The sequence below is a fragment of the Mycobacterium colombiense genome, assembly GCF_001665835.1.
Lineage (GTDB): Bacteria > Actinomycetota > Actinomycetes > Mycobacteriales > Mycobacteriaceae > Mycobacterium > Mycobacterium colombiense_A.
This window is the reverse complement of record NZ_LZSX01000062.1, coordinates 1-57,530: the sequence shown is the minus strand read 5'-3', so window position 1 is coordinate 57,530 and position 57,530 is coordinate 1. Positions and strand designations below refer to the sequence as shown.

Below are 57,530 nucleotides of genomic sequence, written 5' to 3'. Positions count from 1 at the left end.
CGACCATGTCCAGGCCGATGCGCGACGGACTGGGCACGGTTGTCCGCAGGGTCACCATCGCCCCTGGGCGGCGCCCGAGCCGGGTGATGTCGAACGCCATCGGTGCGGCCAGGCGTGACGCCGCGCCGCGGCCCGATGGTCTGCTGTGTTGCCGCGTCATATCGGAAATCCTACGGCGCTGACCGCATAATTCCAGGGCGCGCCCGCCCGGCAAACAGCCGCGAAGTGCTAGCGCACCGCGTAGTCGTGGGTCCCGGCCGCCGTCCGCAGTTGGTGACGACCGCGCCCCACCGACCGCAGGGTGCCGTTGAGGAACTCCTCGAACTCGGCGAGCTTGTTGTCGACGTAGATGTCGCATTCGCCGCGCAGCCGGTCGGCCTCGGCGTGCGCCGAGTCGATGAGCCGAGTGGCCTCGGCGTTGGCCGCCTCCACCACGCTGTTCTGCGAGACCAGGCGCTGCTGCTCCTTGATGCCCTCTTGCACGGCCTTCTCGTAGGAGATGTTGCCGTTTTCGAGCAGCCGGTCGGCTTCGGCCTGGGCGCGGCCGACGCTGGCCTCGTACTCCCGCTTGGCCGCCGTGGCGATGCGCACCGACTCTTCGCGGGCCTCGCCGACCATCCGCTCGCTGTGCTGGCGCGCTTCGCTCACCATCCGGTCGGCCTGCGCCTTGGCGTCGGACAGCAGCCGGTCGGCCTCCGAGCGGGCATGGTTGAGCATCGACTCGGACTCGGTGGTCGCCGAGGACACCATGGACTCGGAGTGTGTCTTGGCGTCCTGCAGCATCGAGTCGCGCGCGTCCAGGACGTCCTGGGCGTCGTCCAGTTCGCCCGGGATCGCGTCCTTGATGTCGTCGATCAACTCCAGCACGTCGCCGCGCGGCACCACGCAGCCGGCCGTCATCGGAACGCCACGGGCTTCTTCCACGATGGCGCTGAGTTCGTCCAGCGCCTCAAAGACTCGATACACGGCCATACCCTCCTGGCGTCTGCAAAGATCCTGTTGTTACTAGTGTGCCTGGTGATGTCCCTGTGACTGCGGTGGTGACGCCGGTGTGTCGGGTATTTGCCCGCTGGGGACGCCCAACACGCCCTGGTCCGGTGTTTCCGGCCCGGCGGTGGGAAGTCAGTGTCATCAGGAAGCGCCCGTTCACGCTGTTACCGCGGCCACGGCGGCCACGCGGGGTGGTTCATCCATATTCGTTGCCGGGTCCCGTCGATGCGGGTGGGCGCAGGCCCGGCAGTTGCGTCGACGCGCCGGGGCCCGGCTATTTGCCAGCGATTCTAGGCCGCGGCCGGCTGGGGCACTATTCCCGGCCGTCATACATTGGCAAGCACGACGCGTCTCGCCGCGCCGCGACGGGGGCATCGGCGACATCTCGCCTAGCACTTATACCCCCAAGGGGTATAGTCCACGGGTGGGCGTAGCCGCCCTCGAAACGAGCGGTCAACCGCGGGAGGACACAGTGACGGTGCTATCAGCGGTCGGGCACGCTTTGACGCTGGCGGGCTCGATGACGTGGGAAATCCTGTGGGCGCTGATCCTGGGCTTCGCCCTCTCGGCGGTGGTGCAGGCCGTGGTGCGCCGCTCCACGATCGTGGCGCTGATGGGTGACGACCGGCCGCGCACCCTGGCGGTCTCGGCCGGACTGGGTGCGGCGTCGTCGTCCTGCTCGTACGCCGCGGTGGCGTTGGCGCGATCGCTGTTCCGCAAGGGCGCCGACTTCACCGCCGCCATGGCGTTCGAAATCGGGTCCACCAACCTGGTGGTGGAGTTGGGCATCATCCTGGCGCTGCTGATGGGCTGGCAGTTCACCGCCGCCGAGTTCGTCGGCGGCCCACTGATGATCGTGGTGCTGGCCGTGTTGTTCCGGCTGTTCGTGCGATCGCGGCTCGTCGACGCCGCCCGCGAGCAGGCCGAGCGGGGAATCTCCGGCTCGATGGAAGGCCACGCCGCCATGGACATGTCCATCCAAGGGGAAGGCTCGTTCTGGCAACGGCTGTTCTCCCCCGCGGGCCTGACCTCGGTCTCGCACGTGTTCGTGATGGAGTGGCTGGCGATCCTGCGCGACCTCGTCCTGGGCCTGCTGATCGCGGGCGCCGTCGGGGCCTGGGTTCCCGAAAAGTTCTGGCAGGTCTTCTTTTTGGCCGATCACCCGGGCCTCTCGGCGATATGGGGACCGATCGTGGGGCCCATCGTGGCGATCGTGTCCTTCGTGTGCTCCATCGGCAATGTCCCACTGGCCGCGGTGCTGTGGAACGGTGGCATCAGCTTCGGCGGCGTCATCGCGTTCATCTACGCCGACCTGCTGATCCTTCCGATCCTGAACATCTACCGCAAGTACTACGGCACCAAGATGATGCTGACGCTGCTGGGCACCTTCTACGCCGCGATGGTGGCCGCCGGATATCTGGTCGAATTGATCTTCGGCACAACCCATCTCATTCCCAAGCAGCGCAACGCGACGGTGATCGAGGCGTCCATCTCGTGGAACTACACGACCTGGCTCAACATCGCGTTCCTGGCGCTCGCGGCCATCCTGGTCGCGCGGTTCGTCACGTCCGGGGGTCTGCCGATGGTGCGCATGATGGGCGGCTCCCCCGACGCCGGGGAATCCGAACATCACCACTGACCGGCGTCAGGGTTGTGGCAACCGCACGTCCAGCACCACGCAACGCCCTTGGTCGGCCTCGTCGAGCGCCCACTTGACGGCCTCGCTCATCTCCGCCGGCGTGTGCACGCTGCGCCCGCTGCCGCCGCAGGCCTTGGCGAGGGCGGCGTAGTCGGTGTCCGGGGCGAGCTGGGTTTCGCCGAAGTCGTTCTCCCGCACCGACACTCCGTCCGGGTACAGCCCCATCACCGGAAGTTTGGACGCCAGGTAAGACTGGTTGTTCAAGACGACCGTCACGAACGGCGCACCGTGGCGATGCGCCGACCACAATGCGGCGGTGGGCACGCCGAAGTTGAAGGAACCGTCACCGCAGATGGCGACGACGGGCGCCTCCGGCCGGGCGAGTTTGACCCCGAAGGCGCCGCCGAGCGCCCAGCCCAAAGCCGGTGCGCCCGTGTCGAACAGCTGCCCGGGCGCCCGGCGCACCTGCCGCGCCACGGCCGGCCGGTTGGTCACGGCCTCCTGGACCACGACCGCATCGTCGGGTAGGCCGCGGCCCAGCGCGGCCAGCATCGCATCGGGGACATCCGCCGGGTGGTCGGAGGCGGCCCGGCGGATCGCTTCGCGGCCGCGTTCGGCGGTCTCGGCCTCCGCCGCCTGCCGGCGTGCGGCCCACTTCTCCCGCAACTCGTCGGTGGCCAGCCTCAACAGGGTCTGTTCGAGCAGCAGCAGGGCCACGCGGGTGTCGGCGGTCAACGCGACCTCGACCGGATACGACCACAGCGGCATGCTCGGTTTGACCGGATCCCCGTCGATCTGCACCACGCGGGCGTGCGCGGGTGGGGCCAGTTCCGACGGCACCCAGGGCACCTCGGAGTCGAGCAGCAGCACGGTGTCGGCGCTTTCCAGCGGGGCGGAGTCGCCCACCACGTGCAGCGGATGCCCCGGCGGCAGGTTGGCGCGGTCGCCCTGATCGATCACCGGCGCGCCGAGCAGCTCGGCGATGCGGCCCAGCACGGTCGCGGTGCCCGGGTCGGCGGCGGTCCTGGACGTGACGATGACAACCCGCTTGCCCGCCACCAGGATTCCCGCCAACCGTCCGAGCGCGCCCGGGTCCGGGCCGGGTGGTACGGCCGCCGCCAACCGGCGCGGCAACGCACCGACGCCGGGCTCCATCAACGCTTCTCGCGGCAGCATGACGTAGGCGGGACCGGACGGGCAGGATTGGGCGACCTGGAACGCCCGACGCACGATCGGGGCCAGCTCGCGGCCGCGGGGCACCTCCATGTGCCACTTGGCGTAGTTGCGCACCACAGCCGGCTGGTCGAGTTGCTCCTGCTGCCAATGGATATACGTATCGCGGTGACCGCGCACCTGCGGCGCCGAGCTGTAGGGAGTACGCCCGGCGAACATCACCACCGGAGTTCCGTTGCGCTGCGCGTTGTGCAGCTGGCAGCCCATGTTCAGCGTCCCGGCGTCGACGTGCACCATGACCGCCTGCGGGCGTCCGCTGGCCATGTGGTGGCCGATGGCCGCCGCCAGGGCGATGCTCTCATGCACGCACAACACGGCCTGCGGGCTCGGCGTGCCGGCGGCGCGCGCCGCCGCCAACGCCTCCTGGATCGGCGCGGAATCTGTTCCGGGGTTGATGAAGAAGTGCGTGACTCCCTCGTCGGCGAGCAGCGCGATCAGATCGGCCGCGGCCTCGGGTACGTCGAATAGATTGTCTACCGTCATGGCTGCCGTTCTCCTATCGACGTCGGCGACCTCGCGTACCCCTCCTCCGGATCAGATCTTCAACATACGTTCTGCGTGGGCGTTTACGATGTTTTCCGGTGGACTGGGTTGCCCGTGGCGCGCTCGAACCCGTCGACTGCCCCTTGCGAGGGACTCACGGGTAATCGACGGAGAACTCGACACCATCGGGTACCCACTGCACGCCCGGCTACTCAGGCCGCCGCCGGCCTCGTCAAACCGATTGCCGCGCATGGCTTTCGGCGGCGGGCAACCGGGTCAGGACTTATCCGAAATCCTTTGGCGCAGGCGACGATTGACCGGTTCGGGCAGCAGTTCCGACACGTCACCGCCGAGCATCGCGACCTCTTTGGCCAGCGAGGACGACACGAACGAATAGCGCGGGGCGGTGGCGACGAAAAAGGTGTCCACGCCCGCGACATGCTTGTTCATCTGCGCCATCTGCAGCTCGTATTCGAAGTCGGTGCCGGTGCGCAGCCCCTTGACGATGGCGGTCATGCCGCGCGACCGAGCGAAATCCACCACCAGGCCCTGCCCGGCTTCCACCCGCAGGTTGGGCAGGTGCGTCGTCGATTCGTTGATCATCGCGATCCGTTCGTCCAGATCGAACATGCCCTTTTTGGCGGGGTTGGTGAGGATCGCCACCACCACCTCGTCGAACTGAGCCGACGCGCGCTCGAAGACGTCGATGTGGCCCAACGTCACCGGGTCGAACGAACCCGGGCACACCGCGCCGGTCATGCGGGCGCTCCGATGTGCAGGGGTGGTCTCGCCATGACGCGCGCCGAGACGATGCAGAGCGAAGCGATGCTGAGGAGCGGCGCCATGACGAATGACGGTACACGCCCGCCTCACTGACGCTCGGCCAGCTCCAGACGGGTGTCGCCGTAAACACGTTGCGGCCACACGGACCAACCGGCCGGCCAATTCAGCGGCGCGCCGCCGGCCGCCCGCTCCAGCACCGCGACGCTGCCCCGGTGCACCCAGCCGTGCGCGGGCAACGCGGCCAGCACGGACTCGACCTCGGCGGCGTCGACGTCGTACGGCGGGTCGGCCAGCACCAGATCGAATGCGGCCGCGGTCCCGGCCGCCAGCACGGTCGCCACGGCTCCCCGGCGCAGCGTCGCGCCGGGCAGGCCTAGGGTTTCGATGTTGCGCGCGATGACGGATGCGGTGCGCGGGTCGGACTCCACGAAGAGCGCGGCGGCGGCGCCGCGGGAAAGCGCCTCCAATCCCAGTGCGCCCGAGCCGGCGTAGAGATCCAGCACGCTGAGCCCGGTCAGCTCCAGGCGCGCGGTCAGGATGTTGAAGAGCGACTCGCGGACCCGGTCGGTGGTGGGCCTGGTGCCGCGCGGCGGGACCGCGATGCGACGGCCCCCCGCGGCGCCGCCAATGATCCGGGTCACCTGCAGCTACCTACAGCAGCGTCGACCAGTAGTCCCAGAACCGCGCCATGATCAGCAGGAACACCGCGGTGAACCAGAGCGCGGCGATCGACCACCGCCATTGGAAGAGCAGCCACGCCGGGCCGGTCTTGCGGTCTTCCAGCGCCGGGCGATAGGCGATCGAGGCGACCACCACCAGCAGCGACATGGTGACCGCCCAGACCACCATGCAGTACGGGCACAGCGCGTTGATGCGATACAGGCTCTGGAAGATCAGCCAGTGCACGAACACCGCACCGACCAGCACCCCGACCGTCAACCCCACCCAATACCATTGCGGCAGAGCCACTTTCGTCAGCGCCAGCAGCCCGGTGACGACCACCACGGTGAAAGCCACCAGGCCCAGCAGCGGGTTGGGGAAGCCCAGCAGCGACGCCTGCGGCGTGATCATCACCGAGCCGCAGGACAGGATCGGGTTGATGTTGCAGGACGGCACGTACGACGGGTTTTCCAGGATGTCGATCTTCTCGACCGTCAGCGTCATCGACGCCACCAGGCCGATCAGGCCGGCGATCAGCACCCACCAGGCGCTGAGCGCCGGCACTCGCGGCGCCGGCGACGTATCCGGAATCAGGTCGCCGGTGGATTCGGCAGCTGCTGTGGACACCGCACCGGTCACATGGATGCCGGCGCGACCGCGCCGTCGATGCCCGGGATGTTTCCCACGATCTCCTTGATCTTGTTGACCAGCGCATCGGGCGTCGACGGGTCGTAGTCGTCACCGTTGATCTTGATGGTCGGCGTGGCGTTGATGTGCGCGGTCGCCGCTTCGCCGGTGACCTTGGACAGGTACTTGCCGCTGTTGATGCAGTCCGGCACCTTGCCCGCCGCCCCGGCCTCGCGGGCGAGTTCGATCAGCCGCGCGTTGTCGGGGAAGGTCTTGCCGGTTTCGCTCGGCTGGATGTCGGTGCTGAACAGCGCGGAGTGGAAGCGCCGGAACGCGTCCTGGGATTCGTCGGCGACGCATAGCGCCGCCGCCCCCGCGCGCGACGAATAGTTCTGGTTCCGCGAGCTGTCGAGGATCGACACCATGGAGTAGTCGGCGGCGATGGCGCCGAGGTCGATGAGCCTGGACACCGTCGGGCCGAAGGTGCGCTCGAAGTTGCCGCACGCCGGGCACAGGAAGTCCTCGTAGAACGTCACCACGGCCTTGGGGTTGCTGCTGCCCGGCTGGGTGACCAGCTTGCTCGACGTCACCCGGACGGTGTCGCCCGCGCCGGTGGGGCCGGTCTTCTTGTGGTGCGACGTCACGATGTAGAAGACGAGCGCGACCGCGAAGATCACCACGAATGCGGTGCCGCCGATCTGGACGAGCCGGCTCGACTTACCGCCGGAGGCCGACTTCATGTCGAATCGCGGGGGACGTTTGGGTTTGTCGGCCACAGGTTCCCTGATCTTTCGGTACGAGTTGTCGGTCTGTCCGGTTGCGGACAAAGCGATCGGACAAAGCGCCTCTAGATTACCGGCGCGGGCCGCTCAAGGAATCAGACCCGGCTCAGGTGTGCGCGCAGGGCCGAAATCAGCTCGCTGGTCGCGACCATGCTGTCGCCGCCCAGCTGGAAGAGATTGGCGAAGCCATGGGTCAGCGAACCCAGGTACCGCAGGTCCACCGCGACCCCGGCGGCCCGCAGCGCCTCGGCGTAGCTCTCGCCCTCGTCGCGCAGCGGATCGAAGCCTGCGACCGCGATCAGCGCGGGAGCCAGGCCGGTCAGCGATTCGGCCAGCGCCGGGGATACCCGCGGATCGGTGCGGTCGAGCTCCGAACGCCGCAGATACTGCGATTCGAACCAGTCGATGTCCCGCTTGGTCAGCACGAAGCCGCGCGAGAACAGGGTCAGCGACCGGTTCTGCGCGGTGAAGTCGGTGCGCGGATAGATCAGCCACTGCAGCACCGGTGCCGGGGCGCCCTCGTCGCGCGCCATCTGGCTGACGACGGCGGCCAGGTTGCCGCCGGCGCTGTCGCCGCCGACCGCGACCCGCCCCGGGGTCCCGCCCAGCTCTTCGGCGTGCCGGTAGGCCCAGGTGAAGGCCGCGTAGGCGTCCTCGATCGCGGCCGGTGCCGGGTGCTCGGGGGCCAGCCGGTAGGCGATCGACAACACGTGGATGCCGGCGTCGCGGCAAGTCAGCCGGCACAGGGCGTCGTGGGTGTCCAGGTCGCCGATCGACCAGCCCCCGCCGTGATAGAAGACCAGCAGCGGCGCCGCCTCGCCGCCCGCCGGACGGTAGTGGCGGGCCGGGATGTCGCCGGCCGGGCCGGGCAGCGACAGCTCGTCCACGTCGACGTGGATCTGCGGACCGGCGAATCCGACGGTCGACTCGCGCATCTGCGCGCGCGACGCCTGCGGGTCGTCGTCCACCACCAGCCCGTCGATGCCGACGGCGCGCAGGCCCGACAGCATCAGCTGCAACGTCGGATCCAGCGTGTTGCCGTCGATGATGACCGAACGGCCGCGGACCAGCCCTCGTCTGATGGCGGTCGGGATCCACGGGATGACCTTGGCCCCGACGCTGGTGACGGCGCCCTGGATGCGACTGACCAGCGGCAGCGAGGCGCGGTCGGCTCCGAACTCGAGCTCCGGTGCGCCAGACAGAGGCCTGGTCATGGGCAACCCCCTTAAACAACACGTGCTAACGCTCAACGACGAACGGTTATTCGGTTACCGCTACCCATCGCCTCAAGGCTTGCCGGCCCCGGCGGCCACCAAACGGGCGGTCAGCGCCGCCGTCGTCGGTTGCCGGCGAATCGACATCGCCGCCCGCCCCCGCGTCATACGCAAGACCGGCCGAGCGGCTGCCGATTCCGGTGTGCCGCGCGACTAACTGTACGGGGTGGCGTACTCGATACAGAAGGCGCGGATAGACACCTGCCCAGGTGCTGATTAGGTTGCATTTACTGACTCGGTAATATCGTGATCCCCAAGTCGGTGAGCTGTCATCGGATTGCGAGCAACTTCGACGTGTTCAATATCGAACCGAGCGCCTCGAACCGGCGCCGAACGGCGCTGATCTCTCGCCCGATGACGGAACCCGGCTCGGTGCACAATCTCGAACCTTCAATGTCACAGGCAGGTGAATGAATTGGCCGGCGAGTCGGGCTCCGCCTTACCCTCAATTGCTCTCAACGACGAAAACACGATCCCGGCCCTGGGCCTGGGCGTCGCGGAATTGTCGGACGACGAGACCGAACGCGCGGTGTCGGTGGCGCTGGAAATCGGCTGCCGGCTGATCGACACCGCCGCGGTCTACGGGAATGAAGCCGCAGTCGGGCGCGCGATCGCCGCCTCCGGCATTCCCCGCGCGGAGCTGTTCGTCACCACCAAGCTGGCGACCCCCGACCAGGGTTTCAAGGGGGCGATGGACGCGTGCAGCGCCAGCCTCGAGCGCCTCGGCCTGGACTACGTCGACCTCTACCTGATCCACTGGCCCGCCCCGTCGCTGGGGACGTACGTCAACTCCTTCGGCGGGCTGATCCAGTCGCGCGGGAATGGTCATGCCCGCTCGATCGGCGTCTCCAACTTCACCGACGAGCAACTGACGACGGTCATCGATCTCACCTTCGTCACCCCCGCGGTCAACCAGATCGAGCTGCACCCGCTGCTCAACCAGGAAGCGCTGCGCAAGACCAACGCCGAGCACAACGTGCTCACGCAGTCCTACACGCCGCTGGCGCTGGGCAAGCTGAACGACAACGCGACGGTGAATTCGGTCGCAGGCGAATACGGCAAGACCGCCTCGCAGGTGCTGCTGCGGTGGAACCTGCAGCTGGGCAACGCGGTCGTCTTCCGGTCGGCCAACGCCGAGCACATCGCCTCCAACTTGGACGTGTTCGACTTCGAGCTGGCCGACGAGCACATGGATGCGATCAACAGCCTCAACGACGGCACCCGGCTGCGCCCGGACCCGGAGACCTACACGGGCTCGTAGCCCGCTATCCCGTCGGGCAGGTCGTCGCGGCCTGCCGCAGCACGCCGGTCGACGCCTGGTCCACCGGCAGCGCGTAGCCGCGCAGCACCGCGATGAACTGCATGGCGTACTGGCATGCGAACGCCCCATTCGGCGGCATCCATTGCGCCGGCGGCGAATCGCCCTTGTCCTGATTGGCCTGCCCGTCGACGGCCAGCAGGTTGGCCGGATCGTTGGCGAAACGCAGCCGCTCGGGGGCGGGCCAGCCGCTGGCGCCCATGTCCCAGGCGTAGGCGAGCGGGACGATGTGGTCGATCTGAACGGATTCGCCGACCTTTGGCCCGCGCTGGAACGCAATGGTCTTGTTGGTGTACGGGTCGTGCAGCGTGCCGGTGGCCACCGCGTCCGGACACCGCTTGACCGACACATACGTCCTGTCGACAAGATCGCGGTTGAGGATGTCGTCGCGGGTGTCACATCCGTTGTGCCCCATCGGCGCATCGTTGTCGTCGTCCCAGGCGTCGCCGAACGCCGACCGCAGGTAGTCGTAGCGGTGCTGGCGCAGCGGCACGACGGCGACGCCCGCGAGCACGTCGGTGCCGGGCTGCACCGTCGGAACGTCAGCGCGCGCGGCGTATTCGGCCGAATCCCGGGCCGTCGAGGAGCCCACCGTCTGGTAGGCCACCAGCAGCGCGAGCGCGGCCGCCGCGGCCAGCCACAGCAGCACTTTGCGGTTCAAGATTTGTCCAGATATTCGATGCGGTCGGTATCGGTGAATCGCGCTGCCAGCACGGCCAAGCCGGGGTGGGAGCGGTCGTCGGTGTAGGCCCGGACGCAGAAGTCCCGGGCCGCCTCGATGAATTCCTGATGGTCGGCCAGCGACAGCAGCCGCAGCGTGATCGCCTTGCCGGACTGGTTGCGGCCCAACACATCTCCCTCTCGACGTTCCTTGAGGTCGAGGTCGGCCAGGGCGAAGCCGTCCAGCGTCCCGGCCACCGCGCTCAGCCGCCGGCCGGCCGACGAACCCGGCGCAGACCAGCTGGCGAACAGGCACAGGCTCGGATGCTGGCCGCGGCCGATCCGGCCGCGCAGCTGATGCAACTGACTGATCCCGAACCGGTCGGCGTCCATCACCAGCATGACGGTGGCGTTGGGTACGTCGACGCCCACCTCGATGACGGTGGTGCACACCAGAACATCGACCTCGCCGGCCCGGAAGGCCGTCATCGCGGCGTCCTTCTCCTCCGCCGACAGCCGCCCGTGCATCAGACCCAGCCGCAGGCTCGCCAGCTCCCCCGAGCGCAGCCGGGCGTACAGGCCCTCGGCGGTCTCCGGCGCCTTGGCGTTCTGCTCCTGATCGCCCGGGTCGTCGCTCTCGTCGATGCGCGGCGCCACCACGTAGGCCTGGCGGCCGGCGGCCACCTCCTCGGTGATGCGCTGCCAAGCCCGGTCCAGCCACGCGGGCTTGTCCTTGACGAAGATGACGTTGCTGGTGATGGGCTGGCGGCCGCGCGGAAGTTCGCGCAGCGTCGAGGTTTCCAGATCGCCGTAGACGGTGAGCGCGACGGTGCGCGGGATCGGCGTCGCCGTCATCACCAGCAGATGCGGTGTCACGCCAGGACGGGCCTTGGCGCGCAACTGATCTCGCTGCTCGACACCGAAGCGGTGCTGTTCGTCGACCACCACCATGCCCAGGTTGTCGAATTCCACCGCGTCCTGCAGCAGCGCGTGGGTGCCGACGACGATGCCGACCTCACCGCCGGCGATCTCGGCGCGGATCTGCTTCTTCTGGGCGGCCGTCATCGAACCGGTCAGCAGCGCCAGCCGGGTGCCGTTGTCGGCGCCCCCGAGCTGGCCCGCCATCGCCAACGGGCCGAGCACGTCGCGAATCGACCGGAGATGTTGCGCGGCAAGCACTTCCGTCGGCGCCAGCAGCGCGCACTGATAGCCGGCGTCGACCATCTGCAGCATCGCCAGCACCGAGACGATCGTCTTGCCGGAACCCACCTCGCCCTGCAGCAGGCGGTTCAGCGGGCGGGTCGCCGCGAGCCCGTCGGACAGCACACCGAGCACTTCGCGCTGCCCCGCGGTCAGCTCGAAGGGTAACCGCCCCAACAGTTCTGCGGCCAGACCGTCCGGACGCGGCGGTGCGGGCGGGCCCGACTCCGACAGCTCGCCGTGGCGGCGGGCCACCAGCGCCCACTGCAGGCCGACGGCTTCGTCGAAGGTGAGGCGCTCCCGGGCCCGCTGCCGCCGCGGCTCGCTCTCGGCCAGATGGATGTCGCGCAACGCCTCGTCTTCGGACACCAGGCCGAGCTTCGCGCGCAGTTCCTCGGGCAGCGGATCCGGCACCGGATCGAGCACGTCGAGCACCTGGCGCACGCACGAAAAGATGTCCCAGCTCTGCAGTTTCGTGCTGGCCGGATAGATCGGGAAGAAGTGGCGTTCGTAGGCGTCCAGCAATTCTTCGCCGCTGGTCGCGCCCGACGCGTCGGCGATGTTCTTCAGAGACCGGGTCCCGCGGTTGCGTCCATCCGGGGAGTCGAGGATCAGGAACGCCGGGTGCGTCAACTGCATCACGTTGTTGAAGAATCCGACCTCGCCGGAGAGCATCACCTTGGCGCCCTTAACCAGGTCCTTCTTCAGGTAATTCGCGTTGAAGAACGTCGCGGTCACCTTGCCGCGCCCGGCGCCGAGCGTGATGCGGTGGCACATTTTCTTCGGCGTCTTCTTCATCGGGAACGTCTTGGTTTCGGCGATCGTGTCGATGATGGTGATGTGCTCGCCCGTTTCGGGTCGCTCGCCGTCGCCTTCCCACCGACTGGCGCCCTCGGTGTAGCTGCGCGGGTAGTGGCGCAGCAGGTCGTCGACGGTCCGGATGCCGAACACCTCGTCGAGGGAGTCGGCGGCCTTGGCGCCCACGACGAAGTCCAGCCGGTCGCTCAGCGACACCATCGCTACTCGACCCCGATCAGCAGCGCGTCACCGTGGTGGCCGGTGCGGTAGGTGACCAGTTCGGTTCCGGGGTGGTGGTCGTGCATGTGCTCTTCCAGGATGTCGCCGACGGCCCCGGCGTCGCCGTCGGTGTCGACGCCGGCGCCCAACAGCACCGTCACCAGGTCCCCGCCGGAGGCCAGCAGGAGATCGAGCAGGCCGATCGCCGCCCCGACGGCGTCCGCGGCCACGATCAGCACCTCGTCGCCCGCGATCCCCAGGCCGTCGCCCGGGCGGCAGCGCCCCGCCCAGGTCAACGCGCTCTCGGTGGCGATGCGCACCGAGCCGTGCCGCGCCGCACCGGCGGCGCGGGCCATGGTGTAGCCGTCGTCCACCGCCTGCCGGTCGGTTTCGTGCACCGCCAGCGCGGCCAGCCCCTGCACCATCGACCCGGTCGGGATCGGCACCACGTCGATCCCCCAGCCGATGGCCGCGGTGCAGCCGGCCACCAGCTCCTCGGCCGCCACATAGCCGTTGGGCAGCACCATCACCTGGGCGGCGCCGGTGTCGACGACGGCCCGCATCAGCTGGTGCGCGCTGATGTTGGTGACGGGATCGTGCCCGGGGTCGCGCTGCAGCACGCAGGCGCCCTCGCCGGCGAACAGGTCGGCTGCGCCGTCGCCGTCGACCACGGCCAGCACCGCGCGCTCCCGCGTCCAGCCGCCGGTGGGCAGCCCGGGGGTGCCGGAGCTCAGCGCCGAGATGACGATTCGGCTGAGCCGCCCGGCCGCCAGTCCCGCCTCCACGGCGGCGCCGGCGTCGTCGGTGTGCACGTGCACCGAGTACGACCGCTGCGCCGACGACGGCGCCGAGGCGATGCCCACCGAATCACCCAGCTCCCCCAGCCGGTCGCGCAGCGTGTCCGCCGCCGTGGGCTCGCAGCCGTCCAACCGGTACATCACCTCGAACTGGGGCGCCGGGCGCTGCGGGGCCGCCTCCGGCTGGGGCGCGCGCGGCGACAGCTCGTACACCGTGCGGGCCGGCGCTTGCCCGGTGATAGTGGATCGCAACGCGTCCAGCAGGACCAGCAGACCGCGCCCGCCGGCGTCCACGGCGCCCGCGTCGGCCAGCACTTCGAGCTGTTCGGGGGTCTTTTCCAGCGCCACCACCGCCGCGTCACCGGCGGCGATGACCGCCGGCACCAGCCCGTCCCCGGCGCACTGCGCTACCGCACCGGCGGCCGCCCGCAGCACCGAGACGATGGTCCCGGGGACCTCCTCACCGCCCATCGAACTGATCACCAGCTCCACGCCACGCTGCAGCGCCGCACCGAGGACGACGACGTCGATGTGGGCCAGCTCGCCGCCGGCGGCGGCCGCGGCGGTCGCGGTGGCGTCGGCGATGCCCCGCAGGATCTGCGACAGGATCACCCCGGAATTGCCGCGCGCGCCGTTCAGCGCGCCGGCCGACAGCGCCGCCGCGGCCCGCGCCACGCAGGTCGAGCCCTCGGCGCCCGCCTTGGCCTCGGCCAGCGCCGATCGCATGGTGAACAGCATGTTGGCGCCGGTGTCGGAGTCGGCGACGGGGAAGACGTTGAGCCGGTTGATCTCGTCGATGTGCGTGATCAGGTCGCTGACGGCGGTGTGCGCCCAGTCGCGCAAGGTGATCGCATCGAGCAGACGATCCTGCGACGTGTCAGCAGTGCCCAGGGTGACCCACCTCCTCCGCGCCAATTCCGGGGTGGGCGCCAGCGTAGCCGTGCGATGCAGCCGCTGCGTTCAGTTGCTCCGCGCCGTTGCGAAAGCCTGAGCAGCGAGTATCAGATCCATCTGATCGAGGTGGTCCTCGACGCCATTCACCCTCGCAAGAATAAACCGCGGACGGGTTTAATAGCCCTGCCTGATACCGGGATTGGCTTGCCCCACGAGCATCCGCTGATTGCTGCCGTCGCGGCTGACCCCGTAGCGACTCATCTGATAGTTGATCGACGCGCACGCGGCGGCCACCGGATCCCATGCCGAGTTCGACGTCCCCGCCTGGTGAAAAGCCGCGAAGGTATCCGGCATCACCTGCCACGGGCCCCGGGTCGCGTGCAGCGGGCCTCCGTCGAGTTGGGCCGGCCCGTAGGCGTTGCTGTCCGACAGGTTGATGGCGTTCGCGTGGAACTGGGCCTCGTGATCGGCGATCGTCATCATTCCCTCGATCCAATGGCCGCGGGCCGGCGCGTCGGTAATGCCTATCCGCGTCAGCGCTTCTTCCAGGTAGGCGCGGACGGCCTCCGGTCCGTCCGGCCACGCTCCCCGACCGTCGAAAGCCACCTGTCGCAGGTCGATCCCGCGCGGGGCGGCAGCGGCCTCGTGCACCGCAGCACGACGACCATCGGGCTGCCACCAAGACGCCGCGGCACCGGCTCGGCCGGACCACGACGCTTTCGGGCCCGGCCCGAAGCCGCCGGCCGGGGTGTTACCCGAGGTACCGCCTATAGCGATGCTGCCCAGCGCCGTCACTACCAGATAAGCCGTCGCGACCCGTCGCAACCGCGATGCCAACCGTCGTACGCCCGCCGGACAGCCACGTCGGCTTTCGACGCGGGCGGAACCAGCGGTGTTTTCGGCGCGCGCAAACACTCCGCGCACTCCCCTCAAGCCTGCCGATATTGCTTCCCAGCCTCATCCGCAACATCGCGCGGGCCGGCACCACCGGGAAGAAAACTTCAGCCACGGCCAGCGCGCCGTCCACGTCTGACACGGGACCGCGCCGACCATCGGCGGCGACGCCATCCTAGCGGCGGTTTGCCCGAGCAACCCTGATCCGACCGGCAACTGTGATCGACTGCATGTCGACGGTGCGAGGGGTCCCAGCACACAGCCGACCCGGCGCGACCCCACGTAACCGCGGGGTCAGCCGGTGGTGACCGTTTTGGTGGTTGCCACCACAGTCGGTATTCTGGTTGGGCCCGGGCGAACCTGGGCTGTCCCGGCCGGATTGCCGGACCCCCGAGATTTGAGGAGCTTGAACAATGGCCGCTGTGTGCGACATCTGCGGGAAAGGCCCCGGCTTCGGTAAGTCGGTGTCGCACTCCCACCGCCGCACCAGCCGCCGGTGGGATCCCAACGTCCAGACCGTGCACGTCGTCACCCGTCCGGGCGGCAACAAGCAGCGTCTGAACGTCTGCACGTCCTGCATCAAGGCCGGCAAGGTCGTCCGGGGCTAGTGGCGCTGCCGCACACGCGGCAGCAACATTCCCGCCGGGCGCTGGGGGTACCTCCCGCTTTCGGGGGACGGGTCGTCACCATCGGGCAAGAGCAGCCGTCGTCACATGGCGACGTGGCCGGCGTCCACCGGTATCGCCGCACCGGTGATGTAGCGCGACCGTGGTCCGGCAAGCCAGAGCACCGCTTCGGTGACGTCTTGCGCCTCGACCAACGGCGCGTCGGGTAGCAACGTCTGCGACAGCGCCGGGTTGGGGTTCTCCAGCATCCGGTTCACCACGAAATCGTTGAGGATCATCGGCGTCGCAACACCGCCCGGATGTATCGAATTGACCCGAATCTTGTGCGGCGCATAGGCATTCGCCGCCGACCGCATCAGCCCCACCACCCCGTGTTTGGACGCGGCGTAGGCGAACATCGCCGCGCTGCCGTCGCCGCCGCGGCCGGTCAGGCCTTGCGACGAGCTGACCAGCACCACCGAGCCGCCGCGGCCCTTGCGCACGATCGAGGGAACCGTCGACAGCAGGGTGTGCCACACGCCCTTGAGGTTGGTGTCGACGATCGTGTTGAACACCGGCTCGGCCTCGGGGTCGGTGACCCCGATGGCCACCACCCCGGCATTGGCGACGACGACGTCGATATCGCCGAGCTCGTCGACGCCGGCCCGCACCCCGGCCTGCAGCCCCTTGAGGTCGCGGACGTCCGCGGCGACGGAGACCGCCTTGCGCCCGGCGGCCTGGACCAGCTGCACGGTCTCGGCGAGCTCGGATTCGGTCCCCAGGGCGTAGGGAATCGCCTCGAGATCGGCGCAGATGTCGACGGCGATGATGTCGGCGCCCTGCTCGGCCAGCGCCACGGCGTGGCTGCGGCCCTGGCCGCGCGCGGCGCCGGTGATCACGGCAACCGTGTTGTCGAATTCACCCATGACTACACCTCCAGTGTCGTGCCGGTCTCGTGCTCGGCGAAGCCCACCAAGCGCCCGGCAGTGTCGTAATCGCATGCCAGCTGTGTGCGGCCGATCAGCACCGGGCCGCCGCGAAGCCCGAACCTGCCGCTGACCCCGACGTAGCTGCCCGGCGGAATCGGCTCGCTGATGCAGTAGAGCGTGGGCGCCGCACCTTCGTCGATGTCGTTGGCCAACCGGTCGGCCACCGCCTTGACCCCCTTGTGGGCCAGCGACATCAGCGGCGAGTCGCCGAGGTTCGACAGGTTGGAGGCCACCCAGCCCGGGTGGGTGAGCTGCGTGACGATCGGCGATCCGGCCGCGCGCAGCCTGCGGTCCAGCTCCAGCCCCCACAGCATGACCGCGAGCTTCGACTGCGCGTAGGCGCCCAACCGCGTCCACTTGTGCTGACGCAGGTGCGGGTCGTCGAGCCGCAGCGTCGCCGACCGGTGCGCGTCGGAGCCGACGTTGATGATCTGCGAGCGCACCTTTCCCAGCAGCAGATTGGTCAGGGCGAAGGGCCCGAGCAGGTTGGTGCCCAGCGTCATCTCGAAGCCGTCGACCGTCTCGGTGCGCCGGTCGGTCAGGGCCCCCGCGTTGTTGACCAGGATGTCCACCGGCTCGTCGATCAGGCCCGCGAACGCGCGCACCGACGACTGGTCGGCGAGGTCGAGCTTGACCACGGCGGTCGAGCCACCCATTGCGGAGATTTCTGCGGCGCGTTGCTCCCCGAGTTGGGTGTTGCGCACGGCCAGGATCACGTGCGCGCCGGCTTTGGCGAGCGCCCGCGCGGTGCCGAGCCCGACGCCGTTGGTCGCTCCGGTCACGATCACGCGTTTGCCGGTGAGGTTGCCGAGCCTGCTCGGCGTCCACGGTAAGGTCACGGCGATCCAGAGTAATGGTCGGTTCTATGTAAGTTGGACCGGTTCTGCCAACATTGTTGCGGAACAGAGCGGAAGACTCCCGAGGCGGTTCGACATGAGTGACAGCGCCACCGAGATCACCAACCTCATCTACACCTATGCGCAGCTTCTCGACGGCGGCGACCTGGACGGGGTGGCCCGGCTCTTCGAGCACGGCCGCATCTGCGGGATCCAGGACGGCCCGCCCGAGACGGTGTTCGCCGGTTCCGCCCGGGTGCGGGAGATGTATGACATGGCCACCCGGATCTACGAAGACGGCACCCCGAAGACCAAACACAACACGACCAACGTGCAGCTCTACATCGACGAGGCGGCCGGGACCGCGCGGAGCACCTCGTACTATTGCGTCACGCAAGCCACCCCGGAACTGCCGCTGCAGGTCATCGTGACCGGGCACTACAAGGACACGTTTCACCGCGTGGACGGGGCCTGGTGCTTCGACAGCCGCACCATGTTCGTCGACCAGGTCGGCGACGTCAGCCGGCATCTGAAGTTCTGACCCGTGTCATCCGCGAGCGCGTCCGTCGGCCCGTTCGACCCGGCCGCCGTGCTGGCCGACGCGCAACGCAAGGAGTCGCTGACCGATTGGGGCCCAGGCGAATTCGAGGGCCCGCTGGCGGTGTTGCTGGCCGACTATGCTCGCGCGGATCTCAACGCCATCGGCGCGCACATCCTGCGCTCGGGCCTCGTGCACAGCCTGCGCATGAGGCTGCGCACACAGGAGTGGATCCGCCGGCACCCGGAGATCCTCGACGAGCGGGTGGCCGCGCCGATCGTCGTCGTCGGGATGATGCGCAGCGGCACCACGCTGTTGCAGCGGCTGCTGGCCGCCGACCCGCGCTTCGTGTGCGCCTACGGCTGGGAAGTCGTCGAGGCCGCACCGCGGCTGGACCATCGGTTCACCGAGGCCGCCGATCCGCGCATCGCGATCAGCGAAGCGCGCGAAGCGAAGTCCCGCGAACTGGCACCCGAATTGTTCTCCATCCACCCGATGTACGCGCGGGAGGCCGAGGAGGAGATCGTCTTTCTGGCCGACGCGTTCCTGTCCCACGTTCCGGAGTCGGGCGCGCACCTGCCGCACTACCGGTCCTGGCTGGACGAACAGGACTTCTCCCCCGCCTACGACTATCTGCACCGCATGCTGCAGTTCCTGCAGTGGCAGAAACGGCAGCGTGGCGTGCAGGGCCGGCGCTGGGTGCTCAAATCGCCTGCGCACCTTGGGTATCTGAATCTCCTGCGGACACGGTTTCCCGACCTGCACATCGTGCACATGCACCGTGACCCGCGCACCACGATCGCGTCGGGGGCCAGCCTCAACGCGACGCTGCACGCGATGCACGCCGATACCGTCGACGCGGACCGGGTCGGTGCGCAATGGCTGCAGCGGACGGGCTGGACCAATGATCGGGCGATGACGATCCGCGACGGCTGGCCTGATGAGGATGCCGTGGTCACCGACATCGGATTCGACGAGGCGGTGGCCGACCCGATCGGTCAGGCGGCCCGCGTGTACGACGCCATCGGTCTGGCGCTGACGGCAGACGCCGAGGAGGCGATGCGGCACCGGCTGGCGCACCGCCCCCGGGAGCTGCCGCGCCCGCCGTACGGGCTGGAGAACTACGGCCTACGCCCCGAGCAGGTCGACGAGCGATTCGCGGTGTACAACAGGCGTTTCGGACAGCACATCGGAGGAACAGCACATGCCTGATGACCCGATCGCGACGGCGTCCCAGCACGAACAGGAGCTGGCGGCCCTCGACCTGATCGAGCACCCAGAAGTGAAGGCCGCCTACCGAACCGTGGCCGAGACCTGGCTGGGCCGGGCCCAGGCGTCGGACGCGATGCGCGAACGGTTCGACGACGCGTTCGCCGAGGTGATGTTCTCGGCGGCGGTGTGGTCGTCCAATCAGGACAAGCTGCGGCCCAAAGTCAGCTGCACCACCCGGCTCGCACACCCGGTGGACGGCCGCCGCATCCCCGGATCACGTTGGGGCATCGACAATCCCGACAGCGTGTACCGGGTGATCCCGATCTCGGGCGACGAGCGCTACGAAATCCACGGCCGGGTCGGCGAACACCGCATGACCGAGAATTACTTCACGCTGTGGGACGCGCACATGGGCACCGTCGCCGTGCTCAACGGCCGCACCATGCAGGTCGACTCCGATGGCAGCTACACCATCACCGTCGACGCCGACCCCGCCAACGGCCGGTCCAACCACGTGCAGACGACGGCGGAAGCCCACGAGTTCTACATCCGCGACGTGCTGCTGGACTGGGGCCGCGACGACCCCAATCACATTGAGGTGCAACGGCTGGGCGGCCCGCCGGCCACCCCGGCACGCACGCTCGACGAGCAGGCCGAGGCCACCGCGGCGATGATGGACTACTTCGCGAACTTCACCGGCAAGCTCAGCCACGGCATCTACAAGATGCCGGCCAACCACTTCAACCTGGCCTGGTCGGCCGACAAGGTCGGCGCGATGCGCAACCAGGTCTACGTCATGGGCCGGTTCGATCTGGCCCCCGACGAGGCTTTCGTCGTCGACCTGAACGACGGTGGCGCCGAATACTTCACGGTGCCGCTGAGCAACATCTGGGGCACCACGCTCGATCTCGTCGACCGCACCGGCAGCCTCAACAAGGCGCAGTCGGTGCCCAACGAGGACGGCTCGTACACCTATGTGATCTCACCCGTCGATCCCGGCGTGGCGAACTGGATCGACTCCGACGGCTTGCGGGAGGCCATCTTGACCCTGCGCATGGCGGAGTTCGGCGACGGGGGTCCGCGGGAAGACCTCGGTGCGCGCGGGCGGGTGATGAAGCTGGACCGGCTCGACGCCGAGGTGCCGCACCTGCCGCGGGTGAGCGAGCAGCAGCGGGCCACCGAGCTGGCGCAGCGGCGCACGGCCTATCTGCGCCGCCTGCCGGAAGGGACGATCTGACGATGGCGCGCTGGCTGATCACGGGATGCTCCACCGGCTTTGGTCGCGAGATCGCGCGCGCCGCGCTGCAGGCCGGCCACAGCGTGGTGGTGACCGCGCGGCGGCCCGAGGCGGTGCGCGACATCGCCGACGAGTTCGGGGATCGGGCCCTGCCCGTGGCCCTCGACGTGACCGACGCCGCCCAGATCGCCGCGGCGGTGTCGGCGGCCGACCAGGCATTCGGCGGGATCGACGTCCTGGTCAACAACGCCGGCCACGGCTACCTGTCCTCGGTCGAAGAGGGCGAGGACGCCGAGGTGCGAAAGTTGTTCGACGTCAACTACTTCGGTGCCGTCGACATGATCAAGGCGGTGCTGCCGGCCATGCGCGCCCGCGGGTCGGGGCACATCATCAACATCTCCTCGATGACCGGTCTGGTGGCCAACCCGCCCAACGCCTACTACTCGTCGACCAAGTTCGCACTCGAGGCGGTGACCGAAGCGCTGGCCGCCGAGGTACGCCCGCTGGGCATCAAGGTGACCGCGATCGAGCCCGGCGCGTTCCGTACCGACTGGGCGACACGATCGATGAAGGAATCCCGCAGCCCGATCTCCGACTACGCCGACGTGGCCGCGCGCAAGGACCTGATCAAGCAGTTCGCCGATCACCTGCCGGGCGACCCGAAGAAGGTGGCCGACGCGGTGCTGATGGTGACCACGCTCGACGAGCCGCCGCTGCGGCTGCTGCTGGGCCGCGACGTGCTGAAGGCCATGCGGGACAAGATCACTGCGATGTCCGCATCGATCGAGGAGTGGAAGGCCGTCACGAAGGACGTCAATTTCGCGGACTCGTGACGCCGCTCGCCGCCCGACTCTGGGACTGCTGTTAGTCCCGCACGATGAGGACCGTCTTGCCGGCGCGCGTGCCGTTGTCGCGGCTTTCATACGCTTCCCGGCCGTCGTCGAGGCCGAACGTCTGGGCGATCGCGACGTGCAACCGGTCGCTGTCGACCAGCGCGGCGAGTTCGTCAAGCTGATCGCGATTCGGCGTGACGATGAAGAAGGTTGCGGTGACGCCGAACTCGTCGGCCCTGCCGGCCGGGGGCGGCGCCGACAAGGTGACCAGCCGGCCGCCGCGGCGCAGCACGCCGAACGACCGCTCCAACATCTCGCCGCCCACCGTGTCGATGACGACGTCGTAACCGGCGCCGGTTTCGTCGAATGCCTCGGTGCGCACGTCGATCACGCGCTGCGCGCCGCACCCGCGCAGGAGATTGGCGGTGTCGCTGCGCACGGTCGCGGTGACCCGGGCGCCCAGCATCGCGGCCAGCTGGACCGTCAACAGCCCCACTCCCCCGGCACCTCCGGTCACCAGGACCGCCTCTTCCGGTTGCACCGCGGCGTGGTCGACCAACGCCTGCCGGGCGGTCAGGCCGGCCAGCGGCAGCGCGGCGGCCACGGCGTGCGACACCGTCGACGGCTTGATGGCCAGGCCGGTCGCGGGTACCGCAACGAATTCGGCCGCGGCACCGTCGCGGTCGAACCCGATCAACCCGTACACCTCGGCGCCGGGCGCGAAATCCGTGACGTCGGCGGCAACCTCCTTGACGACGCCCGATACCTCGTGTGACGGGATCACCGGGACGCGGCTGGCCCCGTCGCGGATCCAGGTCTCGTCCCACGTCAGCTCGTCGAAGGTGATCCCGGCCGCGTGCACGGCCACCAAGACCTCGCCCGCGGCCGGCACCGGCATCGGCGCCCGTTCGAGCACCAGCTGCTCAGGGCCGCCTCGCCGGTGCGCCCGCAGCGCGGTCATCTCGGTCACGGCAGCCGCCAATCGACCGCGTCGGCGCCCATCTCGGCCAGCAGTTCGTTGGCGCGGCTGAACGGGCGCGAACCGAAGAACCCGCGCGACGCCGACAGCGGCGACGGATGCGGCGACTCGATGGCGACGCAATTTCCTTGGGCGAGAATAGGTTTGAGTGTCGACGCGTCGCGACCCCACAGGATCGCCACCAGCGGACGCGACCGCTCCGTCAGCGCCCGGATGGCGCATTCGGTCACCGCCTCCCAGCCCTTGCCGCGGTGCGAGGCGGGATTACTGGGGCGCACAGTGAGCACCCTGTTCAACAGCAGCACGCCGCGCTGCGCCCAGGGCGTCAGGTCACCGCACGAGGGCGACGGATGGCCCAGGTCCGCGGTGTACTCCTGAAAGATGTTGGCCAGACTGCGCGGCAGTGGCCGCACCTCGGGCGCCACCGAAAAGCTCAGCCCCACAGCGTGTCCGGGCGTGGGGTACGGGTCCTGCCCGACAATCAACACCCTGACGTCGTCGAAGGGATAGGTGAAGGCGCGCAAGACATTCGGCCCCGCCGGCAGATACCTGCGCCCGGCCGCGATCTCGGCCCGCAGGAATTGCCCCATCCCGGCCACCTTGTCGGCCACCGGCTGCAGCGCACTCGCCCAGCCCGCCTCGACCAGTTCACCCAACGGGCGCGCGGTCATCATCGGCTCTTCGCGATCGCGTAAACGGTCACCGCGTCACCCTAATACGACTGCCAGCCGGCGTGGCCGCTCCACTCCTGGTCGTCGACCAGCACCCGGGCCGGCCCGTCGAGAACCCGCCCGATGATGCGCCATCCGGCCGGCGCCGGACCGGCGAAACACGCCACCAGGGCGTGGTCCTCCCCACCGCCCAGCACCCAATGCCAGGGATCGGCGCCGACGGCGGCCGCGGCGGCGGCAAGCGCATCGCGGTCCGCGCCCAGCGCCGCCGTGGACAGATCCATGCCCACCCCCGACGCCTCGGCGACATGACGCAGATCGGCGATCAGGCCGTCGGAGGTGTCGATCATCGCCTGCGCACCCCCGGCCGCGGCCACCGCCCCCTGACCGTAGGGCGGCTGCGGCACCGCATGCCGGCGCCGTAGCCCATCGAAACCGTCAATGCCGTTGCCCCACAAATCGAATCCTGCGGCCGAGCGGCCCAACTCGCCGGCGACGGCGATCAGCGCGCCGGGCTTCGCGCCCGAGCGCCGCACCGGTGCACGCCCGTCCGGGTCGCCCAGCACGGTCACCGAGATGACCCATTGCGGGCAATGGACCAGGTCACCGCCGGCGATACCGGCACCGATCCGCCGCGCCTCGTCCCACATCCCGTCGACCAGGGCATCCACCTTCGCCGCCGACGTGTCCCCGGGCGCGCCGAAGGCGACCACGAAGGCCGTTGGCCGCCCGCCCATCGCCTCGATATCCGCGGCGTTCTGCGCGATCGCCTTGCGCCCGATGTCGTGCGGCGTCGACCAGTCCAGCCGGAAGTGCCGATCCTGCACCAGCATGTCGGTCGACACCAGGACGCGGCCGTCACCCGACGACACCAGCGCCGCATCGTCCCCCGGCCCGAGCACGACCGCGGCGGGCTGCTCGCGACCTCGCACCAGGCGGTCGATCACAGCGAACTCGCCGAGTTGCTGCAGCGACTGGCCCGATTCCTCTTGCACGCCACCCACGATAGGGCTCGTGCTGTCGCTCGGACCGCGCCGGACGAACCTGGGGCTACGCGCGCCCGTTTGGTCCGAGAATAAATTGGCACCCGGGTAAACGAAGGCGATAGTGGTTAGCGGGACAAGGAGGTACGCGCGGTGGCAGCCGAATCGGACGCCGACGCCGGGCCGCCGCGCGCGCTGATCATCGCCGCGATCGCGCTGGCCGTCACGACGATCGGCGTGATCCTGGCCATCGCGGCCACCCGCGAGGCACCCCCGCGTGCGGTGGCCGTTCCCGCGGTCCCGGCGCCGCAGGCAGACGACTCCGCATGCCGGGCGCTGATGGGCGCGCTGCCGCAGCGGCTCGGCGACTACCAGCGTGCACCCCTCGAGCAGCCGGCGCCGCAGGGCGCCGCCGCCTGGCGCAGCGGGCCGGACAGTGAGCCGGTGGTGCTGCGCTGCGGGCTGGACCGCCCGGCCGAGTTCGTCCTCGGATCCCCCATTCAGGTCGTCGACCGGGTGCAGTGGTTCCAGGTGCGTGCCGAACAGCAGTCCGCCGGGGACGCGGGCAGATCCACCTGGTATGCGGTGGACCGGGGAACCTATGTGGCGCTCACGCTGCCGACCGGATCGGGCCCGACGCCGATCCAGCGGCTATCAGAGGTGATCGACCACAGCATCCCGGCGGTGCCCATCGACCCGGGCCAGCCCCGTTAGCGCAGGCCTACGCCGCGGGCCCGCGCGGTCTCGACCATCGTCGCCAGCAGGGTCGCATAATCCACGCCGCTGGCCGCCCACATCCTCGGGTACATCGAGATCGTCGTGAAGCCCGGCATGGTGTTGATCTCGTTGAGCACCGGCCCGCCTTCGGTGAGGAAGAAGTCGACCCGGGCCAGCCCCTGGCAGTCGATGGCCCTGAAAGCGCGGACCGCCAATTGGCGTACCGTGTCCGCGATTTCGTCATCCACCTTGGCGGGCACATCCAATTCGGCCGCGTCGTCGAGGTATTTGGTGGAGAAGTCGTAGAACGAATCCTCGCGACCGCGCACCCCGGCCACCCGGATCTCACCCAGCGTACTGGCTTCGACTGTGCCGTCGGGCATTTCGAGCACACCGCATTCCAGCTCGCGGCCGACGATCGCCGCCTCGACGATGACCTTGGGGTCGTGGCGGCGCGCGGCGGCGATCGCGCCGTCCAGCTGATCCCAACTCGAAACCCGGCTCACACCGATCGAGGAGCCGCCCCGCGCGGGTTTGACGAACACCGGCAGACCCAGCCGCTCGCACTCCTCGGGGCGCAGACTCGAACGCGACGGCCGCAGCACGGCATAGTCGCCGACCGGCAATCCTTCGGCGGTGAACAGCTTCTTGGTGAACTCCTTGTCCATGCCGGCGGCGCTGGCCAGCACCCCGGCCCCCACGTACGGCACACCGGCGAGTTCCAGCAGACCCTGAATGGTGCCGTCCTCGCCGTAGGGACCGTGCAGCACCGGAAACACCACGTCGACCGACGCCAGTACCTCACTGGCGCCCGGCGCCAGCGACACCAGCTGGCCGCTGCGCCCGGGATCGGCCGGCAGCGCCAATTCGGTTCCGGATTCGGCGGTCACCTCGGGCAGTTGGCGGTTGGTGATCGCCAGCGCGGCGGGGTCGCCGTCGGTGAGCACCCACGAACCTTGCGGGGTGATGCCGATCGCGACCACGTCGAACCGCTCCGGATCCAGGTTGCGCAGAATGCTGCCCGCCGAGACGCACGAGATGGCGTGTTCGTTGCTGCGCCCGCCGAATACGACGGCGACGCGTACCCGATCGCCACCCCGTGAGCTGGGGTGCGGCGTCGACCGCTCGCTGGCATTCACAATCTCAAGAGGCTACCGGGTGGCGCCCGAACCGGTCGGGTGGCGGGCATTTGCCTGGCCTTTTCATATGTTCGGCGCCGCTTATTCGGGCTTGGTGCTGCGGCCCAGGAGCAGGGCCATCGCCTCGTCGACCGACAGCCCTTTGTGGCATACGCGGTGCACGGCGTCGGTGAGGGGCATCTCGACGTCGTAACTGGCGGCCAGCGCCAGCACCGCCTCGCAGGACGTCACACCCTCGACGACGTGCCCGTCGCCGCCGTCGGGAGTGCCCGCCAGCAGCGACTGGATGGGCGCTCCCCGGCCGAGCCGTTCGCCCAGGGAGCGGTTGCGCGAGCGCGGTGAGCTGCAGGTGGCCACCAGATCGCCCACGCCGGCCAGCCCGGCCAGCGTCGCGCCCTTGGCGCCGAGCGCGATGCCCAGCCGCATGATCTCGGCCAGGCCGCGGGTGATGATCGCTGCCGTGGTGTTCTCGCCGAGTCCGACGCCGACGGCCATCCCGCACGCGAGGGCGATGACGTTCTTGCAGGCCCCGCCGATCTCGGTGCCGACCACGTCGCTGTTGGTGTACGGGCGGAAGTATCCGCTGTTCAGCATGCGCTGCAGGGCGACGGCCCGGCCCGAGTCGCTGCACGCGATCACGGTGGCGGCGGGCTGGGATGCGGCGATCTCGCTGGCCAGGTTCGGCCCCGATATCACCGCGACCTGAGACGGGTCGACGCCGGTGACCGAGACGATGACCTGACTCATCCGCATCAGCGTGCCCAGCTCGATGCCCTTGGCCAGGCTGACCAGGGTCGCGCCCTGGCGAATCAGCGGCGCCCAGCGCTCGAGGTTGCCGCGCATCGTCTGCGCCGGCACGCCCAGCAACACCGTTGGGGCGTCGCACAGCGCTTCGGCGGCGTCGGCGGTGGCGCGGATGCCCGGCGGCAAGGCCGTGCCGGGCAGGTAGTCGGGGTTGTACCGGGTGGAATTGATCTGCTCGGCGAGCTCGGGCCTGCGGGTCCACAGCGTGACCCTGGCCTCCGGTCCCCCGGCCTCGACCAGCACCTTGGCCAGCGCCGTTCCCCACGCCCCGGCACCCATGACCGCGACCGCGCCCGATGATGCGCTGGTCATGTACCACCCCCTGTCCGTGGTCGGTGTTGCTCACGCGGCACGCGCGGCCGCTACACCCTAGATCAGCGACGGACGGGGCGTCACGTGAGCCAGCGTGTCCCGCGCGGGGGGTGAATCGCCGCCGGCTCGCGAGCGATCCGCGGCGCGGCGCTGGCAGGATGACATCTCATGAGCGGCATATGGGCCGACGGCGCGGTCAACGGCGCAGGCGACGTGGCATTGATCATCGCCGTCAAGAGGTTGGCCGCGGCCAAGACCAGGCTGGCCCCGGTCTTCTCGGCGCGCACCCGGGAAAGCGTGGTGCTCGCCATGTTGACGGACACGTTGACCGCCGCCGGACGTGTCCGATCGCTGGGCTCGATCACCGTGATCACACCCGACGACGCCGCTGCGGCCGCGGCCACCGAGCTGGGCGCCGACGTGCTCGCCGATCCGACTCCCGAGGGCCACCCCGATCCGCTGAACAACGCCATCGCCACCGCGGAGCGCGCGGTGGGCAGTTCCTTCGCCAATGTCGTTGCGCTGCAAGGTGATTTGCCCGCGCTGCAGACTCAGGAGCTGAGCGAGGCGATCGCCGCCGCACGCCAGCACCGGCGCAGCTTCGTCGCCGACCGGCTGGCGACGGGCACCGCCGCACTGTTTGCGTTCGGCGGCCCGCTCGACCCACGGTTCGGGTCCGATTCCTCGGCGCGGCACCGCAGTTCGGGTGCGATCGAGCTGACCGGCGCCTGGCCCGGCCTGCGGTGCGACGTCGACACCCCCACCGACCTCGCCGCCGCCCGCCGCCTCGGGGTTGGGGCGGCGACCGCCCGGGCCATCGCTCCGCACTGATTTTGATCGCCCTGAGCAAATCTGTCCGAGGGGTGAACGTCGTCCCAACGGCGAATGGATGTCCCTCGAGCGCTAGCAGCACCCGCGCGTGATGAGCAATGATCGCAGGGTGACTGAAATCGAAGCTGAGGCGCGACCCGACGAGAATTTGTGGCATTCAGGCGACTCGGCCGTGGCGGCACCACCGGCTGCGACCCAGGCCGCGCTGACCGATCTGCCCGATGATCGTTACCTCAACCGCGAACTGAGCTGGCTGGACTTCAACGCCCGCGTGCTGGCGCTGGCCGACGACAACTCGTTGCCGCTGCTGGAACGCGCTAAGTTCCTGGCAATCTTCGCCTCCAACCTCGACGAGTTCTATATGGTGCGCGTCGCCGGCCTCAAACGCCGGGACGAGATGGGGCTGTCGGTTCGCTCCGCCGACGGTTTGACGCCGCGCAAGCAGCTTGCCCTGATCGGGGAACAGACTCAGCGGATCGCTACCCGGCATGCGCGGGTGTTCCTCGATTCGGTGCGGCCGTCGCTCGCCGAGGAAGGCATCCACATCGTCACGTGGGCCGATCTCGATCAGGCCGAGCGCGACGAATTGTCGTCCTATTTCACCGAACAGGTCTTCCCCGTCCTGACACCGCTGGCCGTCGATCCCGCGCACCCGTTCCCGTTCGTCAGCGGGCTGAGCCTGAACCTGGCGGTCATGGTGCGCCAACCCGAGGATGGCGGCCAGCACTTCGCACGAGTCAAGGTGCCCAACAACGTCGATCGCTTCGTCGAACTCCCCGCCATCGACAGCGCTGACGGCTCGGGGCGGACCATCGTCCGCTACCTGCCGATGGAAGAGCTGATCGCGGCCTTCCTTCCGCTGCTGTTCCCTGGCATGGAAATCGTGGAGCATCACGCTTTCCGCATCACCCGCAACGCCGACATGGAGGTCGAAGAAGACCGCGACGAGGATCTGTTGCAGGCGCTGGAACGGGAATTGGCGCGCCGGCGGTTCGGCCCGCCGGTGCGTCTCGAGATCGCCGACGACATGACCGAGGGCATGCTGGAATTGCTGCTGCGCGAACTCGACGTGCATCCCGGTGACGTCATCGAAGTGCCGGGCCTGCTCGACCTTTCGTCGCTGTGGCAGATCTACGGCCTGGACCGGCCGGCGCTCAAGGATCCGGCGTTCGTGCCGGACACCCACCCCGCCTTCGCCGACCGCGAATCTCCCAAGAGCATTTTCGCGACGCTGCGCGAGGGCGACGTCCTCGTGCACCACCCGTACGACTCCTTCTCCACCAGCGTGCAGCGCTTCATCCAGCAGGCGGCCGCGGACCCCAACGTGCTGGCTATCAAACAAACGCTGTACCGCACCTCCGGTGATTCGCCGATCGTGCGGGCGCTGATCGAAGCGGCCGAGGCCGGAAAGCAGGCCGTGGCGCTCGTCGAGATCAAGGCGCGCTTCGACGAACAGGCCAACATCCGTTGGGCGCGCGCACTCGAACAGGCGGGCGTGCATGTGGTCTACGGGCTCGTCGGCCTCAAGACGCACTGCAAGACCTGCTTGGTGGTGCGGCGCGAGGGTTCGGCGATCCGGCGGTACTGCCACATCGGAACCGGCAACTACAACAGCAAGACCGCCCGCCTGTATGAGGACGTCGGCCTGCTGACGGCGAACCCCGACATCGGCGCGGACCTCACCGATTTGTTCAATTCGCTTACCGGCTATTCGCGTAAGGTCTCCTACCGCAATCTGCTGGTGGCGCCGCACGGAATTCGCGCCGGCATCATCGAACGCGTCGAACGCGAGATCGAAGCGCACCGCGAACGCGGCAACGGACGCATCCGCCTGAAGATGAATGCGCTTGTCGACGAGCAGGTGATCGACGCGCTGTATCGGGCCTCGCAGGCGGGGGTGCGGGTCGAGGTCGTGGTGCGCGGCATCTGCGCGCTGCGCCCGGGCGCCGAGGGTTTCTCCGAAAACATTTTCGTCCGCTCCATTCTCGGCCGCTTCCTGGAGCATTCGCGGATCATCCATTTCCGCAACATCAACGAGTTCTGGATCGGCAGCGCGGACATGATGCACCGCAATCTCGATCGGCGGGTGGAGGTGCTGGCTCAGGTCAAGGACCCCAAGCTCACCGCGCAGCTCGACGAATTGTTCGAATCCGCACTGGATCCGTCGACCCGCTGCTGGGAACTGGGGCCCGACGGGCAGTGGACCCCGGCGCCACAAGAAGGCCATACCGTGCGTGACCACCAAGTATCGTTGATGGAGCGCCATCGCAGCCCTTAGCTCCGTGCGGTGACTTCCGGTTGTTTCTCCGGGCCGCACCGTGATCAAGCGTGCAGCCCTGAGGTGAATTGATCTGCAGGAGTTGAGGTGCCGACCCAGAATTCGTCCACCGCTCGGCGCTCCGGAAGCCGAGTCGTCTATGCCGCCGGCGCGGTGCTGTGGCGACCGGGCAATGCCGACGCGGACGACCACGACGTCGAGATCGCCGTCATTCACCGTCCCCGGTATGACGACTGGTCACTGCCCAAAGGCAAGGTGGACCCCGGCGAGACGGCCCCGGTGGCCGCCGTGCGCGAGGTGCACGAGGAGACGGGTCAGCGCGCCATCCTCGGCAGGCGGCTCGACTTGGTGAGCTATCCAATCGACCAGGGCGTCAAAAAGGTTTACTACTGGGCGGCCCGCGCCACCGGCGGCGAATTCGTGCCGGGCCACGAAGTGGACCGGTTGCTCTGGCTCCCGCTCGCCGAGGCGATGCAGAGGCTCGACTACGCCCAAGACCGAAAAGTGTTGCGCCACTTCAATAAAAAGCCCGCCGATACGCAAACCGTGTTGGTGGTCCGGCACGGCACGGCCGGCCGCAAATCGCGTTTCTCCGGCGATGATGCCAAGCGACCGCTGGACAAACGGGGCCGCGCGCAGGCCGAGGCGCTGGTCCCACAGCTCCTCGCCTTCGGTGCGTCGGACGTGTATGCGGCCGACCGCGTCCGCTGCCACCAGACCGTGGAACCGCTTGCCGAGGACTTGGGCGTGCCCGTGCAGAACGAGCCCACCCTCACCGAAGAGGCCTATGCCAAGAACGCGAAACGCGGACGCCACCGAATGTTGGACATCGCCGAGCAGCAAGGCACTCCGGTTGTCTGCACGCAGGGCAAGGTGATTCCGGACTTGATCGCGTGGTGGTGTGAGCGCGATGGCGTGCGGCCCGACAAGTCGCGTAACCACAAGGGCAGCACCTGGGTGCTGTCGCTGTTAGACGGGCGATTGGTGGCCGCCGACCACATCGGCGGTGCGTTGGCCGCCAACGTCCGGGCTTAGCGTGATGGCGGCGGCCCGTCCCGCTTGCAACCGCTAGCGCACGAATACCCTTCGGGGGCACCGCTGCCGCCCGAAGGGTATTCGTGTCTAGAACTTGACTCCGCTTACTTGCGACCGCGACGCGCGGTCGTCTTCTTGGCGGGAGCCTTGCGGGCCGGAGCCTTGCTCGCCGCCTTCTTGGCCGGAGCCTTGCTCGCGGCCTTCTTGGCCGGGGCCTTCTTGGCCGCGGTCTTCTTGGCCGGAGCCTTGGTCGCCGCCTTGCGAACCGGAGCCTTCTTGGCCGCGGTCTTCTTGGCCGGGGCCTTGGTCGCGGCCTTGCGGGCCGGAGCCTTCTTGGCCGCCGCCTTCTTGGCCGGAGCCGCCTTCTTGGCCGCCGCCTTCTTGGCCGGCGCCTTCTTCGCGGCGGTCTTCTTTGCCGCACCACCCGCTACCACACCGCGCTTGACGGCCGGGCCGTCCGACGGGAGGCGCTGTGCGCCAGACACAACCGCTTTGAACTGAGCACCGGGGCGGAACGCCGGGACGGACGTCGGCTTCACCTTCACCGTCTCACCGGTCCGCGGGTTGCGGGCCACCCGCGCTGCGCGGCGCCGCTGTTCGAACACACCGAACCCGGTGATCGTGACGCTGTCGCCCTTGTGTACCGCACGCACAATGGTGTCGACAACATTCTCGACCGCAGCGGTCGCCTGTCGACGGTCCGTGTTCAATTTAGTTGTGAGCACATCAATGAGCTCTGCCTTGTTCATCAATCCCTCCGACGCTAGTGGTCCTCGATTTGAACCGACTAGTGGACACGGTAAACCCTCACCCAGCAAATTTCCAAGAGCCACGCGCAATTTCAGGGCAAGGCGTCCACCGATTTCGCAATCTGGTTGCCGCCCTTGACCGGTGGGGGGTGTTAAAAATCGGCTCGGTTTAGTTAGCCGATCAAGCAGAAAATCGGCGTCGACCGACTACTCAAGAGGTGAGCAGAGTACGGGGTTTCCACTCCGGATACGCCACTTCGAATGACTCTATTTTATCGAGTTTCCGCAGCGTAAGGGCTATATCGTCAAGGCCTTCGAGTAGCCGCCATGCGGTGTGGTCGTCAATCTTGAACGGCAGCACCGTCGTTCCCGCGGTGATATTTCGATCTTGAAGATTGACAGTGATTTCCAAGCCCGGGCTCTGCTCGATGAGCTTCCAGAGCAGCTCCACACCGTCCTGAGAAACTTCGGCCGCCAGCAGCCCCGCCTTGCCGGAGTTGCCCCGGAAAATGTCACCGAATCGAGACGAGATGACCACCCGGAACCCGTAGTCCATCAGTGCCCACACCGCATGCTCACGCGACGACCCCGTGCCGAAATCGGGACCCGCGACTAGCACTGACCCCCGGTCAAAGGGGCTGAGGTTGAGCACGAATGACGGATCCGACCGCCAGCTGGCGAACAAGCCGTCCTCGAAACCGGTTCGGGTGACACGCTTCAAATACACCGCCGGAATGATCTGATCGGTGTCGACATTGGAGCGCCGCAGCGGCACACCGATACCGGTGTGGGTGTGAAATGCTTCCATGCTCATCCCTTCAACAGTCGAAATACGTCAGCTCAAATCGGCCGGAGCAGACAATGTGCCGCGAACCGCCGTCGCCGCGGCAACGGCCGGAGACACCAAATGCGTGCGGCCGCCTTTACCCTGGCGCCCTTCGAAGTTGCGGTTGGACGTCGCGGCGCACCGCTCCCCCGGCGCAAGCTGGTCGGGATTCATCCCCAGGCACATTGAGCAGCCCGCTTGGCGCCATTCGGCACCCGCGGACGTGAAAACCTCGCCCAGCCCTTCGGCTTCGGCCTGCGCCCGCACCCGCATCGAGCCCGGCACCACCAGCATCCGGACCCCGGGCGCGACCTTGCGGCCGCGCAGCACGTCGGCGACGACGCGCAGATCCTCGATACGACCGTTGGTACAAGAGCCCACGAACACCGTGTCAACGGCGACGTCACGCATGGGTGTGCCCGGTCGAAGGTCCATATACGCCAACGCTTTCTCAGCCGCCTGGCGCTGCGCGTCGTCGGTCATCAGCTCGGGATCCGGGACCGCGTCGGCCAGCGGAACGCCCTGGCCGGGGTTGGTGCCCCACGTCACGAACGGGCTCAGCGACGCGGCGTCGAGGTAGACCTCGGTGTCGAATTCGGCGCCGGGGTCGGTGTGCAGCTGCTGCCAATAACTCATCGCCACATCCCATTGCGCCCCCTGCGGGGCGTGCGGGCGGCCGCGCAGGAACTCGAACGTGGTTTCGTCCGGGGCCACCATTCCCGCCCGGGCGCCGGCTTCGATGCTCATATTGCAGACCGTCATCCGGCCTTCCATCGACAGCGATTCGATGGCGCTGCCGCGATATTCGATGACGTGGCCCTGCCCGCCGCCGGTACCGATCTTGGCGATCAGCGCGAGAATGATGTCCTTGGCCGTCACGCCGGCGGGCAGCTGCCCGTCGACATTGACCGCCATCGTCTTGAACGGCCGCAGCGGCAACGTCTGGGTGGCCAGCACGTGCTCGACCTCCGAGGTGCCAATTCCCATGGCCAGCGCGCCGAATGCGCCGTGCGTCGAGGTGTGACTGTCCCCACAGACGACCGTCATTCCGGGCTGAGTGAGGCCAAGCTGCGGCCCGACCACGTGCACGATGCCCTGCTCGACGTCGCCCATTGGATATAGCCGCACACCGAATTCGGCACAATTTCGCCGCAATGTCTCGACCTGGGTTCGCGACACCGGGTCCGCAATCGGCTTGTCGATATCGATGGTCGGAACGTTGTGATCCTCAGTGGCCAGCGTCAAATCGGGGCGGCGCACCGGCCTGCCGGCCAGGCGCAGGCCGTCGAAAGCCTGCGGGCTGGTGACCTCGTGCACCAGATGCAAATCGATGTAGATCAGGTCCGGCTCGCTGGCACCACCGGATACCACAACGTGGTCATTCCAAACTTTTTCGGCCAGAGTGCGCGGTTTGGTGGCGGCCCCCGCCGCCCCTTGGTCGATTCCCATATCGAAGTCGCCTCAATTCGCCTCGTTAGCGGCTCGCCGATCATCCAGGCTGTGATCTCAGAATGCGAGACGCTAGTATCTCCTTGTGAGACAGCATAGCGGCATCGGCGTCCTGGACAAAGCCGTGGGTATCCTCCACACGATCTCCCAATCACCCTGTGGGTTAGCCGAACTGTGCGAGCGGACCTCCTTGCCCCGCGCGACGGCCTACCGGCTGGCCGCCGCCCTCGAAGCGCATCGCCTACTGGCCCGCGACGACGAAGGACGCTGGCTTCTCGGTCCGGCCGTCACCGAACTCGCGGCCCACGTCAACGATCCGCTGCTGGCCGCCAGCAGCGCGGTGCTGCCGCTGTTGCGCGAAACCACCGGCGAGAGCGTGCAGCTGTACCGCCGCGAAGGCACCGACCGCGTCTGCGTGGCCGCTCTGGAACCCGCTGCGGGCCTTCGCGATACGGTTCCGATCGGGGCGCGATTGCCGATGACGGCCGGGTCGGGCGCCAAAGTGCTACTGGCCCATAGCGACGCGGCCACGCAGAAAACGGTGCTCGCGACGGCGAAATTCACCGAACGAACCCTGGCCGAAGTGCGGCGGCGGGGCTGGGCCCAAAGCGTGGCCGAGCGCGAGCCGGGCGTGGCGAGTGTGTCTGCGCCGGTGCGCGATGGACGCGGTGCGGTCGTCGCGGCAATCTCGGTGTCGGGTCCCATCGACCGGATCGGCCGGCGCCCCGGGGTGCGCTGGGCAGCCGACCTCCTGTCCGCCGCCGAGGCGCTCACCCGCCGCCTCTGAGCTGTTCCGGAGGCGAGTGTGCGTCCAGGGCGGCGTAATCGGGAATTTTCTCGCCCTCGGTGCACGCCCAACGCCACCAGTGCACAGTCACCGCAGGCACGCCTGACAGACTGACCGGCATGGGAACCAATCAGCGCGCGAGCATCGTCATGTCCGAAGACGAGATCGCCGATTTCGTCGTGAAAAGCCGCACCGGGACGCTGGCCACCGTCGGCGCCGACGGCCAGCCGCACCTGACCGCCATGTGGTACGCCGTCGTCGACGGCGAGATCTGGCTGGAGACCAAGGCCAAGTCGCAGAAGGCCGTCAACCTCAAACGCGACCCGCGGGTGAGCTTTCTGATCGAGGACGGCCACACCTACGACACCCTGCGCGGGGTGTCCTTCGAGGGCGTGGCCGAGATCATCGACGATCCCGATGTCTCACACCGCGTGGGCGTCAGCGTCTGGGAGCGCTACACCGGTCCCTACAGCGACGACATGAAGCCGTTCGTCGAGCAGATGATGAACAAGCGGGTCTGCGTTCGCATCGTGGCCCGTCGGGCTCGTTCATGGGATCACCGCAAACTCGGCTTGCCGGCCATGCCGGTTGGTGGATCGACAGCACCGGCGGTCCTGGGGACCGACCAGTAGCTGCGATATTTGTAGCCCCGATGGGATTCGAACCCACGCTACCGCCGTGAGAGGGCGGCGTCCTAGGCCGCTAGACGACGGGGCCAGAAACGATCCGAGCAGTCAGCATAGCTCACCCCGATGAGCCCACCTAATCGCTTGAGGCGGAGAGAATTTTGCTGGGGTACCAGGACTCGAACCTAGAATGGCTGAACCAGAATCAGCTGTGTTGCCAATTACACCATACCCCATTGGCTGCCTAAAACCGCTGGTCAGCGTCGATTGCGGGCTTTCATAAGCTCTTTGGAGTCCGCCGCCGCCAGCCGTTGTCGGCCTTTGTAAACCGCAGTGCAGACTACCAAAGTCTCGGCGGACACTCCGCACGCGTGGTCCCGGCCGCTCAAGCGGGTTCCCGCCCGGCCGTCTCGCGCGCGGCCCGCAGTCGCCCCATGCTGCGGTCGCGGCCCAGCAGCTCCAGCGACTCGAACAACGGCGGGCTGATCGTCGTCCCGGTTGCCCCCACCCTGATCGGGCCGAATGCCTTGCGCGGTTTGAGGCCCAGGTCGTCGATGAGCGCGGCCTTGAGCGCGGCTTCGATCTGCGGCGCCGTCCAGTCCGTCACGGCGTCCAGCGCGGGCAGCGCCGCGTCCAGCACCGCGGCGCCGTCGGCTCCCAGCTCCTTGGCGGCGGCCTTGGGGTCGAGCGCGTATTCGTCGTCGTTGAGGAACTTCAGCAGGTCCCACGCGTCGCCGAGCACCACGATCCGGGTCTGCACCAGGTCCGCGGCGGTGGCGAAGCTGACGTCGTCCAATTCGAGCCGATGGCCGTGGACGTCGAGATAGTCGCGCAGCCTGGCGGTGAAGTCGTCGAGTGCCAGCATCCGGATGTGCTCGGCGTTGAGCGCGTCGGCCTTCTTCTGGTCGAAGCGGGCCGGATTGGAGTTGACGTTGACCACATCGAACGCGGCCACCATCTCGTCGAGACTGAACACGTCGTGGTCGTCGGCGATGGCCCAGCCGAGCAACGCGAGATAGTTCAGCAGACCTTCGGGGATGAAGCCGCGGTCGCGGTGGGCGAACAGGTTCGACTGCGGGTCGCGCTTGGAGAGTTTTTTGGTTCCCTCCCCCAATACCGTTGGCAGGTGCGCGAACTGCGGGGTCCGCTCGGCGACTCCGATGCGGATCAACGCCTGATACAGCGCCAGCTGGCGCGGGGTGGACGACAGCAGGTCCTCGCCGCGCAGCACGTGGGTGATCTTCATCAGCGCGTCGTCACACGGGTTCACCAAGGTGTACAACGGATCTCCGTTGGCGCGGGTCAAGGCGAAATCCGGCACCGACCCGGCCGCGAAGCTGGTGGTGCCGCGAACCAGGTCGTCCCACGCGAGGTCCTCGTCGGGCATGCGTAGCCGCACCACGGGTTGGCGGCCGTCGGCCAGGAACGCGGCGCGCTGGGAATCGGTCAGCTGCCGGTCGAAATTGTCGTAGCCCAGCTTGGGATTACGTCCCGCGGCGACGTGGCGCGCCTCGACCTCCTCCGGCGTCGAGAAGGCGTAGTAGGCCTCGCCCGCTTCGAGCAGCTGGGCCACCACGTCGTGATAGATCTCACTGCGTTGCGACTGGCGGTACGGGCCATAGGGACCGCCCACCCCAGGCCCCTCGTCCCAATCCAGGCCGAGCCAGCGCAGCGCGTCCAGCAGAGCGAGATAGCTTTCTTCGCTGTCGCGCTGGGCATCGGTGTCCTCGATGCGAAACACGAACGTGCCGCCGGTGTGTCGGGCGTACGCCCAATTGAACAGTGCCGTGCGGACCATGCCGACGTGCGGGGTTCCGGTGGGCGAGGGACAGAATCGGACGCGGACTAGGTCTGCGTGTGCTGGTGCAGTCACGATTTTCCTTTACGGACCACGGGATTGGTGAGGGTGCCGATGCCCTCGATGGTGATGGAGACGGTGTCGCCGTCCTCGATGGGGCCGACGCCCGCCGGCGTGCCGGTGAGGATGATGTCGCCGGGCAACAGGGTCATCACGGCCGAGATCCACTCGACGATCGATCCGATGTCGTGGATCAGCAGGGAGGTACGGCTGTGCTGCTTGACGTCGCCGTTGACCTCGGTACGCAATTCCAGATCGCCGGGGTCCAGCGGTTTGAGGTCGGTGACGATCCACGGCCCCACCGGGCAGAACGTGTCATGCCCTTTGGCCCTGGTCCACTGCCCATCGGATTTTTGTTGATCACGCGCCGAGACGTCGTTGCCGACGGTGTAGCCGAGGATGTTCTCCGACGCCTGGGCTGCCGACACGTCCTTGCAGGGCCGGCCGATGACCACCCCCAGCTCGCCCTCGAAGTGCACCGGTGATGCGTTGGCCGGCAACCGAATCGGCACGTTCGGCCCGATGATCGCGGTGTTGGGCTTGAGGAAGATCACCGGATCCACCGGGGCGGGGCCGGTCGTGTCCTGCATCTCGGCGATGTGGTCGGCGTAGTTCTTCCCGACACACACCACCTTGCTGGCCAGTATCGGGGCGAGCAGCCGGACGTCGGCCAGCGGCCAGGATCGGCCGGTGAAGTTCGGCGTGCCGAATGGATGTTCGGCGATCTCGCGCGCGATCATCTCGGCTGGGTCGTTGAGGTCGCCTTCGATACTGACGAAGGCGACACCGTCCGGGCTGGCGATTCGACCAAGGCGCATTTGGTTGAGCCTAGTGACGGTCGCGAGCGCGGCGTAGCCGGGCGTGGCGGGCCGTCACGATCGGAGCTAGTGACGGTCGCGAGCGCGGCGTAGCCGGGCGTGGCGGGCCGTCACGATCGGAGCTAGTGACGGTCGCGAGCGCGGCGTAGCCGGGCGTGGCGGGCCGTCACGATCGGAGCTAGTGACGGTCGCGAGCGCGGCGTAGCCGGGCGTGGCGGGCCGTCACTCAGCGGGGCGAAATTGGGGCGGCAATGACGGACGACGGCACGAGTCCTGCCCTACATTTCCCGCCGGTATGCAAGCATGGGGAATGCAGTCCGACCCCGCCGAGACGTCCGAAATCGGCGCGGGCGTCCGCTGGTCGATCATGATCGTTTCGCTGCTGGCAACGGCAAGTTCGTTCCTCTTCATCAACGGCGTCGCGTTCCTCATCCCGTCGCTGCAAAGCGTGCGCAGAATCCGGCTCGACGAGGCCGGTCTGCTGGCCTCGATGCCCAGCTGGGGCATGGTGGTCACGCTGGTGCTCTGGGGATACGTGCTCGACCGGGTGGGCGAGCGGGTGGTGATGGCCACGGGCTCGGCGCTCACCGCATTAGCCGCCTACGCGGCGGCGTCGGCACATTCGATGGTGATGATCGCCGTGTACCTGTTCCTCGGCGGTATGGCCGCCGCCAGTTGCAACACGGCCGGCGGGCGGCTGGTGGCCGCCTGGTTCCCGCCACACCAGCGCGGGCTGGCCATGGGCATCCGCCAAACCGCGCAACCCCTGGGAATCGCCTTGGGCGCGATGATAATTCCCGAGCTCGCCGAACACGGGCCGCAGGCCGGCCTTCGGTTCACCGCGCTGGCGTGCGTGTTCGGAGCGGTAGTGAGCGTCGTCGGAATCGTCGACCCGCCGCGCAAACCTCGCGCCAGCGCCAGCAATCAGGAACTTGCCAGCCCGTACCGAGGGTCGTTGACGCTGTGGCGAATTCACGCGGTGGCGGGCCTGATGATGATGCCGCAAACGGTCACGGTGACGTTCATGCTGGTGTGGCTGATCAAGAACCTGCACTGGTCGGTCGCGGCCGCCGGCGGGTTGGTCACCCTGTCGCAGTTGCTCGGTGCGCTCGGCCGCGTGGCCGTGGGCCGCTGGTCCGATCGGCTCGGCTCACGCATGCGGCCGGTGCGCTACATCGCGGCCGCCGCCGTGCTGGTCCTGCTGCTGCTGGCGTGGGCCGACTACATGAACTCCCGGTGGCAGGCGGGGCTGATGGTCGTCATCTCGGTGATCGCGGTGCTCGACAACGGGCTGGAGGCGACGGCCATCACCGAATTCGCCGGCCCGTACTGGAGCGGACGCGCCCTGGGCATCCAGAACACCACTCAGCGGATGATGGCCGCAGCCGGCCCCCCACTGTTCGGTGCGTTGATCTCGGCCGCGAAATATCCACCGGCATGGATGTTGTGCGCGTTGTTCCCGCTGGCGGCGGTGCCGCTGGTGCCGACGCGGTTGGTGCCACCCGGCCTGGAAACTAGAGCCCGGCAGCAATCCGTTCGCCGACTTCGGTGGTGGCGCGCCGTTCGCCCCCACGCGTTGCCAGATACTGCTCGACCGCCCGGTCCACCCGCTTAGCGGCGGCGTCCTCACCGAGATGGGCGAGCAGCAACGCCACCGACATGATGGCGGCAGTCGGATCGGCGATGCCCTGGCCGGCGATGTCCGGTGCACTACCGTGGACGGGCTCGAACATCGAGGGATTGGTCCGGGTGCCGTCGATATTTCCACTGGCCGCCAAGCCAATTCCGCCGCACACCGCCGCCGACAGGTCGGTGATGATGTCGCCGAACAAGTTGTCGGTGACGATCACGTCGAAGCGGCCGGGGTCGGTGACCATGAAGATGGTCGCGGCGTCGATGTGTTGATACGCCACCTCGACGTCGGGATAGTCGCGTCCGACCTCGGCCACGATGCGCGACCACAGCCTGCCGGCGAAGGTCAGCACGTTCGTTTTGTGCACCAGTGTCAAGTGCTTTCGGCGTCGCTGGGCCCGCTCGAACGCGTCGGCCACCACCCGGCGCACACCGAAAGCCGTGTTCTGGCTTACCTCGGTGGCGACTTCGTTGGGCGTTCCGACGCGGATGGCGCCGCCGGTGCCGGTGTAGGGCCCTTCGGTTCCCTCGCGCACCACCACGAAGTCGATCTCGGGGTTGCCGGCCAGCGGGCTGTTCACGCCGGGATACAGCCGGCCCGGCCGCAGGTTGATGTGATGGTCCAGCTCGAAACGCAGGCGCAGCAACAACCCTCGCTCCAGCACGCCGCTGGGCACCGACGGGTCACCGATGGCCCCGAGCAGGATGGCGTCATGCGCGCGCAGCTCGTCGACGACCGAGTCCGGCAGTAGCTCACCGGTGGCGTGGTATCGCCGCGCACCCAGGTCGTAGCTGGTCTTGTCCACCCCGGGCAGCACCGCGTCCAGGACTTTGATGGCCTCGGAAACGACTTCGGGCCCGATCCCGTCGCCCTCGATCACCGCCAACTTCATCGGCGCCGCTCCTCCTCATCGCTCCGCTCTGCATCGTCGCCGGCGCACTTCACGACAGATCAACCACCTCAAGCTTGTTGGCGCCGACGGCCGCGCCGATCTCGGCCCGCACGTCGCCCGGAACGTCCCGGTCCAGGCGCAGCAGGATCGTCGCACCCGGGCCCTCGGCGTCCTCGGAGAGTTGCGCGGCTTCGATGTTCACCCCGGCCGAACCCAGCAGGGTGCCGATCTTGCCCAGCGCGCCGGGCTGGTCGATGTAGTTGATCACCAGGTTGGTGCCCCGGGCGCGCAGATCGAAGTTGCGCCCGTTGATCTGGACGATCTTCTCCACAAGTTGCGGCCCGGACAGGGCGCCGGCGACGTTGACGGTGCTGCCGTCGGGCGCAACCGCGCGTACGTCGACCACGCTGCGGTGGTTCGGGCTTTCCGACGCGGTGCCGATTTCGGCGGTGATGCCGCGTTCTTCGGCCAGCGCCGGCGCGTTGACGAACGTCACCGGCCCCTCGACGACGGCCGAGAACAACCCGCGCAGCGCCGAAAGTTTAAGCACCTCAACATCTTCGGAGGCAAGTTCGCCGCGAACCTGTACCGACAAGGACACCGGCGGGCCGTCGGACAGTGTGGCGGCCAGCACCCCGAGCTTGCGCACCAGGTCCAGCCAGGGCGCCACCTCCTCGTTGACCACCCCGCCGCCGACGTTGACCGCGTCGGGGACGAATTCCCCGGCCAGAGCGAGTTTCACGCTTGCCGCGACGTCGGTGCCGGCCCGGTCCTGCGCCTCTTCGGTCGATGCGCCCAGGTGCGGTGTGACCACCACCTGCGGCAGCTCGAACAGCGGGCTGTCGGTGCACGGCTCCTTGGAGAAGACGTCCAGGCCGGCCGCACGCACGTGGCCGCTGCGCACCGCGTCGGCCAGCGCGGCCTCGTCCACCAGGCCACCGCGAGCGGCGTTGACGATGATGACGCCCGGCTTGGTCTTGGCCAGCGCGTCCTTGTCGATCAGGCCCGCGGTTTCGGGGGTCTTCGGCAGGTGCACCGAGATGAAGTCGGCGCGGCCCAACAGCTCGTCCAGCGTCAGCAGTTCGATGCCCAGCTGCGCGGCGCGGGCCGGCGACACGTAGGGGTCGTAGGCGACCAGGTGGGTGCCGAAGGCGCTGAGCCGCTGGGCAACCAGCTGCCCGATCCGGCCCAGGCCCACCACGCCGACCGTCTTACCGAAGATCTCGGTACCCGAGAAGGACGACCGCTTCCAGGCGTGCTCGCGCAGCGAGGCATCGGCGGCCGGAACCTGGCGGGCCGCGGACAGCAGCAGTGCCAGCGCGTGTTCGGCGGCGCTGTGGATGTTCGACGTCGGCGCGTTGACCACCAGCACACCGCGCTCGGTGGCGGCGTTGACGTCGACGTTGTCCAGGCCTACCCCGGCGCGGGCGACGATCTTCAGCTTGGGCGCGGCCGCCAGCACCTCGGCGTCGACCGTCGTGGCCGAACGCACCAGCAGCGCATCGGCCTCCGGCACGGCCGCCAGCAGCTTCTCCCGATCCGGGCCGTCTACCCAGCGCACCTCGACCTGGTCGCCCAGGGCGGCGACGGTGGATTCGGCGAGCTTGTCGGCAATGAGTACAACAGGCAGATTCACCCGGCCAGCCTATCGGCTGTAATTGACGCGTGGACGTCACCATCGTCGGCAGCGGACCCAACGGGTTGACGGCTGCCGTAATCTGCGCCCGGGCCGGCCTGAAAGTGCAGGTCGTCGAAGCTCAGCCGACCTTTGGCGGGGGTGCGCGCACCGCACCCGACCCAGATTCTGCGGGAGTCTTGCACGACATCTGCTCCGCCGTGCACCCGTTGGCGCTGGCGTCGCCGTTCTTCAAGGAATTCGACCTGCCCGCCCGCGGCGTGCAGCTGGCGGTGCCGGAGATTTCGTACGCCAACCCGCTGCCCGGTCGCCCCGCGGTCATCGCCTACCGCGACCTGAACCGCACCTGCGCCGAACTCGAGCACGGCGCGTCCTTCAAGCGCCTGCTCGGCCCGCTGGTCGAGCGCTCCGACGACGTGGTGGCCCTGCTGCTGGGCGACAAAAGGTCGGTGCCGAACTCGCTGCCGTCGGCGCTGCAGCTGGGGCTGCGGATGCTGGCCCAAGGCACCCCGGCGTGGGGGACGCTGGCCGGCGAAGACGCCCGCGCGCTGTTCACCGGCGTTGCCGCGCATATCATTTCGCGGATGCCGTCGCTGACCGCGGCCGGCGCCGGGATGATGCTGGCCACCCTCGCGCACTCGGTCGGCTGGCCGATTCCGGTGGGCGGCAGCCAGGCGATCACCGACGCCCTGATCGCCGACCTGCGCGCCCACGGGGGCGAGCTCACGGCGGGCACCGAGGTTACGTCGCCGCCGGGCGGGGTCGTCGCCTTCGACACCGCCCCGACCGCGCTGCTGGCGATCTACGGCGACGCCCTGCCCGCTCGCTACGCTAAGGCTTTGCGGCGCTACCCCTTTGGCCCCGGGGTCGCCAAGGTCGACTTCGTGCTCAACGACGAAATCCCGTGGTCGGACCCCCGGCTGCGGCAGGCAACCACCCTGCATCTCGGCGGCACCCGGGCGCAGATGGCTCGCGCCGAGGCCGACATCGCCGCCGGGCGGCACGCGCAGTGGCCCATGGTGTTGGCCGCGTCGCCGCACGTCGCCGATCCCGGCCGCATCGACGCCGCCGGTCGCCGGCCCTTCTGGACCTACGCCCACGTGCCGGCGGGGTCCACCATCGACGCGACCGAAACGGTGACCGCGGTGGTCCAGCGATTCGCCCCCGGCTTCCGCGACGTCGTGGTGGCGGCGCGCGCGGTTCCGGCCGCCCGGTTGTGCGACCACAACGCCAACTATGTCGGCGGCGACATCGGGATGGGCGGCAACTCCGCCTGGCGGGCGATCGCCGGCCCGACACCGCGGTTAAACCCTTGGCGCACGCCCATTCCCAAGGTGTACCTGTGCTCCGCGGCCACACCGCCCGGCGGCGGCGTGCACGGCATGGCCGGCTACTACGCGGCCCGCACGTTGTTGCGCCGGGAATTCGGAATCTCCGCAGTTCCGGATTTGCGGCCTACCATGACGCCGTGACGAAACTGGCGATCATCTACTCGGCCACCGGCCATGGCACCACGATGGCGCAGCACCTGGCCCGCCGCGTGGTCGAGACGGCGGGACGCCTCGCGGCGTCCTGAGCCACCGAACGTGCACCCACGGCGAAAATTTCGCTGATATTCGCCCTGGGTGCACGCTCGACGCGAAAACGCTAGGCCGTTTCGGTGATCGGCCGGTCGACCCAGCTCATCAGGTCGCGCAGCTTCTTGCCGGTCACCTCGATGGGGTGCTCGGCGTTCTCCTTGCGTAGCTGCTCGAGTTGCTTGTTGCCGCCCTCGACGTTGGCGACCAGCTTCTTGGTGAAGTCGCCGCTCTGGATGTCGCGCAGGATCTCTCGCATCCGCTCCTTGGTGCCGGCGTCGATGACGCGCGGACCCGAAAGGTAGCCGCCGAATTCCGCGGTGTCGGACACCGAGTAGTTCATCCGCGCGATGCCACCCTCGTACATCAGGTCGACGATCAGCTTGAGCTCGTGCAGCACCTCGAAGTAGGCCATCTCCGGCGGGTAGCCTGCCTCGACCATCACATCGAAACCGGTCTTCACCAATTCCTCTGTGCCACCGCACAACACGGCCTGCTCACCGAACAGGTCGGTCTCGGTCTCGTCCTTGAAGGTGGTTTTGATGACACCGGCGCGGGTGCCGCCGATGGCCTTGGCGTAGGACAGGGCCAGCGCCTCGCCGTCGCCGTTCGGGTCCTGGTCGACGGCGATCAGCGCGGGCACACCCTTGCCGTCGACGAACTGCCGACGCACCAGGTGCCCCGGGCCCTTCGGTGCCACCATGGCGATGGTGACGTTGGCCGGCGGCTTGATCAGGTCGAAGTGGATGTTGAGGCCGTGGCCGAAGAACAACGCGTCCCCATCCTTGAGGTTGGGTTCGATGTCGTTCTTGAAGATGTCGGCCTGCGCGGTGTCGGGCGCCAGCAGCATGATGACGTCGGCCCACTTGGCGACCTCGGCCGGGGTGTCGACGTCAAGGCCCTGTTCTTGCACCTTGGCCCGCGACTTCGAACCCTCCTTGAGGCCCACCTTCACCTGCACGCCGGAGTCGCGCAGGCTCAGCGAGTGCGCGTGTCCCTGGCTGCCGTAGCCGATGACACCGACCTTGCGACCCTGGATGATCGTCAGGTCCGCATCGTCGTCGTAGAACATCGGCAATGTCTCCCCAGACGGGTTAGCCACTTCACTATCTCCTTCTTGTTTGCGCTGAAAACTTATTTGGCGGTGCCGATTCCGCGCGGACCGCGGGCCAGCGACACCACTCCGGATTGGACGATTTCGCGGATCCCGAAGGGTTCCAGGACCCGCAGCAGCGCCTCGATCTTGCCGCGGTCACCCGTCGCCTCGATCGTGAGCGCCTCCGGCGACACGTCAATCACCTTGGCGCGGAACAGGTTCACCGCTTCGATCACCTGACTGCGGATGCCGGCGTCGGCGCGCACCTTGATCATCGCCAATTCCCGGGACACCGAGTTGTCGTCGTCGAGCTCGACGATCTTGATGACGTTGATCAACTTGTTGAGCTGCTTGGTGATCTGCTCGAGCGGGGTCTCCTCGGCGGAGACCACGATGGTCATCCGCGACATGTCCTTCTGCTCGGTGGCACCGACGGCCAGCGATTCGATGTTGAACCCGCGCCGCGAGAACAGCGCCGCCACGCGGGCGAGCACGCCGGGTTTGTCCTCGACCAGCACCGACAGGGTGTGCGTGTGCATCAGGCGTGCCCTTCGCTCTCGTCGTCGAACAGCGGGCGGATTCCGCGGGCCGCCTGAATCTCGTCATTGCTGGTGCCGGCGGCCACCATCGGCCACACCTGCGCGTCGGCCCCGACGATGAAGTCGATCACCACCGGGCGGTCGTTGATCGCCCGCGCCTGGTTGATCACGTCCTCGACGTCTTCCTCACGCTCGCAACGCAATCCGACGCAACCCAACGCCTCCGCCAGCTTCACGAAGTCGGGAATGCGGTGCGAGTGCGTGGCCAGGTTGGTCTGCGAGTACCGCTCCTGGTAGAACAGTGTCTGCCATTGGCGCACCATGCCCAGGTTGCCGTTGTTGATCAGCGCCACCTTGATCGGCACGCCCTCGATCGCGCAGGTGGCCAGCTCCTGGTTGGTCATCTGGAAGCAGCCGTCGCCGTCGATCGCCCACACCTCGGCGTCCGGGCGGGCCATCTTGGCGCCCATGGCCGCCGGGATGGCATACCCCATGGTGCCCAGCCCGCCGGAGTTGAGCCAGGTGCGCGGCTTCTCGTACGAGATGAATTGGGCCGCCCACATCTGGTGCTGGCCGACGCCGGCGACGTACAGGGCGTCCGGACCGGCGATCTGGCCCAGCTTCTCGATGACGTATTCCGGGCCGAGGCTGCCGTCGCTCTGCGGACCGTAGCTCAGCGGGTAGGTGGACTGAACCTCGTTCAGGTAGGCCCACCACTCGGTCATTTTGAGCTTGCCGGGAATCCCGTCCTGGCGCAGCAACTCGAGCAGCTCGATGATGACGGCTTTGACGTCGCCGACGATCGGCACGTCCGCGTGGCGGTTCTTGCCGATCTCGGCGGGGTCGATGTCGGCGTGGATGACCTTCGCTTCGGGGGCGAACGTGTCCAGCTTCCCGGTCACCCGGTCATCGAAGCGGGTTCCCAGCGCGATCAGCAGGTCGCTGCGCTGCAGCGCCGCCACCGCGGCGACGGTGCCGTGCATGCCGGGCATGCCCATGTGCTGCGGATGGCTGTCCGGGAAAGCGCCGCGCGCCATCAGCGTGGTCACCACGGGGATGCCGGTCAGCTCGGCCAGCTCGTGCAGCTGCTGGGTTGCGTCACCGCGGATGACCCCGCCGCCCACGTAGAGCACCGGCTTGCGGGCGGCCGCGATCAGCTTGGCGGCCTCGCGGATCTGCCGGCTGTGCGGCTTGGTGTTCGGCTTGTACCCGGGCAGATCCATCCGCGGCGGCCAGCTGAACGTGCACTGGCCCTGCAGCACGTCCTTGGGGATGTCGACGAGCACCGCGCCGGGGCGGCCCGAAGAGGCGATGTGGAACGCCTCGGCGAGCACCTGCGGGATCTCGTTGCCCGAGCGGACCAGGAAGTTGTGCTTGGTGATCGGCATCGTGATGCCCGAGATGTCGGCTTCCTGGAAGGCATCGGTTCCGATCAGCGCGCGCCCGACCTGGCCGGTGACGGCGACGACGGGTATCGAGTCCATCTGGGCGTCGGCCAGCGGGGTCACCAGGTTGGTGGCGCCGGGTCCCGACGTCGCCATGCAGACGCCGACCTTGCCGGTGGCGTGCGCGTAGCCGCTGGCGGCGTGGCCGGCGCCCTGCTCGTGGCGGACCAGCACGTGGCGCAGCTTCTTCGAGTCGAACAGCGGGTCATAGACCGGCAGCACCGCGCCGCCGGGGATGCCGAAGATGACCTCTACGCCGAGTTCTTCCAGCGAGCGGATCACCGACTGTGCGCCGGTAAGTTGCTCGGGCCCAATGCGTTTCGGCTTGTCGGCCGCAGACTTTGCGGCGGGCTTGACCGCGTCCGTGGCGATGTTGGCAGCGTCCGGTGTCGCGGAGGCGTGCTGCCTGATGGGAGCGCTCACTGTCGTTCAGTCCTTATTCATTCCGGGAATCTCGCTGGGGCAACAAAAAACCCCCGACAGCTCATCGGCTGCACGAGGGTTGCGCGCTGGTGCTGGATTGCTTCACATGCTGAAGAGCAAGTCAGGCACCAACGCGCTGACTAATTACTACGAGCATCCCGGGCTTTCCGGCGGTATTCATAGCGTCCGACGGTAGCCTTCGCACAGCTCAGCAGTCAAATCTGTGACCTTCGGCGCCCCGGTCATCAGCAGGGTCGGCGACGGCGCCGCCGGGCGGGCGCTCGCGGGACCGAGCCCAGGGGCCGGGTGAAATGATGGTGGGGTGGCAACCGGTTCGTCTCCCCAAACGCCCCCCGCAGCGCCCGTCGTGATCAAGGTGTCGCCGATAGCGCATCTGGCCGTCGGGTTCCTGACCTTGGGATTGCTGATTCCGGTGATGCTGTGGCCGCCGTCGCTCCCGCTGCTGATCCTTCCGGTGCTGCTGTCCGCCATGATCGTCCGATTGCGCACCGTCGCCGACGACCAGGGCGTGACCGCTCGGACGCTTTTCGGCAGCCAGCGGGTGCGCTGGGACGACATCGACGGGCTGCGTTTCCACCGCGGTTCGTGGGGACGCGCGCACCTCAAGAGCGGCGCCGACCTGCGGTTACCCGCGGTCACGTTCTCCACGCTGCCCGAGCTGACCGAGGCCAGCGCGGGGCGGGTGCCCAACCCCTACCAGTGAGAAGGCCGGTCAGCCGATCGGGTTCACGCCGTTGAGGGCCACCCACACCCCGACACCGGCCGCGATGCCGGCCAGCAGGGCGACGAAGGACCCGATGAAGGGCCGATGCGCCCAACCGCGCCGCGCGTCCAGACCGTAGCGGCCGGGTCCGCACAGCACGACCGCGGCGGCCATGACGATCAAGGTGATCTGGTATTCGTGCCCCTCGGGCAGGAAGAACGAGAAGGTGCGGGTGTGCGGCCGCGCCGAGACGCTGGCCAGCAGCCCGTTGATCAGAAACGCCAGCGCACCGGCCGCTGCCACCGGCGTGAACAGGCCCAGGATCAGCAGCACGCCCGCGACGGCCTCGCCGCCGGCGCTCACGTAGGCAAGGATGTCGGCGTGCTGGTAGCCGACGTCGGACAGTGAGTTCTTGAACCCCGTCACCCCGGAGCCGCCCCACCAGCCGAACAGCTTCTGCAGCCCATGGGCGCCGAGCACCACGCCCAGCCCGACGCGCAGCAGCAGCAAACCGAGATGCTGCGTTCCGCGGCGGCCGACGTCGTGCAACCGGTCGTGGTGTTCATCGTCGTCGTCGATGCCGGCGGACTCGGGGGCGGCGTGCCGGGTCGGCGAATTCGGCTGGACGTAAGGCAAGGGCTCCTGCTGTTCCAGCAGGTTGTAGCCACCGGCCCCGGAGCCGGCGACCGCGGGGGCGCCGCCGTAGGGAATGACGGTGGTGGTCCCGGTCGACGGGTTGAAGTCGCCGGGGTAGCCGACCGGCGTCAGATCATCTTCGGGATCGACCAGCCGCGCCGAGGCGGGGCGTCCCGGGGTCGGCTCCGGCGATTCGCCGGGCCGTTGCCAATGTGCGTCATTCGGTTGACTGGTCACGGGTGTCAGGGTAAGGGCATCCGGCCCCCGAATTGGGGATTTGAGCGGCGCTTTCGCCTGGCAATCGGTGGTTTGCCCGTCAAACCGTCCCGGATTGGCCCCAAATCGCCTCCCGAGTCCGTTTCGGGGGCCCGCCGCGCGGCATTCACCCGTCCGCCAGAGCCGGTCGGAAGCGGTCGTGGTCGAGTATTCGGCGGCCGGCAACGGGGACGTGTGTGGCGGCGCCGCTGGCAGTGTCCGTAGCCTGACGGTCATGCGACTAGGGCGATCGGGGCGGTCGGTTCGGCGCGGGTTCGCCGCGCTGTGCGCCCTCATGCTCGTAACGAGCGGGTGCGCGCGCTTCAACGACGCCCAGTCGCAGCCGTTCACCACCGCCCCCGAGTTGAAGCCGCAGCCCAGCTCGACGCCTCCCCCGCCGCCGCCGCTGCCGCCCACGCCGTTTCCCAAGGCCTGTCCCGCTCCCGGGGTCATGCAGGGCTGCCTGGAGAGCACCAGCGGCCTGATCATGGGCCCCGACAGCAAAACCGCGCTCGTCGCCGAACGCGCCACCGGCGCGGTCAAGGAGATCTCCGTCAGCGCCGAGCCGAAGGTGAAGACGGTGATCCCGGTCGACCCGTCCGGGGATGGCGGCCTGATGGACATCGTCATGTCGCCCACCTACACGCAGGACCGCCTGATGTACGCCTACATCAGCACGCCGACCGACAACCGGGTCATCCGCGTAGCCGACGGCGACATCCCCAAGGACATCCTGACCGGAATCCCCAAGGGCGCCACGGGGAACACCGGGGCGTTGATCTTCACCAGCCCCACCACGCTGGTCGTGATGACCGGCGACGCGGGCAACCCGGCGCTGGCCGCCGACCCCAAATCGCTGGCCGGCAAGGTGCTGCGGATCGAGCAGCCCACCACCGTGGGCCAGGCGCCGCCGACGACGGCGCTGTCCGGGGTGGGCGCCGGCGGCGGCCTGTGCACCGACCCGGTGGACGGCTCACTGTATGTCGCCGACCGCACCCCGACGGCAGATCGCTTGCAGCGCATCACCAAAACGTCGGACGTCTCCACGGTGTGGACCTGGCCGGACAAGCCGGGCGTGGCCGGATGCGCGGCGATGGACGGGACCGTGCTGGTCAACCTGATCAACACCAAGCTGACGGTCGCGGTCCGGCTGGCGCCGGCCACCGGCGCCGTCACCGGTCAGCCCGACGTCGTCCGCAAGGACACCCACGCGCACGCCTGGGCGCTGCGCATGTCGCCGGATGGAAACGTCTGGGGCGCAACGGTTAACAAGACGGCCGGGGACGCCGAGAAGCTGGACGACGTGGTGTTCCCGCTCTTCCCGCAGGGCGGCGGATTCCCACGCAACAGCGACGACAAGAGCTGACGGCCTCGCCGCCGTGATGACGGTCGATCAACCCGGCGCTAGCCCTGGCCGCAGGCGGCCAACACCAATTCGCGCACCCGGGCGGCGTCGGCCTGGCCGCGGGTGGCCTTCATCACCGCGCCCACGATCGCGCCGGCCGCGGCCACCTTGCCGCCTCGGATCTTTTCTGCCACATCGGGATTGGCGGCCAGCGCCTCGTCGACGGCGGCCTGCGTCACCGAGTCGTCGCGCACCAGCGCCAAACCGCGGGCGGTCATCACCACTTCGGGCTCGCCCTCGCCGGCCAGCACACCCTCGACGACCTGGCGGGCCAGTTTGGTGGACAGCTTGCCCTCGTCGACCAGCGCCACAACGGCGGCGACCTGGGCGGGCGTGATGGCGAGCTCGTCCAGCGCCACGTTGGCCTCGTTGGCCTTTTGCATCAGGAAGTTTCCCCACCAGGCGCGGGCCTGCTCGCTGGACGCGCCGTGCTCGATGGTCGCGGTGACCAATTCGATCGCCCCGGCGTTGACCAGGTCACGCATCACCTCGTCGGAGATGCCCCACTCGTCCTGAATGCGCTTGCGGCTCAACCACGGCAGCTCGGGGATGGTCTGACGCAGTCGGTCGACCAGCTCACGACTGGGCGCGACGGGCTCCAGGTCAGGCTCGGGGAAATACCGGTAGTCTTCGGCTGTCTCTTTGGTGCGGCCCGGACTCGTGTAGCCGCCCGCCTCGTGAAAGTGCCTGGTTTCCTGGATGATTCGGCCGCCGGACGCCAAGATGGCTGCTTGGCGTTGCATTTCGTAACGCACCGCGACCTCAACACTTTTCAGCGAGTTGACGTTCTTCGTTTCGGTCCGGGTGCCGAACTCGCTCGCACCGGTCGGCTTGAGCGACACGTTGGAATCACACCGCATCGAGCCCTGGTCCATCCGGACGTCGGATACATCCAGGGCGCGCAACAGGTCTCGTAACGCCGTCACGTAGGCGCGGGCGATCTGCGGTGCCCGGGCGCCGGCGCCTTCGATGGGCTTGGTGACGATTTCGATCAACGGCACGCCGGCGCGGTTGTAGTCGATCAACGATGTGGTCGCGCCGTGGATGCGGCCGGTCTCGCTGCCGATGTGGGTGAGCTTGCCGGTGTCTTCCTCCATGTGCGCGCGCTCGATCTCGACCCGCCAGGTGGTCCCATCCTCAAGCGGTGCCTCGAGGTAGCCGTTTATGGCGATGGGCTCGTCGTACTGCGAAATCTGGTAGTTCTTCGGCTGGTCCGGGTAGAAGTAGTTCTTCCGGGCGAAGCGGCACCAGGGCACGATCTCGCAGTTCAGTGCCAAACCGATGCGAATGGCCGACTCGACCGCGCACTGGTTGAGCACGGGCAGCGAGCCGGGCAGGCCGAGGCACACCGGGCAGACCTGCGTGTTGGGTTCGGCGCCGAATGCGGTGCTGCAGCCGCAGAACATCTTGGTGACGGTGGACAGCTCGACGTGCACCTCGAGGCCGAGTACCGGATCGAAACGCGCGATGACGTCGTCGTAGTCCATCAGATCGGCGCTGGCGGCAACACTCATGCGCTCGATCCTAGTGGTGATCGCGAGCGCGGCGGAGCCGGGCGAAGCGGGTCACCACCAATCAACCTAGTGGTGATCGCGAGCGCGGCGGAGCCGGGCGAAGCGGGTCACCACCAATCAAACCTACTGGCGCTCGTATCAGCCCGTGCGCGGTGATCGCGCCACCGGGAATTGGTCGCGCTGCCCGCCCCGGCCCGGGAACATGTCGGCCAGCACGGCCGCCATCTCCAGGTAACTGCGCCGGCTCTCCTTGCTCAACCGGTCCAGCGCGATCTTTCGCCCATCGTGCACGTGCCGGTCGAACGGCAACACCACCGTGGCGCCGACGCGGGCGGACAGCCGGTCGAGTTCGGTGACGGCCACCCCGTCGACCTTGGCCGGCTCGACATGATTGACGGCCAGCACGGTCCACTGCATCAACGATTGATACCCGTTGTGGCACAACCACTCCAGCGTCGCCCGGGTTTTGCGTACCGCGTCGACGGCGGGGCTGGTGACCACCACCAGGGCGCGCGATTCCGGTAGAACGGCGTCCATCACACCGGAATTGAGCGTTTTGACGCAGTCGACCAACAGCAGCGAGTACTGATTTCGCAGCATCGAGAAGGCCCGCAGCATGTCGTGGCGCTCCAGACGCCAGTCGGAGTCCGGCAAGCCGAGCACTTCCAGCCCGAAGCCGTTCATGTACGTCAGCGCGCGGATGTCCTCGTATTGCGCCGCCGGCTTGCCGTGCAGCAGGTCGGCCATGCTGTGCGGGTTGCGCCGGCCGTGGCGCTCCGCCAGGTCGCCGGCGTCGATGTCGAGGGCAAGCACCCGGTCGTCGCGCACGGCGGCGAACGTCGACCCCAGTGCCTCCACCACCGTCGTCTTGCCGACCCCACCCTTGAGGTTGAGCACGGCGATCGGAAAGGCGCCACCCACGGTCGCGCGGATGCGCTGCCGCAGCTCGTTCTCGTGGGCCGTGCTTTTGCCCGGGCCGATCTCGATCCCGGTGACGCGATGAAGCAGCTGCCGCCAGTTAAACCCCGCGGCGTCCGTGTCCTGCGCGTCGAAGCGGTCCAGCGCCGTCGCGCCCAGCATCGGCTCGGGCCGAGGCGGTGGTGGCACCCGCGGCGGTGGCGGCGGCGCGGCCGGCGCAGGTTGTGGGGATCCGGCCATGGGCTGATTGGGACCGTGGGACTGCGGCACCGTGGCCGCCGCGGGGTCGCCGTTGGCGCGCCGCCTGCGCGGACCCGACATCTGATTCGGCGGCCCGGGTGGTCCCGCCGCTACAGCGGATCGTTGAACGAATCCGCGAATCGGACCGCGGTTGCTCATACCCCCGGTATAACCCCGAAGGACCGGTCCGGAAACCACCAAATTGTCGCAATTGCGAACCACCTGGATCATTAGCGGGCAAATTCAAGCCGCGGTTCACTCAGATCCACCGGTTGTTTGCCTGGCGCCGCGGCTAACCGAAGAATGCGGCGGCGTCGTCGTAGCGGCTTTCCGGCACCAGCTTGAGCTGACGCACCGCGTCCGCCAGCGGCACCCGGCCGATATCCTGCCCGCGCAGCGACACCATCTGGCCGTATTCGCCGGCATGCGCGGCGTCGGCCGCGTTCACCCCGAACCGGGTGGCCAGCACCCGGTCGTAGGCCGTCGGGGTGCCGCCTCGCTGGACGTGGCCCAGCACGGTCACCCGGACGTCCTTGTTGATCCGCTTCTCCACTTCGGCGCCGAGCTGGGCTGCCACCCCGGTGAACTTCTCGTGGCCGAATTCGTCAATCCCACCTTCCCGCAACGCAATCGATCCGGGAATGGGCTTGGCACCCTCGGCCACCACGCAGATGAAGTGCGAATCCCCGCGCTGGAAGCGCCTTTTGACGAGTCGGCAGACCTCTTCGACATCGAAGGGCTGCTCGGGAATCAGGGTCATGTGCGCGCCCGAAGCCAGGCCCGCGTTCAACGCGATCCAGCCGGCGTGGCGGCCCATCACCTCGACCAGCATCACCCGCTGGTGCGATTCGGCGGTGCTGTGCAGCCGGTCGATGGCTTCGGTGGCGACGGTCAACGCGGTGTCGTGGCCGAAAGTCACGTCGGTGCAATCGATGTCATTGTCGATGGTCTTCGGCACACCGACCACGGGCACGTTCTCGTCCGAGAGCCAGTGCGCGGCCGTCAGCGTGCCTTCCCCGCCGATGGGGATCAGCACGTCGATCCCGTTGTCGTCCAGGGTCTGCTTGATCTGGTTCAGCCCGGCCCGCAGCTTTTCGGGGTGCACCCGGGCGGTGCCCAGCATGGTTCCGCCCTTGGCCAGCAGGCGGTCGTTGCGATCGTCGTTCTGCAGCTGGATGCGCCGGTTCTCCAGCAGTCCGCGCCAACCGTCCTGGAATCCGACGACCGACGAGCCGTACCGGGAGTCGCAGGTTCGCACCACTGCCCGGATGACCGCGTTGAGCCCGGGGCAGTCGCCGCCCCCGGTGAGCACTCCGATCCGCATCCCCTCATTTTGCCTGGGGCGGCGGCTCCATGGCGCGAGCAAGCGCAAAATCGCCCGGAACCCGAGCGTGGGCTGTCCTAGATCGCCGACGGCAGCGGTCCGCGGGCCGCCTCGTAGGCGGCGCCAACCCGGTACAGCCGGTCGTCGGCCAGGGCGGGCGCCATGATCTGCAGGCCGACCGGCAGGTCGTCGTCCGGCGACAGACCGGCCGGCACCGACATGCCGCAGTGGCCGGCCAGATTCAGCGGCAGCGTGCACAGGTCGAACAGATACATCGCCAGCGGGTCGTCGACCTTCTCGCCCAGCCGGAACGCGGTGGTCGGGGTCGCGGGCGACACCACCACGTCCACCGAGCGATAGGCCTCGTCCAGGTCGCGGGCGATCAGGGTGCGCACCTTCTGGGCCTGGTTGTAATAAGCGTCGTAATAACCGGCCGACAGCGCGTAGGTGCCGATCATGATGCGCCGCTTGACCTCCGGCCCGAAGCCGGCGGCCCGCGTCATCGCCATCACTTCCTCGGCGCTGTGGCTGCCGTCGTCACCGACCCGCAGCCCGTAACGCATCGCGTCGAAGCGGGCCAGGTTGCTCGACACCTCCGACGGCAGGATCAGGTAGTAGGCGGCCAGCGCGTACTCGAAGTGCGGGCAGTCGACCTCGCACACCTCGGCGCCCAGGGCTGTCAGCTGCTTGACGGCGGCCTCGAAAGCATTCAGCACCCCGGGCTGGTAGCCCTCGCCGCGCAGCTGCTTGACCACTCCGACGCGCACGCCCTTGAGGTCACCGGCCGCGCCGGCCTTGGCGGCGGCGACGACGTCGGGTACCGCCGCCTTCACCGACGTGGAGTCCAGGGTGTCGTGCCCGGCGATCACGTGATGCAACAGCGCGGTGTCCAGGACCGTGCGCGCGCACGGTCCGCCCTGATCCAGCGACGACGCGCACGCCACCAGGCCGTAGCGCGACACCGTGCCGTAGGTGGGCTTGACGCCGACGGTCGAGGTGAGTGCGGCGGGCTGGCGGATGGAGCCGCCGGTGTCGGACCCGATCGCCAGCGGCGCCTGGAACGCGGCCAGCGCCGCCGCGCTGCCGCCGCCGGAGCCGCCGGGCACCCGGTCGACGTCCCACGGGTTGCGGGTGGGTCCGTAGGCGGAGTTCTCGGTCGAGCTGCCCATCGCGAACTCGTCCATGTTGGTCTTGCCCAGGATCGGGATCCCGGCGGCGCGCAGCCGCGACGTCACGGTGGCGTCATACGGGGAACGCCAGCCCTGCAGGATCTTGGACCCGCACGTGGTGGGCATGTCGACCGTGGTGAAGACGTCCTTGAGCGCCAGCGGGACCCCGGCCAGCGGCGACGGCAGCCGCTCGCCGGCGGCCACCGCCGCGCCGACGACGGCGGCCGCGCCCAGCGCCTCGTCGGCCGCCACGTGCAGGAAGGCGTGGTAGCGGTCGTCGGTCGCCTCGATCTGGTCCAGGCACGCCTGGGTGACTTCGACCGACGACAGCTCTTTGGCGGCGATCCGCGCAGCCAGCGTCGCGGCGTCGGACCGGATGACCTCGTTCACTCGCTGTCCCCCAGGATCTGCGGGACCGCGAAGCGGCCATCGACGGCCGCGGGCGCCTCGGCTAGCGCCTCGGCCTGGGTCAGGCACGGTGTCGACTCGTCCGGCCGGGTGACGTTGACGTCCTTGAGTGGGTTGCCGGTCGCTTCGACGCCGGTGACGTCGACCGCCTGCACCTGGCTGACGTGGGTCAGGATGGCGCCGAGCTGGCCGGCGAAGCTGTCGAGTTCGCTGTCGGTCAGCGCGAGCCGGGACAGCCGGGCCAGGTGCGCTACCTCGTCGCGGGAGATCTGGGACACGACTGGAAAGCCTAGCCGCGAAGGCGCGGGCCGCTGCACGCCGTTGGTCATCGTGCGGCCGGGTCAATCCGAAATGCCGTCGACACGTCCCTGTGCAACAGTGTTGGCCGTGCCCTCCTATCTGTTGCGCATCGAGCTCATCGACCGGCCAGGCAGCCTGGGGTCGCTGGCGGTCGCGCTCGGTTCGGTGGGGGCCGACATCTTGTCGCTCGACGTCGTGGACCGCAGCGCGGGTTACGCGACCGACGACCTGGTGATCGAACTGCCGCCGGGGGCCATGCCGGACACGCTGATCACCGCCGCCGAGTCCCTGTCCGGCGTCCGGGTGGACAGCGTGCGCCCGCACACCGGTCTGCTGGAGGCGCATCGCGAGCTCGAGCTCCTCGACCACGTGGCCGCGGCCGAGGGCAAGGGGGCACGACTGCAGGTCCTCGCCAACGAGGCGCCCAAGGTGCTGCGCGTGAGTTGGTGCACGGTGTTGCGCAGCGCGGACGGGGAGCTGCAGCGCCTGGCCGTCAGTCCGGGCGCTCCGGAGACCAAGGCGGACTCGGCCCCGTGGCTGCCGATCGAGCGGGCCGTCACGCTGGACAGCAGCGCCGAGTGGGTGCCGAAAGCGTGGCGCGACATGGACGTGACGATGGTCGCGGCCCCGTTGGGCGACCCGCACACCGCGGTGGTGCTCGGCCGTCCCGGCCCCGAATTCCGGCCGTCGGAGGTCGCCCGGCTGGGGTACCTCGCCGGGATCGTCGCCACGATGCTGCGTTGATCGGCGGTACCCGCCGTTCTCTGCAGTGGTTATCTGTCACGCCGATGCGGCCCGCGACCCAGCCATCGATCTCGTCGTGGAGAGCTTCATGTGTTGACGCTCGAGTGTCCACAATTGCTCACCATCGACCCCGATGTCCACGACGCGGTAGGCAGCCGGCAGCGCGAGCGAATGTGTTAATGCCTCAACGTGTTTAAGCTTCGCATCGCCGGCAGTGACCGGTCCCGGTCGCCAAGCTAGTTGTTTGTCGGTGGTGGTTGGGGTTGGAAGGGTTCGTACCACCACCAGT

General features: G+C 68.4%; 54 protein-coding genes and 2 tRNA genes (1 of these 56 running past the window's edge). 18 read left to right on the top strand and 38 right to left on the bottom strand.

What is annotated here, in order from left to right:
• Both A5760_RS12030 and sepIVA read right to left on the bottom strand, forming a co-directional pair.
• Positions 1-160, bottom strand: partial view of a YceD family protein gene (locus tag A5760_RS12030; protein WP_196772072.1) — the beginning only. It extends 440 nt beyond the left edge of the window; the window shows 160 of its 600 coding nt (coding positions 1-160); it begins with the start codon at positions 158-160; the stop codon falls past the left edge of the window.
• Positions 161-228: 68 nt separating this feature from the next.
• Positions 229-966, bottom strand: a complete 738-nt coding sequence (gene sepIVA / locus A5760_RS12025; protein ID WP_064880965.1) for a cell division protein SepIVA — start codon at positions 964-966, stop codon at positions 229-231.
• A 448-nt stretch (positions 967-1,414) separates the two neighbouring features.
• Between sepIVA and A5760_RS12020 the strand changes: the two genes are divergently transcribed.
• Positions 1,415-2,629, top strand: a complete 1,215-nt coding sequence (locus A5760_RS12020) for a permease (RefSeq protein ID WP_196772071.1) — start codon at positions 1,415-1,417, stop codon at positions 2,627-2,629.
• A 6-nt stretch (positions 2,630-2,635) separates the two neighbouring features.
• On the opposite strand, the gene A5760_RS12015 is transcribed toward A5760_RS12020, so the two are convergent.
• From A5760_RS12015 to A5760_RS11990, 6 genes are all read right to left on the bottom strand, one after another.
• A complete protein-coding gene (locus A5760_RS12015) occupies positions 2,636-4,345 on the bottom strand; it encodes a thiamine pyrophosphate-requiring protein (protein WP_064880934.1) in 1,710 nt (569 codons plus the stop codon).
• A 276-nt stretch (positions 4,346-4,621) separates the two neighbouring features.
• Complete coding sequence (gene coaD, locus A5760_RS12010; RefSeq protein ID WP_064880932.1) at positions 4,622-5,104, bottom strand: pantetheine-phosphate adenylyltransferase; 483 nt, start codon at positions 5,102-5,104, stop codon at positions 4,622-4,624.
• A gap of 110 nt (positions 5,105-5,214) precedes the next feature.
• On the bottom strand, positions 5,215-5,769 hold the full coding sequence (gene rsmD / locus A5760_RS12005) for a 16S rRNA (guanine(966)-N(2))-methyltransferase RsmD (protein ID WP_064880930.1): 555 nt from the start codon (positions 5,767-5,769) through the stop codon (positions 5,215-5,217).
• Between the two features lie 10 nt (positions 5,770-5,779).
• Positions 5,780-6,427 (bottom strand): vitamin K epoxide reductase family protein, encoded by a 648-nt coding sequence (locus A5760_RS12000; protein WP_064880928.1) that lies wholly within the window; start codon positions 6,425-6,427, stop codon positions 5,780-5,782.
• Complete coding sequence (locus tag A5760_RS11995; RefSeq protein WP_064880963.1) at positions 6,424-7,191, bottom strand: DsbA family protein; 768 nt, start codon at positions 7,189-7,191, stop codon at positions 6,424-6,426. Before A5760_RS11995 ends, A5760_RS12000 begins: the two co-directional genes overlap by 4 nt.
• A gap of 101 nt (positions 7,192-7,292) precedes the next feature.
• The gene (locus A5760_RS11990; protein WP_064880926.1) at positions 7,293-8,411 is read right to left on the bottom strand and encodes an alpha/beta hydrolase; all 1,119 of its coding nucleotides are present in this window, start codon (positions 8,409-8,411) and stop codon (positions 7,293-7,295) included.
• Between the two features lie 475 nt (positions 8,412-8,886).
• On the opposite strand from A5760_RS11990, the gene A5760_RS11985 reads away from it, so the two are divergent.
• Positions 8,887-9,732, top strand: coding sequence for an aldo/keto reductase (locus tag A5760_RS11985; protein WP_064880961.1), 846 nt, complete (start codon positions 8,887-8,889; stop codon positions 9,730-9,732).
• Positions 9,733-9,736: 4 nt separating this feature from the next.
• On the opposite strand, the gene A5760_RS11980 is transcribed toward A5760_RS11985, so the two are convergent.
• The 4 genes from A5760_RS11980 to A5760_RS11965 form a co-directional block, all read right to left on the bottom strand.
• Positions 9,737-10,450, bottom strand: coding sequence for an HNH endonuclease family protein (locus tag A5760_RS11980; RefSeq protein WP_064880924.1), 714 nt, complete (start codon positions 10,448-10,450; stop codon positions 9,737-9,739).
• On the bottom strand, positions 10,447-12,666 hold the full coding sequence (gene recG, locus A5760_RS11975; protein ID WP_064880922.1) for an ATP-dependent DNA helicase RecG: 2,220 nt from the start codon (positions 12,664-12,666) through the stop codon (positions 10,447-10,449). The genes A5760_RS11980 and recG overlap by 4 nt, the downstream gene beginning before the upstream one ends.
• 2 nt (positions 12,667-12,668) lie before the next feature.
• Positions 12,669-14,354: a DAK2 domain-containing protein gene (locus A5760_RS11970; RefSeq protein ID WP_155764307.1), complete on the bottom strand. Its 1,686-nt coding sequence runs from the start codon at positions 14,352-14,354 to the stop codon at positions 12,669-12,671.
• 177 nt (positions 14,355-14,531) lie between these two features.
• A complete protein-coding gene (locus A5760_RS11965) occupies positions 14,532-15,008 on the bottom strand; it encodes a transglycosylase SLT domain-containing protein (protein ID WP_064880920.1) in 477 nt (158 codons plus the stop codon).
• A 656-nt stretch (positions 15,009-15,664) separates the two neighbouring features.
• Here A5760_RS11965 and rpmB point away from each other — a divergent pair.
• Positions 15,665-15,859, top strand: coding sequence for a 50S ribosomal protein L28 (gene rpmB / locus A5760_RS11960; RefSeq protein WP_046185726.1), 195 nt, complete (start codon positions 15,665-15,667; stop codon positions 15,857-15,859).
• Positions 15,860-15,960: 101 nt separating this feature from the next.
• Here the strand turns inward: rpmB and A5760_RS11955 are convergent, their stop codons facing one another.
• Together A5760_RS11955 and A5760_RS11950 are read right to left on the bottom strand one after the other, a co-directional pair.
• Complete coding sequence (locus A5760_RS11955; RefSeq protein WP_064880918.1) at positions 15,961-16,782, bottom strand: mycofactocin-coupled SDR family oxidoreductase; 822 nt, start codon at positions 16,780-16,782, stop codon at positions 15,961-15,963.
• Positions 16,783-16,784: 2 nt separating this feature from the next.
• Positions 16,785-17,684, bottom strand: coding sequence for an SDR family NAD(P)-dependent oxidoreductase (locus A5760_RS11950; RefSeq protein ID WP_064880916.1), 900 nt, complete (start codon positions 17,682-17,684; stop codon positions 16,785-16,787).
• Between the two features lie 94 nt (positions 17,685-17,778).
• Here A5760_RS11950 and A5760_RS11945 point away from each other — a divergent pair, with 94 nt between their 5' ends.
• Genes A5760_RS11945 through A5760_RS11930 form a run of 4 tightly spaced genes read left to right on the top strand, consistent with a single transcriptional unit; the run spans position 17,779 to position 21,501 of the window.
• Positions 17,779-18,222: a nuclear transport factor 2 family protein gene (locus A5760_RS11945; protein WP_064880914.1), complete on the top strand. Its 444-nt coding sequence runs from the start codon at positions 17,779-17,781 to the stop codon at positions 18,220-18,222.
• A gap of 3 nt (positions 18,223-18,225) precedes the next feature.
• Complete coding sequence (locus tag A5760_RS11940; protein WP_064880912.1) at positions 18,226-19,431, top strand: sulfotransferase family protein; 1,206 nt, start codon at positions 18,226-18,228, stop codon at positions 19,429-19,431.
• Positions 19,424-20,668, top strand: a complete 1,245-nt coding sequence (locus tag A5760_RS11935; RefSeq protein ID WP_064880910.1) for a hypothetical protein — start codon at positions 19,424-19,426, stop codon at positions 20,666-20,668. The genes A5760_RS11940 and A5760_RS11935 overlap by 8 nt, the downstream gene beginning before the upstream one ends.
• Positions 20,669-20,670: 2 nt before the next feature.
• The gene (locus A5760_RS11930; protein ID WP_064880908.1) at positions 20,671-21,501 is read left to right on the top strand and encodes an oxidoreductase; all 831 of its coding nucleotides are present in this window, start codon (positions 20,671-20,673) and stop codon (positions 21,499-21,501) included.
• 31 nt (positions 21,502-21,532) lie between these two features.
• Here A5760_RS11930 and A5760_RS11925 read toward each other — a convergent pair whose 3' ends face one another.
• The 3 genes from A5760_RS11925 to A5760_RS11915 are packed head-to-tail and all read right to left on the bottom strand — an operon-like array spanning position 21,533 to position 24,155.
• Positions 21,533-22,462, bottom strand: a complete 930-nt coding sequence (locus tag A5760_RS11925) for an NADP-dependent oxidoreductase (protein ID WP_064880957.1) — start codon at positions 22,460-22,462, stop codon at positions 21,533-21,535.
• Between the two features lie 5 nt (positions 22,463-22,467).
• Complete coding sequence (locus tag A5760_RS11920) at positions 22,468-23,151, bottom strand: uracil-DNA glycosylase (RefSeq protein WP_064880955.1); 684 nt, start codon at positions 23,149-23,151, stop codon at positions 22,468-22,470.
• A 41-nt stretch (positions 23,152-23,192) separates the two neighbouring features.
• Positions 23,193-24,155, bottom strand: coding sequence for a thiamine-phosphate kinase (locus A5760_RS11915; protein ID WP_064880906.1), 963 nt, complete (start codon positions 24,153-24,155; stop codon positions 23,193-23,195).
• Between the two features lie 132 nt (positions 24,156-24,287).
• Here A5760_RS11915 and A5760_RS11910 point away from each other — a divergent pair, with 132 nt between their 5' ends.
• The gene (locus A5760_RS11910) at positions 24,288-24,848 is read left to right on the top strand and encodes a DUF3515 domain-containing protein (RefSeq protein WP_064880904.1); all 561 of its coding nucleotides are present in this window, start codon (positions 24,288-24,290) and stop codon (positions 24,846-24,848) included.
• On the opposite strand, the gene A5760_RS11905 is transcribed toward A5760_RS11910, so the two are convergent.
• Positions 24,845-25,990 (bottom strand): D-alanine--D-alanine ligase family protein, encoded by a 1,146-nt coding sequence (locus tag A5760_RS11905; protein ID WP_064880902.1) that lies wholly within the window; start codon positions 25,988-25,990, stop codon positions 24,845-24,847. The two genes, A5760_RS11910 and A5760_RS11905, sit on opposite strands and share 4 nt — an antisense overlap.
• Positions 25,991-26,071: 81 nt before the next feature.
• Positions 26,072-27,106, bottom strand: coding sequence for an NAD(P)H-dependent glycerol-3-phosphate dehydrogenase (locus A5760_RS11900; protein ID WP_064880900.1), 1,035 nt, complete (start codon positions 27,104-27,106; stop codon positions 26,072-26,074).
• Between the two features lie 168 nt (positions 27,107-27,274).
• On the opposite strand from A5760_RS11900, the gene cofC reads away from it, so the two are divergent.
• The 3 genes from cofC to A5760_RS11885 all read left to right on the top strand — a co-directional run bounded on the left by cofC (position 27,275) and on the right by A5760_RS11885 (position 31,250).
• Positions 27,275-27,937 carry a 2-phospho-L-lactate guanylyltransferase gene (gene cofC, locus A5760_RS11895; RefSeq protein WP_064880898.1) on the top strand — a complete coding sequence of 221 codons (663 nt, stop codon included), beginning with the start codon at positions 27,275-27,277 and terminating at the stop codon, positions 27,935-27,937.
• Between the two features lie 88 nt (positions 27,938-28,025).
• Positions 28,026-30,215: an RNA degradosome polyphosphate kinase gene (locus tag A5760_RS11890; RefSeq protein WP_064880896.1), complete on the top strand. Its 2,190-nt coding sequence runs from the start codon at positions 28,026-28,028 to the stop codon at positions 30,213-30,215.
• Between the two features lie 87 nt (positions 30,216-30,302).
• On the top strand, positions 30,303-31,250 hold the full coding sequence (locus A5760_RS11885) for an NUDIX hydrolase (RefSeq protein ID WP_064880894.1): 948 nt from the start codon (positions 30,303-30,305) through the stop codon (positions 31,248-31,250).
• Between the two features lie 104 nt (positions 31,251-31,354).
• On the opposite strand, the gene A5760_RS11880 is transcribed toward A5760_RS11885, so the two are convergent.
• The 3 genes from A5760_RS11880 to leuC all read right to left on the bottom strand — a co-directional run bounded on the left by A5760_RS11880 (position 31,355) and on the right by leuC (position 34,274).
• Complete coding sequence (locus tag A5760_RS11880) at positions 31,355-31,999, bottom strand: HU family DNA-binding protein (RefSeq protein WP_064880892.1); 645 nt, start codon at positions 31,997-31,999, stop codon at positions 31,355-31,357.
• Positions 32,000-32,210: 211 nt separating this feature from the next.
• The gene (gene leuD / locus A5760_RS11875) at positions 32,211-32,807 is read right to left on the bottom strand and encodes a 3-isopropylmalate dehydratase small subunit (protein ID WP_064880953.1); all 597 of its coding nucleotides are present in this window, start codon (positions 32,805-32,807) and stop codon (positions 32,211-32,213) included.
• Positions 32,808-32,834: 27 nt separating this feature from the next.
• Entirely contained in the window at positions 32,835-34,274 is a 1,440-nt protein-coding gene (gene leuC / locus A5760_RS11870) for a 3-isopropylmalate dehydratase large subunit (RefSeq protein WP_064880890.1), read from the bottom strand.
• 85 nt (positions 34,275-34,359) lie between these two features.
• On the opposite strand from leuC, the gene A5760_RS11865 reads away from it, so the two are divergent.
• Complete coding sequence (locus tag A5760_RS11865; RefSeq protein WP_064880888.1) at positions 34,360-35,061, top strand: IclR family transcriptional regulator; 702 nt, start codon at positions 34,360-34,362, stop codon at positions 35,059-35,061.
• Positions 35,062-35,180: 119 nt separating this feature from the next.
• Positions 35,181-35,693, top strand: coding sequence for a pyridoxamine 5'-phosphate oxidase family protein (locus tag A5760_RS11860; RefSeq protein ID WP_064880886.1), 513 nt, complete (start codon positions 35,181-35,183; stop codon positions 35,691-35,693).
• Positions 35,694-35,705: 12 nt separating this feature from the next.
• Here A5760_RS11860 and A5760_RS11855 read toward each other — a convergent pair.
• The 4 genes from A5760_RS11855 to A5760_RS11840 form a co-directional block, all read right to left on the bottom strand.
• Positions 35,706-35,778 (bottom strand) — tRNA-Glu (locus A5760_RS11855).
• A 73-nt stretch (positions 35,779-35,851) separates the two neighbouring features.
• Positions 35,852-35,923 (bottom strand) — tRNA-Gln (locus A5760_RS11850).
• A gap of 149 nt (positions 35,924-36,072) precedes the next feature.
• Positions 36,073-37,560 carry a glutamate--tRNA ligase gene (gene gltX / locus A5760_RS11845; RefSeq protein ID WP_082279442.1) on the bottom strand — a complete coding sequence of 496 codons (1,488 nt, stop codon included), beginning with the start codon at positions 37,558-37,560 and terminating at the stop codon, positions 36,073-36,075.
• On the bottom strand, positions 37,557-38,363 hold the full coding sequence (locus A5760_RS11840) for a fumarylacetoacetate hydrolase family protein (protein WP_064880882.1): 807 nt from the start codon (positions 38,361-38,363) through the stop codon (positions 37,557-37,559). Before A5760_RS11840 ends, gltX begins: the two co-directional genes overlap by 4 nt.
• 310 nt (positions 38,364-38,673) lie before the next feature.
• Between A5760_RS11840 and A5760_RS11835 the strand changes: the two genes are divergently transcribed.
• Positions 38,674-39,978, top strand: coding sequence for an MFS transporter (locus A5760_RS11835; protein ID WP_064880880.1), 1,305 nt, complete (start codon positions 38,674-38,676; stop codon positions 39,976-39,978).
• Here A5760_RS11835 and A5760_RS11830 read toward each other — a convergent pair.
• Positions 39,878-40,888, bottom strand: coding sequence for a 3-isopropylmalate dehydrogenase (locus A5760_RS11830; RefSeq protein WP_064880878.1), 1,011 nt, complete (start codon positions 40,886-40,888; stop codon positions 39,878-39,880). The two genes, A5760_RS11835 and A5760_RS11830, sit on opposite strands and share 101 nt — an antisense overlap.
• Positions 40,889-40,937: 49 nt before the next feature.
• Entirely contained in the window at positions 40,938-42,524 is a 1,587-nt protein-coding gene (serA, locus tag A5760_RS11825; RefSeq protein ID WP_064880876.1) for a phosphoglycerate dehydrogenase, read from the bottom strand.
• Between the two features lie 29 nt (positions 42,525-42,553).
• On the opposite strand from serA, the gene A5760_RS11820 reads away from it, so the two are divergent.
• Positions 42,554-43,996 (top strand): phytoene desaturase family protein, encoded by a 1,443-nt coding sequence (locus A5760_RS11820; protein WP_064880874.1) that lies wholly within the window; start codon positions 42,554-42,556, stop codon positions 43,994-43,996.
• Between the two features lie 175 nt (positions 43,997-44,171).
• Here the strand turns inward: A5760_RS11820 and ilvC are convergent, their stop codons facing one another.
• From ilvC to A5760_RS11805, 3 genes are all read right to left on the bottom strand, one after another.
• On the bottom strand, positions 44,172-45,173 hold the full coding sequence (ilvC, locus tag A5760_RS11815) for a ketol-acid reductoisomerase (protein ID WP_064880872.1): 1,002 nt from the start codon (positions 45,171-45,173) through the stop codon (positions 44,172-44,174).
• A 62-nt stretch (positions 45,174-45,235) separates the two neighbouring features.
• Positions 45,236-45,736 (bottom strand): acetolactate synthase small subunit, encoded by a 501-nt coding sequence (gene ilvN / locus A5760_RS11810; RefSeq protein WP_064880870.1) that lies wholly within the window; start codon positions 45,734-45,736, stop codon positions 45,236-45,238.
• Positions 45,736-47,604 (bottom strand): acetolactate synthase large subunit, encoded by a 1,869-nt coding sequence (locus A5760_RS11805; RefSeq protein WP_064880867.1) that lies wholly within the window; start codon positions 47,602-47,604, stop codon positions 45,736-45,738. Before A5760_RS11805 ends, ilvN begins: the two co-directional genes overlap by 1 nt.
• A 367-nt stretch (positions 47,605-47,971) precedes the next feature.
• On the opposite strand from A5760_RS11805, the gene A5760_RS11800 reads away from it, so the two are divergent.
• Positions 47,972-48,328, top strand: a complete 357-nt coding sequence (locus A5760_RS11800) for a PH domain-containing protein (protein WP_064880866.1) — start codon at positions 47,972-47,974, stop codon at positions 48,326-48,328.
• A gap of 9 nt (positions 48,329-48,337) precedes the next feature.
• Here the strand turns inward: A5760_RS11800 and A5760_RS11795 are convergent, their stop codons facing one another.
• Positions 48,338-49,201 (bottom strand): DoxX family protein, encoded by an 864-nt coding sequence (locus A5760_RS11795; protein ID WP_064880864.1) that lies wholly within the window; start codon positions 49,199-49,201, stop codon positions 48,338-48,340.
• A gap of 253 nt (positions 49,202-49,454) precedes the next feature.
• Between A5760_RS11795 and A5760_RS11790 the strand changes: the two genes are divergently transcribed.
• Positions 49,455-50,585, top strand: a complete 1,131-nt coding sequence (locus A5760_RS11790) for a PQQ-dependent sugar dehydrogenase (protein ID WP_082279444.1) — start codon at positions 49,455-49,457, stop codon at positions 50,583-50,585.
• A gap of 38 nt (positions 50,586-50,623) precedes the next feature.
• Here A5760_RS11790 and gatB read toward each other — a convergent pair whose 3' ends face one another.
• The 5 genes from gatB to gatC all read right to left on the bottom strand — a co-directional run bounded on the left by gatB (position 50,624) and on the right by gatC (position 56,475).
• A complete protein-coding gene (gene gatB, locus A5760_RS11785; protein ID WP_064880860.1) occupies positions 50,624-52,138 on the bottom strand; it encodes an Asp-tRNA(Asn)/Glu-tRNA(Gln) amidotransferase subunit GatB in 1,515 nt (504 codons plus the stop codon).
• 138 nt (positions 52,139-52,276) lie between these two features.
• On the bottom strand, positions 52,277-53,296 hold the full coding sequence (locus A5760_RS11780) for a MinD/ParA family ATP-binding protein (protein ID WP_231122618.1): 1,020 nt from the start codon (positions 53,294-53,296) through the stop codon (positions 52,277-52,279).
• A 292-nt stretch (positions 53,297-53,588) separates the two neighbouring features.
• Entirely contained in the window at positions 53,589-54,620 is a 1,032-nt protein-coding gene (locus A5760_RS11775) for an ATP-dependent 6-phosphofructokinase (protein ID WP_064880856.1), read from the bottom strand.
• Positions 54,621-54,697: 77 nt separating this feature from the next.
• Complete coding sequence (gene gatA, locus A5760_RS11770; RefSeq protein WP_064880854.1) at positions 54,698-56,179, bottom strand: Asp-tRNA(Asn)/Glu-tRNA(Gln) amidotransferase subunit GatA; 1,482 nt, start codon at positions 56,177-56,179, stop codon at positions 54,698-54,700.
• A complete protein-coding gene (gene gatC / locus A5760_RS11765) occupies positions 56,176-56,475 on the bottom strand; it encodes an Asp-tRNA(Asn)/Glu-tRNA(Gln) amidotransferase subunit GatC (protein ID WP_064880951.1) in 300 nt (99 codons plus the stop codon). Before gatC ends, gatA begins: the two co-directional genes overlap by 4 nt.
• Before the next feature lie 109 nt (positions 56,476-56,584).
• Between gatC and A5760_RS11760 the strand changes: the two genes are divergently transcribed.
• The gene (locus A5760_RS11760) at positions 56,585-57,241 is read left to right on the top strand and encodes an amino acid-binding protein (protein ID WP_155764306.1); all 657 of its coding nucleotides are present in this window, start codon (positions 56,585-56,587) and stop codon (positions 57,239-57,241) included.
• A gap of 36 nt (positions 57,242-57,277) precedes the next feature.
• Here A5760_RS11760 and A5760_RS27320 read toward each other — a convergent pair.
• Positions 57,278-57,530: hypothetical protein (locus A5760_RS27320; protein WP_231122617.1), on the bottom strand; the 253-nt coding region annotated here is incomplete at its 5' end.

Excerpts from the sequence above, each read along its gene's own strand:
- ilvC (WP_064880872.1), bottom strand. The coding sequence starts at position 45,173 with ATGTTCTACGACGACGATGCGGACCTGACGATCATCCAGGGTCGCAAG.
- A5760_RS11935 (WP_064880910.1), top strand. The coding sequence starts at position 19,424 with ATGCCTGATGACCCGATCGCGACGGCGTCCCAGCACGAACAGGAGCTG.
- ilvN (WP_064880870.1), bottom strand. The coding sequence starts at position 45,736 with ATGCACACGCACACCCTGTCGGTGCTGGTCGAGGACAAACCCGGCGTG.
- A5760_RS11930 (WP_064880908.1), top strand. The coding sequence starts at position 20,671 with ATGGCGCGCTGGCTGATCACGGGATGCTCCACCGGCTTTGGTCGCGAG.
- A5760_RS11900 (WP_064880900.1), bottom strand. The coding sequence starts at position 27,106 with ATGACCAGCGCATCATCGGGCGCGGTCGCGGTCATGGGTGCCGGGGCG.
- recG (WP_064880922.1), bottom strand. The coding sequence starts at position 12,666 with ATGGTGTCGCTGAGCGACCGGCTGGACTTCGTCGTGGGCGCCAAGGCC.
- gatB (WP_064880860.1), bottom strand. The coding sequence starts at position 52,138 with ATGAGTGTTGCCGCCAGCGCCGATCTGATGGACTACGACGACGTCATC.
- A5760_RS11780 (WP_231122618.1), bottom strand. The coding sequence starts at position 53,296 with ATGGCCGGATCCCCACAACCTGCGCCGGCCGCGCCGCCGCCACCGCCG.
- A5760_RS11790 (WP_082279444.1), top strand. The coding sequence starts at position 49,455 with ATGCGACTAGGGCGATCGGGGCGGTCGGTTCGGCGCGGGTTCGCCGCG.
- A5760_RS11880 (WP_064880892.1), bottom strand. The coding sequence starts at position 31,999 with ATGAACAAGGCAGAGCTCATTGATGTGCTCACAACTAAATTGAACACG.
- A5760_RS11955 (WP_064880918.1), bottom strand. The coding sequence starts at position 16,782 with ATGGGTGAATTCGACAACACGGTTGCCGTGATCACCGGCGCCGCGCGC.
- A5760_RS12015 (WP_064880934.1), bottom strand. The coding sequence starts at position 4,345 with ATGACGGTAGACAATCTATTCGACGTACCCGAGGCCGCGGCCGATCTG.
- coaD (WP_064880932.1), bottom strand. The coding sequence starts at position 5,104 with ATGACCGGCGCGGTGTGCCCGGGTTCGTTCGACCCGGTGACGTTGGGC.
- A5760_RS11835 (WP_064880880.1), top strand. The coding sequence starts at position 38,674 with ATGCAGTCCGACCCCGCCGAGACGTCCGAAATCGGCGCGGGCGTCCGC.
- leuC (WP_064880890.1), bottom strand. The coding sequence starts at position 34,274 with ATGGGAATCGACCAAGGGGCGGCGGGGGCCGCCACCAAACCGCGCACT.
- cofC (WP_064880898.1), top strand. The coding sequence starts at position 27,275 with ATGAGCGGCATATGGGCCGACGGCGCGGTCAACGGCGCAGGCGACGTG.
- A5760_RS11925 (WP_064880957.1), bottom strand. The coding sequence starts at position 22,462 with ATGACCGCGCTGCGGGCGCACCGGCGAGGCGGCCCTGAGCAGCTGGTG.
- A5760_RS11920 (WP_064880955.1), bottom strand. The coding sequence starts at position 23,151 with ATGACCGCGCGCCCGTTGGGTGAACTGGTCGAGGCGGGCTGGGCGAGT.
- leuD (WP_064880953.1), bottom strand. The coding sequence starts at position 32,807 with ATGGAAGCATTTCACACCCACACCGGTATCGGTGTGCCGCTGCGGCGC.
- A5760_RS11990 (WP_064880926.1), bottom strand. The coding sequence starts at position 8,411 with ATGACCAGGCCTCTGTCTGGCGCACCGGAGCTCGAGTTCGGAGCCGAC.
- A5760_RS11775 (WP_064880856.1), bottom strand. The coding sequence starts at position 54,620 with ATGCGGATCGGAGTGCTCACCGGGGGCGGCGACTGCCCCGGGCTCAAC.
- A5760_RS11830 (WP_064880878.1), bottom strand. The coding sequence starts at position 40,888 with ATGAAGTTGGCGGTGATCGAGGGCGACGGGATCGGGCCCGAAGTCGTT.
- A5760_RS11840 (WP_064880882.1), bottom strand. The coding sequence starts at position 38,363 with ATGCGCCTTGGTCGAATCGCCAGCCCGGACGGTGTCGCCTTCGTCAGT.
- rpmB (WP_046185726.1), top strand. The coding sequence starts at position 15,665 with ATGGCCGCTGTGTGCGACATCTGCGGGAAAGGCCCCGGCTTCGGTAAG.
- A5760_RS11860 (WP_064880886.1), top strand. The coding sequence starts at position 35,181 with ATGGGAACCAATCAGCGCGCGAGCATCGTCATGTCCGAAGACGAGATC.
- A5760_RS11945 (WP_064880914.1), top strand. The coding sequence starts at position 17,779 with ATGAGTGACAGCGCCACCGAGATCACCAACCTCATCTACACCTATGCG.